Below are 55,246 nucleotides of genomic sequence, written 5' to 3' on the forward strand. Positions count from 1 at the left end.
ACCCTCTCGGGCTTTCCTCCGGGCTTTCGTTCTTCGTTCTTGCGTTTCCGACTCTATCAGAGTCAGTTCCGCTTGCTTTCCGGGGTCTTCGCTTTCGCGTTTTCCCTTTCCGGCGATTCCGACTCTATCAGATCCTTTCGGGCCTGACTCCCAGTCAGCGGGTTCCGCCGCTTGGGCTGTTGGGCCCTTGCGGCGAGTGAGACAGTAGCGGATTCCTTGCCCCCGAACCTAATCGGCGGCCGCGTCCTTGGCTGTGTCCTTGGACATGGATTCCTCATTCGCAAATACGCATGAAAACAAGACGACACAGTGCGTCGTTCGTTCGAATGTGTAGTGCGGGATGGCTGTCCGGGGACCGACCGGGGTCGGCGCTCACGTCGGACAACTCGAAGAACCTTACGGACCTCGGACGGGCGTGTCAACCCCGGGACAGGGGCCACCGGAAGGGCTAGCCTGGTCCCCATGACTACGCATGCGCTCACGTCCAGCCTTCGCTGGTGGGCCGCCTGACGGCGGCCGACCTTCCACGCGAGCACGCATGCGCTCACGGCCGCCGCTTACGGCGGCCGTTTCTGTTTCTCCCCTCCCGGGAGTGGCTCGGTTGCCCGACGCGGCGGTCCCGACACCATCCACGAACAGGGAGACAGGACATGACGAGGATCTTCAGCGGGATCAAGCCGACCGGGCACCTGACGCTGGGGAACTACCTGGGGGCCGTCCGGCAGTGGGTCGCCGCCGACCAGGGGCCGGACGAGGCGCTGTTCTGCGTCGTGGACCTGCACGCACTGACCGTCGAGCACGATCCCGCGCGGGTGCGCCGGCTCAGCAGGCAGGCGGCGACCCTGTTCCTCGCCTCCGGGCTGGACCCGGAGAAGTGCACCCTGTTCATGCAGAGCCACGTCGACGAGCACACCCGGCTCTCTTACGTACTGGAATGCACCGCCACCGACGGGGAGATGCGCCGGATGATCCAGTACAAGGAGAAGTCCGCGCAGGCGCAGGCCTCCGGGGAGGGCGTACGGCTGTCGCTGCTGACGTATCCCGTGCTGATGGCCGCCGACATCCTGGCGTACGCGACCGAGGAGGTCCCGGTCGGTGAGGACCAGCGGCAGCACGTGGAGCTGGCCCGGGATCTGGCGGTCCGGTTCAACCAGCGGTACGGGCGGACGTTCACGGTGCCGAAGGTGACGCTGCCGCAGGTGGCCGCGCGGGTCATGGACCTCCAGGACCCGACGTCGAAGATGGGGAAGTCCGGCGGGGCGGGGCCGGGGGTGGTGTTCATGCTGGACGAGCCCGGGGTGATCCGTAAGAAGGTCATGCGGGCCGTGACCGACAGTGGGGACGGCGGCGTGGTCTACGACCGGGAGGCGCGGCCCGGGGTCGCGAACCTGCTGGACGTGCTGGCCGCCTGTACCGGCGGGGATCCGGCCGCCCTCGCGGACGAGTACAGCGGGTACGGGGCGCTGAAGCGGGATGTCGCCGACGCGGTGGTGGAGCTGCTGCGGCCGGTGCAGGAGCGGCACGCCGAGCTGGCGGCCGATCCGGCGGCGGTGGAGAAGGTGCTGCGGGACGGGGCCGGGCGGGCCCGGGCGCTCGCGCGGCCGATCGTGGACCGGGCGTACCGGGCCATCGGGCTGCTGGAGCCCTGAAGAACACCGGCCGTACGGGCCCCTGCCCGTACGGGCCCCTGCTTCTGCGGGAGCCCGGGGGCCCGGGGCCGGGGGCCCGTACCGCCGCCCTCCCTCTAGCTGTTGCCGGACGCGAGTTCGCGGCTGCGGTCGCGGGCCGCTTCCAGGGCTGCGATCAGGGCGGCCCGTACGCCGTGCCGTTCGAGCTCGACGATCGCGTTGATGGTGGTGCCCGCCGGAGAGGTGACCGCCTCGCGGAGCTTGACCGGGTGCTCGCCGCTGTCGCGGAGCATCACGGCGGCGCCGATGGCGGCCTGGACGATGAGGTCGTGGGCCTGGGCCCGGGGCAGGCCGAGGAGGATGCCGGCGTCGGTCATCGCCTCGACGAGGAAGTAGAAGTACGCCGGTCCGGAGCCGGAGAGGGCGGTGGCGGCGTCCTGCTGGGATTCGGGGACGCGCAGGGTCTTGCCTACGCCGCCGAAGATCTCCTCGGTGTGGGCGAGGTGTTCGGCGGTGGCGTGGCTGCCGGCCGAGATGACGGACATGGCCTCGTCGACGAGGGCGGGGGTGTTCGTCATGACGCGGACGACGGGGGTGCCGGGGGCGAGCCGCTCCTCGAAGAAGGAGGTGGGGATGCCGGCGGCGCCGCTGATGATCAGGCGGTCGGCGGGGATGTGCGGGGCGAGCTCTTCGAGGAGCTTGCCCATGTCCTGCGGCTTGACGGTGAGGATGAGGGTGTCGGCGCGCTTGGCGGCTTCGGCGTTGCTGACCGCCTCGACGCCGTAGCGGGCGCGGAGCTCCTCGGCTCGTTCGGGGCGGCGGGCGGTGACGAGGAGCTTGGAGGCGGGCCGGCCGCCGCGGATCATTCCGCTGAGCAGGGCCTCGCCGATCTTGCCGGTACCGAGGACTGCGACTGTCTGGGTCATGCCCGATTCACCTCGCCGAACTTTCTTGCACGTGTGCTGGCTTCTCCCTCCTCATCCTTTCACCCGTGGGACGAACGGCGAGGCGCTGTCCGCAGTGCGGTCAGGGCCCGGTCAGGGCGTACGGCGGCGCAGCGTGGCCGCGCCGAGGGCGAGGACGAGGAGCGCGCAGGCGGCGACGATGACGGCGTCGCGGACGAAGTCGGCGGTCATGTCGGTGTGCGTCAGGACCTGGCTCATGCCGTCGACGGCGTACGACATGGGCAGCACGTCCGAGAGGCCTTCGAGCACGGGGTGCATCGTGTTGCGCGCCGCGAACAGGCCGCACAGCAGGAGCTGCGGGAAGATCACGGCCGGCATGAACTGGACGGCCTGGAACTCGCTGGCGGCGAAGGCGGAGACGAACAGGCCGAGGGCCGTGCCGAGGAGCGCGTCGAGCAGGGCGACGAGCAGGAGCAGCCAGGGCGAGCCGACGACGTCGAGGCCGAGGAGCCAGAGGGCGAGGCCGGTGGCGAGGAGGGACTGGACGACGGCGACGGCACCGAAGGCGAGGGCGTAGCCGGCGATGAGGTCGCCCTTGGCCAGCGGCATCGCGAGGAGGCGTTCGAGGGTGCCGGAGGTGCGCTCGCGCAGGGTGGCGATCGAGGTCACCAGGAACATGGTGATGAGCGGGAAGATCCCGAGGAGGGACGCGCCGATGCCGTCGAAGGTGCGCGGGCTGCCGTCGAAGACGAAGCGCAGCAGCGTCAGCATCAGTACGGGGACCAGCAGCATCAGCGCGATGGAGCGCGGGTCGTGGCGCAGCTGGCGCAGGACGCGGGCGGCGGTGGCGGCGGTGCGGGCGGTGCTCATCGGATGACCTCGGGCTTCGCTTCGGCTTCGGCGTCGGCCTCGTCGACGAGGCGCAGGAAGCCCTCCTCGACGGTGGCGGAGTGCGTACGGGTGCGCAGTGCGTCGGGGGTGTCCTGGGCGAGGATGCGGCCCTCGCGCATGAGGAGCAGGTCGTGGCAGCGCTCGGCCTCGTCCATGACGTGGGAGGAGACGAGGATCGTGGCGCCGCGGGTGGCGGCGATGTCGTGGAAGAGGTTCCACAGGTCGCGGCGCAGGACGGGGTCGAGGCCGACGGTGGGCTCGTCGAGTACGAGGAGCTCGGGGGTGCCGAGGAGCGCGACGGCGAGGGAGACGCGGCTGCGCTGGCCGCCGGAGAGGTTGCCGGCGAGGGCGTCGGCGTGGGTGGTGAGGTCGACGTCGGCGATGGCGCGGGTGACGGTGGAGCGGCGGCGGTCGGCGGCGGCGCCGCCGGGATCGAGGATGGCGGCGAAGTAGTCGAGGTTCTGGCGGACGGTGAGGTCGTCGTAGACGGAGGGGGCCTGGGTGACGTAGCCGATGCGGGAGCGGAGCTCCGGGGAGCCGGCGGGTCGGCCGAGGACGTCGAGGGTGCCGGTGACGTGGGCCTGGGTGCCGACGATGGAGCGCATGAGGGTGGATTTGCCGCAGCCGGAGGGGCCGAGGAGGCCGGTGATGCGGCCGCGGGGGACGTCGAAGGCGATGGAGTCGATGACGGTGCGCGGGGTGCGGCCGGTGCCGCGGCGGACGGTGAGCCCGCGGGCGTGGACGGCGGCCGGGGCGGGCGGGGCGGGCTCGCCGGGCGGCGGCACCTGCGGGTTATTCATCATGCGATGAATAATGCTCCCGGCTCTGCCGGGGCGTCAACAGGACGGGGCCGGAAGGGGCTACGGGCGGGGCTACTTCTTCCGCTTGGGGCGGCGCGCGGCCGGGTTGCCCGTACGGGTGCTGCGGCGGCGGGCGAACTCGGCGGTGGCGCGCTCGTACTCGGCGCGGCGCAGCTTCTCGCCGGGGGCCTCGAAGAAGCAGCGCAGGAAGTACGCGATGAGGGAGCCGATGAAACCGATCGTCTTCAGGCCCTTGAGGGCGGCCTCGTCGGAGGACGGGGCGGGACGGCGGCTGAAGGAGTCCCAGGTCTTGACGAAGGCGATGGAGCTGGCGATCGCGAAGAGGACGACGACGGAGATGCTGAGGAACGGGCCGACGTTGCCGATCTCCAGGCCCTCGTAGGAGAGGCGGAGCAGCACGGCCGCGGCGACGGCGGTGACGATCGAGCCGATGCCGACGGCGACGCGGCGCAGGGCGTAGCCGCCGTCGTGGTTCACCCAGGTCGTGCCGAAGAAGCGGATCGGCTCCGGCTCGGGCCCGGCCGGGGCCGCGGCGGCCGCGGGGGTCTTCGGGGCCGGCTCGGCGGGGGTCTGGTCTCGCTGGTCGTCGTCGCTCACACCGGCGATTATCCCTCGCCGAGCCGGACCGGCCGGGGTCGTCTCACGTGGCAGACGGGCGGCGGACGGCCCCGGGGCCCCAGGGGCTTAGCTGCAGCGGTTCGCGACGTAGCCGTCGGCGCCGGTCTTGACGTACGCGTCGGAGACGAAGCGGCCATTGCCGATGCAGTCCCAGATGTCCGACGTGCCGTACGGGCCCGAGACGGTCGTGCCGTCGCACTGGCAGCGGATCGAGACGCTCGCGCCGTACGGCAGGGTGTCGATGACCGAGTAGTTCGTCCCCGGGCCGCTGCGGACGTTCACGCGGTAACCCGGAGCGACCGGAAACGTCTGGAATCCCGAGCCGGCGGCCAGGCTCTGGACTTGGCTGGAATCGTTCTCCACGGACATGTGAAATCTCCCCCCACGGGTGTTGCCGTGCGCAACTCGCGCAGGGTAGCAGGACCCTTGGAGATTCGTACGGCCCATCGACTAGGCTCCGGCGGGGGTGGTTGAGCGGTGCATTCGCTGCGCGCGGACTACGTGGGCTTTCCGGAGTACGCCGGGCAGTACCGGCTGGAATCGGTGCTCGGTTCCGGCGGGATGGGCGTCGTCCATCTGGCCACCTCCGGTTCGGGGCTGAAACTCGCCGTCAAGATCGTGCATGCCGAGCACGCGGTCGATCCGGAGTTCCGGGCCCGCTTCCGGCAGGAGGTCGCCGCCGCGCGGCGGGTGAGCGGGGCCTTCACCGCGCCCGTCGTGGACGCCGATCCGGATGCCGAACGGCCGTGGATGGCCACCCTGTTCATCGACGCCCCGACGCTGGCCGAGCGCGTACGGGAGCGGGTGCTGGACCCCGTCGAGCTGGCCCGGCTCGCCGCGGGGCTGGCGGAGGCGCTGCGGGACATCCACCGGGCGGGGGTCGTCCACCGGGACCTCAAGCCCAGCAACGTACTGATGGCACCGGACGGGGTGCGGGTCATCGACTTCGGCATCTCGCGGCCGGCGGACAGCGATCTGCGGACCGAGACGGGGAAGCTGATCGGGACGCCACCGTACATGGCGCCGGAGCAGTTCCAGCGGCCGCGGGAGGTGGGCTCGGCCGCGGACGTCTTCGCGCTGGGCGCCGTACTCGTCCACGCGGCGACGGGGCACGGGCCGTTCGACTCCGACAGCCACTACCTGGTGGCGTACCAGGTCGTGCACGCCGAGCCCGATCTGACCGGGCTGCCGGAGCAGCTCGTACCGCTCGTGGCGCGGTGCCTGGCGAAGGAGCCGGCGGACCGGCCCACCGCGGAGGAGCTGATCGCGGAGATGCGGGCGGTGGCGTACCCGACCTCCGAGGACACGCAGGTGTTCGTTCCGCCGCCGCGACGGCCGGTCGGGTCGGGGGCGGCTGCCGAAGCCACCCATCGGCGGGAGCGGATCGCCGTCGAGGCCGGTCAGGGCGGTCGGGACGGTCGGACCGGTCCCGCGGGCGCTGCCGGTCGGGGGCGGCGCAGGGCGCGGGCGCTGGTGGCGGCGGGGGTCGGGCTGCTGCTGACGGGCGGGGCCGTGGGCGGGTACCTGCACTTCGGAGCGGGGGCCGGGCCTCCGGGGCGGAACGCCGCGCAGGCCGACCCGGCGCAGGCGAAGCCGTTCGTACCGTGGGCGGTCGCGCTGGGCGAGCCGAGGGCGGGCAATCGGACCGGGGCCTGTTCCTGGGGGGAGGCGGCGGCCCTGTACTGCACCGGGCCGGGGGTGGCGGCGGCCCGGCTCAGCCCGGCGGACGGGTCGGTGGTGTGGTCGGTGAAGGCGGCCGCCCCGGCGGCCCGGACCGCGGCGGACGGTGCGCCGCTGCACGCGGGCGGGCTGGTGCTCGTGGCCGCGCCGGGCAGCGGGACGCTTCAGGCGCTGGATCCGGGTACGGGCGCCGAGCGCTGGCAGCGGAAGCTGCCGGACGGCGCGCGGGCGGTGGCGTCGGCGGGCGGGCAGGTGCTGCTCGTACCGCCGAACGGGAACGTGACGGCGCTCGACGCGGCGAGCGGGGCCGTGCGGTGGACGAAGCAGCTCGGCGGGACGGGTTCCGTGTGGTGGGGCGACGGCGCGGTGGCGTACGTGTCGACGCCCGACAGCGGCGGCGGGAGCTCACAGCTGCTGGCGGTGGATCCGGCGAACGGCGCGGTGCGCTGGCAGTCGCGGACGGCGGGGCGGCTGCGGCCGGTCGGGGCCGCGCGGGGCGGGCTGTACCTGCTGGACGTCGATACGGAAGGCAAGACCGGCGCGGTCGTCCGGGTGGATGCGGCGACGCAGGCGGTACGGCGGGTCCGGCTGTCGGTGCCGCTGTTCGACGCGGAGGCGGCGGTGGGCGCGGACGGCGTCGTGTACGCGGTCGGGGTCTCGGGTGCGCTGATCGCGGTGGGCGCCGAGCGGGAGCAGTGGCGGCTGGAGACGGGCCTGGCCGTGGCGTCCCGTCCGGTGGCGGCCGACGGCCGCATCCACCTGACGGCGCCGGACGGGCGGCTGCTGGCGGTCGACGGCGGGACCGGGCGGCTGGTGGGCCAGACGCGGCCGCGCCCGGGCGACGGCCGCGACGGCTTCACGGCCACTCTGCCGACCCCGGTCCCGGCCGGGGGCCGGGTCTACGGGACGGCCCCGGACGGCACGGTCTTCGCGGTCAGCGCCGCCGACCCCACGGGGTGGTGACCGGCCCCGACGCGGCCGGAAGCGGCGAACCCCGCCGGGGATTCCCGGCGGGGTTCGCGGTGGCCCCGGTGCGGAGTCGGGGGCGCGGCGGTCGTCAGACGCCCAGCTTGCTCACGTCGCGGACGGCGCCCTTGTCGGCGCTCGTCGCCATCGCGGCGTACGCGCGCAGCGCCGCCGAGACCTTGCGTTCGCGGTTCTTCGGAGCGTAGACGCCGCCCAGGGCCGCGTGGCGGGCGGCCAGCGTGGCCTCGTCCACCAGCAGCTCGATCGAGCGGTTCGGGATGTCGATCCGGATGCGGTCGCCGTCCTCGACGACGGCGATGTCGCCGCCCGAGGCCGCCTCCGGGGAGGCGTGGCCGATGGACAGGCCCGAGGTGCCTCCGGAGAAGCGGCCGTCCGTCACCAGCGCGCAGACCTTGCCGAGCCCGCGCCCCTTCAGGAACGACGTCGGGTAGAGCATCTCCTGCATGCCGGGGCCGCCGCGCGGGCCCTCGTACCGGATGACGACGACGTCGCCCGCCTTGATCTCCTTGCGGAGGATCTTGTCGACCGCCTCGTCCTGCGATTCGCAGACGACCGCCGGGCCCTCGAAGGTCCAGATCGACTCGTCGACGCCCGCCGTCTTCACGACGCACCCGTCGACCGCGATGTTGCCGCGCAGGACCGCCAGTCCGCCGTCCTTGGAGTACGCGTGCTGCACCGACCGGATGCAGCCGCCCTCGGCGTCCAGGTCGAGGTCGTCCCAGCGCTCGGACTGCGAGAAGGCGGTGGCGGAGCGCACGCAGCCGGGGGCCGCGTGCCACAGCTCCATGGCCTCCGCCGAGGCCGTGCCGCTGCGCGCGTCCCACTTCGCCAGCCAGTCCTCCAGGTTCTCCGAGTGGACCGTCGTGACGTCCTTGTTCAGGAGCCCGCCGCGGTGCAGCTCGCCGAGGATGGCGGGGATGCCGCCGGCCCGGTGGATGTCCTCCATGTAGTACGTGCCGCCGGGCGCCACGTTCGGCGCGACCTTCGCCAGGCACGGGACCCGCCTCGACACCTCGTCGATGTCGGTGAGGTCGTACTCCAGGCCCGCCTCCTGCGCGGCGGCCAGCAGGTGCAGGATCGTGTTCGTCGAGCCGCCCATGGCGATGTCGAGGGCCATGGCGTTCTCGAAGGCCTCGCGGGTCGCGATGGAGCGCGGCAGGACCGAGTGGTCGTCCTGCTCGTAGTACCGCTTGGTGATCTCGACGACCGTCCGGCCGGCGTCCTCGTAAAGGGCGCGGCGGGCGGTGTGCGTGGCGAGGACGGAGCCGTTGCCGGGGAGCGCGAGACCGATGGCCTCGGCGAGGCAGTTCATGGAGTTGGCGGTGAACATGCCGCTGCACGACCCGCAGGTCGGACAGGCGTTCTCCTCGATGCGGAGCACGTCCTCGTCGGAGACGTTCTCGTTGGAGGCGTCGACCATGGCGTCGATCAGGTCGAGCTTGCGGACGGTGCCGTCGACGAGGACGGCCTGGCCGGCCTCCATCGGGCCGCCCGACACGAACACGACCGGGATGTTGAGGCGCATGGCGGCCATCAGCATGCCGGGGGTGATCTTGTCGCAGTTGGAGATGCAGATGAGCGCGTCGGCGCAGTGCGCCTCGACCATGTACTCCACGCTGTCCGCGATCAGGTCGCGGGAGGGCAGGGAGTACAGCATGCCGCCGTGCCCCATGGCGATGCCGTCGTCGACCGCGATGGTGTTGAACTCGCGCGGGATCGCACCGGCGGCGCGGATGGCGTCGGAGACGATCCGGCCGACCGGGGCCAGGTGGGTGTGGCCGGGGACGAACTCGGTGAAGGAGTTGGCGACCGCGATGATCGGCTTCCCGATGTCCGCGCTCGCTACGCCCGACGCACGCATAAGGGCGCGTGCGCCCGCCATGTTGCGGCCGTGGGTGACGGTGCGGGACCTCAGCTCGGGCATCGGGTTCACTCCCCATGGGTGCGGTGGCGTTCGCACGCCCACCGCGACTGTGCATGACTGTGGATACGGCTCGGTTACGAGGCTACGCTCCCGGCCCGCGATGCGGACAGCTGGTCCGCATGTCGATACGGAAGGCTCATTCCTCGGTCATTCCTCGGTCAGGTAACGCTGGAGGGTGGGCGCCACCAGGGAGACGATGTCCTCCGGGTCGGCGGACGCGAGGGGCTCGACCTGGACCACGTACCGCAGGAACGCGATGCCGATCATGTGGGAGGCGGCGAGCTCGGCACGGAAGGTGGGGTCGGGGACGTCGAGGTCGGCCGCGACCCGTTCCAGGACCCGGCGCAGGACCAGCCGGCGCAGCACCGCCGCCGCGGCCTCGTGGGTGAGGGCGGAGCGGATGACGGCGAGCAGGGGCGCCCGGGTGACCGGGTTCTCCCAGATGCCCAGGAAATAGCGGGCCAGCCGCTCCCCGATGCCGTCGGGGCCCTCCCCCACGATCGCGGGGACGACGAGGGCGGGTTCCATCGTGACCTCGATGGCGGCGGCGAAGAGGTCGTCCTTGCTGCCGAAGTAGTGGTGGACCAGCGCCGGGTCCACGCCGGCGACCTTCGCGATGCCGCGCACGGAGGTCTTGTCGTACCCGCGCTCCGCGAACACCTCGCGGGCGGCGAGCCGGATCCGCTCCTGGGTGCCGGGCCCTTCGTCGGCCTCGTCCTGGCGGGGCCGGCCGGGCCCGCGGCGCGGCTTGACGGGTTCCGTCACGGCCGGCGGGTCCTGATCGGCGCGGCGCTGGAGGCCAGATGCAGCCGGGTGAAGGCCAGGGCCTCGGCGAGGTCGGCCTCGCGCTCGGCGGAGGACATCGCGCGGCGGGTGTTGACCTCGATGACGACGTGCCCGTCGAAGGAAGCCCGGGCGAGCCGCTCCAGCAGCTCGGCACACGGCTGCGTCCCCCGCCCCGGAACCAGGTGCTCGTCCTTCGCCGAACCGTTTCCGTCGGCGAGGTGCACGTGCGCGAGCCGGTCCCCCATGCGGTCGATCATCTCGGTGGCATCGGTCCGGGCGGTCGCAGTGTGGGACAGATCAACGGTGAAGTGCCGGTAGTCGTCCTTGGTCACGTCCCACTCGGGGGCGTAGGCCAGCATCTCGCGGTCCCGGTACCGCCACGGGTACATGTTCTCGACGGCGAACCGCACATCGGTCTCGTCGGCCATCCGCCAGATCCCGCTGACGAAGTCCCGCGCGTACTGGCGCTGCCAGCGGAACGGCGGGTGCACGACGACGGTGGACGCCCCCAGCCGCTCGGCCGCGGCCTGCGCCCGCTGGAGCTTGGTCCACGGATCGGTGGACCACACCCTCTGCGTAATGAGCAGACAGGGCGCGTGCACGGCGAGGATCGGCACCTGGTACTGGTCCGACAGCCGCCGCAGGGCGTCGATGTCCTGGCTGACCGGATCCGTCCAGACCATCACCTCGACGCCGTCGTACCCGAGGCGCGCGGCGATCTCGAAGGCGGTAGCCGTCGACTCCGGATAGACGGAGGCAGTGGACAGCGCGACTTTCGCACTCGGGATCCGAACAGGTTCTGCCACGGAGACAGGGTACGGGGCGCAGCCGCCGAGGACCGTGACGCCGACCACGCCGCCCCCCGGGCCTCGGCGGCGCTGATGCCGCCCTGCTCAAGGCCTGGGCCCAGGTGACCGTCCTTGTGGGGGCTTCCCGATGCCGATCAGTGGGCTACCGGCCCGGGCCCCCGGCCCCCGGCGTTGCAGGCGGAGCATGCCCGGGCGGAATGCCGCTGGCAGCCCCGTACCGGGTCAGGACGGGAGGTGGTCCAGGCGGCGGAGGATTACGCCCTCGCGGAGGGCCCAGGGGCAGATTTCCAGTTCGTCCACGCCGAAGAGGTCCATCGCGCCCTCCGCGACCAGCGCGCCCGCCAGGAGCTGGGACGCGCGGCCCTCCGAGACGCCCGGGAGGGCGGAGCGCTGGGCGGTGGTCATCGCCGCGAGCCGCGGGACCCACTCCTCCAGGGACTTGCGGGTCAGGTCCCGCTGGACGTACAGGCCGTCCGCCGAGCGGGCCGCGCCCGCGATGCGGGCCAGCTGGCGGAAGGTCTTCGATGTCGCCACCACGTGGTCCGGCGCCCCGAAGCGGCTGAACTCCCCGACCGTACGGGCGATCTGGGCCCGCGCGTGCCGCCGCAGCGCCCGTACGTCCGCCGGGTCCGGCGGGTCGCCCGGCAGCCAGCCCGTGGTGAGGCGGCCCGCGCCCAGCGGCAGCGAGACCGCCGCGTCGGGGTCCTCGTCGATGCCGTACGCGATCTCCAGCGAGCCGCCGCCGATGTCGAGGACCAGCAGCTTGCCCGCGGACCAGCCGAACCAGCGCCGGGCGGCCAGGAACGTCAGCCGCGCCTCGTCCTCACCGCTCAGGATGGGCAGGTCGACGCCGGTCTCGGCCAGCACCCTGGCCAGGACCTCGTCCGCGTTCGTGGCCTCGCGTACGGCGCTGGTCGCGAAGGGGAGGACGTCCTCGCAGCCCTTGTCCTCGGCGGCCTGCGCCGCCTCGCCGATCACCGAGACGAGGCGCTCGACGCCCTCCGGGGTGACCGCTCCGCGCTCGTCGAGCAGCTCCGCCAGCCGCAATTCCACCTTGTGCGAGTGGGCCGGCTGCGGGCGCGCGCCGGGGTGCGCGTCCACCACCAGCAGATGGATCGTGTTCGAACCCACATCGAGGACACCGAGTCTCATACGAGGAAACGCTACTGTGCGGCTGGAGTATGGGTGACGTAAGGGGCCCTTAGGCTTGGGTTTGTGCCAAATACGAAGAAGGCCAACAAGTCCAAGGCAACCAAGAAGCCCAAGGCCGAGGCCAAGGCCAACGCCAAGGCGAAGGCCTCGGTTGCCCGTGACGACGAGAAGGGGCTCGACTTCCCCCGGGCCTGGGTGGAGTTCCCCGACCCCGCCGACGCCGAGCAGGTCTTCCGCTGCGACCTGACCTGGCTCACCTCCCGCTGGACGTGCATCTTCGGCAGCGGCTGCCAGGGCATCCAGGCCGGCCGGGCCGACGACGGCTGCTGCACCCTCGGCGCGCACTTCTCGGACGATGACGACGAGAAGCGGGTCGCCGAGCACGTGGCGCGGCTGACCCCCGAGCTGTGGCAGTTCCACGACGTCGGCAGCGAGACCGGGTGGACGCAGCACGACGACGACGGGGAGAAGCAGACCCGCCGCTGGGACGGCGCGTGCATCTTCCTCAACCGGCCCGGCTTCCCCGCCGGGGCGGGCTGCTCGCTGCACATCCTGGCGCTCAAGAGCGGCCAGGAGCCGCTGGAGACCAAGCCGGACGTGTGCTGGCAGCTGCCGATCCGCCGGACGTACGAGTGGATCGACCGGCCGGACGACACCCGCGTGCTCCAGGTATCGATCGGCGAGTACGACCGGCGCGGCTGGGGTCCGGGCGGGCACGACCTGCACTGGTGGTGCACGTCGGCGACGTCCGCGCACGGCGCCGGCGATCCGGTGTACGTGTCGTACCGGGCCGAGCTGACCGAGCTGATGGGCAAGGAGGGGTACGAGGCCCTCGTACGGCTGTGCGAGGCGCGGCTGTCCTCGCTGCTGCCGATGGCACCGCACCCGGCCGACCCCGCCACCCCGTAAGCCTCAGGCCGGCCCCGGCCCGCCCGGGTCCGGCGGCGGGCCAACCGTTCCTCCTGCCGGGGCGCTCGCCGTCTCGCTCGGGGTCGCGGTGGGGGTCGGCGTCGGGGTCGGGGTCGGGGTCGGGGTTTCCGTCGGCTTCGGCGGCGGCGTCGGGCTCGGTGTCGGAGTCGGGTCCGCGGGCTCCGGCGGGGGCGTCGGCGCCGGGCGGCCCCGGCCCTGGATGGAGATCACCGCGCCGCCCGGCTCCACCCCGATCCGGGCGGACCAGGCGCCCACCGGCTGGGCCGCGGTGTCGATGGTGATCCACACCGTGAACGATTCGCCGGGCCTCAGCGTGCCCGCGGAACGGCTCGCCCGCAGCCAGGGCGCGTCGGACCAGAGCTGCCAGTCCACCGGCGCCCCGCCGGACGCGGTGAGCGTGAGCATGGTGGTGCCCCGGTGCGAGGAGGCGGCGACGGACAGCCGCCCGGGGTTCCCCGCCCGGTCCGCGGGGGCGGCGGGCGCCCCGACGCTGATCACCTCGACGGAGACGTCCGAGCCGTCCGGGTCCGCGCGGCCCGGGGCGAAGCCGGGCTCGCCGGTGGTGTGCGCGGTGTTGCCGGCGTTCTCGTACGTGCGCAGCGGGCCGTCCTGGCGCAGGGCCGGGAGCTCGGACTCGCTCGCGGAGATCCGGGTGGAGTCCGCGCCGACGGGCTCGCCGGTCTCCGGGGCGCCTCGGTACGCCGCCCACAGCGCCAGGACCGGGGCCGCGACGACGGTGGCGACGACGGTGGTGGTCACGGCCCGCGCGCGCAGCCGGTCGCGGCGGGCCGCGCGGTCCCGGGGGTCCATCGGGAAGCCCGTGCGGTCGAAGCGCGGGGCGGGCCGGCGCCCGCGGCGGCCGCCGGAGCGGACCATGGCCGCGCGGACGGCGGTGCGCGGGGCGGGGACCAGCGGGAGGGCGGCGTCGATGCCGCCGGTGCCGGGCCATGGAGCCGCGGCGTCGGCGCGTTCGGCGACGCGTCGGCAGCGCGGGCAGTCGTCGACGTGGCGGACCAGCTCGGCGCGCAGGCTGGTGGACAGCAGCACCTGCCCGTCGCCGTCGCCGGTGAGCCGGGACACGGACGGGCAGCCGCCGGTCTCGACGACGGCGAGGGCGGCGCGGGTCCGCTCCACCTCGCAGGCGGCGCCGGCCAGCAGCTCCCGGGCGGTGGCGGGGGGCGTGCCGAGGACGGCGGCGAGCTCGGGGACGCCGAGGCGGTGGCGGACGGCGAGTTCGAGGGCCTCGCGCTGCGCGGGCGTGGTCCCCGCGGCCTCGGGCCAGGCGAGCCGGGCCAGTTCGGTGCGCCGGTACGCGTTCACGTCGAGGGTGCCGGAACGGTACGCCTCCGGCGCGTGCTCGGCATCCTTGCGCTCCGGCGCGCGCCGGGCGGAATGCGCTCCCTGCCGGGTCCGCCGGTGCTCGGCCAGCCGGCGCAGGCAGCCCCAGCGGGCGAGGGCGTACAGCCAGGCCCGCCGGCCGCCCTCGTCGGGACATCGGCCGGGGTACCGCTCGGCGACGGCGAGGACCTCGGCGAGGACCTCGGTGGCGGCGTCGTGGTCGCAGAGGACCGACAGGCAGTAGGTGAACAGGCCGTCCAGGTACGGCTCGTGCCGGAACGGGGGCGGTGTCTGGGGCCCTTGGGCCGGGCGGGAGGGGTGGGCCGGGTGGGGTGCCTGGGAGTGCTGTTCCCGATTGAGACCTGCGATGCCTTCGGGGTCCTCTTCGAGGCCCTCGGGGCGTTCAGGGGGGCCCGCGGAGGGTGTGCGCCCGTGCGCCCGGTGTGCGCCGGTGCGCTGGGCGGGGCTTTCCTGATTGCTGCTGTTCACCCTGGCGAAGGTAGGCCGCACGCCGGTGACGGCCGTGAAGCCTTCAGCTGTTTTAGCCCTTACGGGTGAACAGATCGAACGTGTGCTGACTGCGGCCCTGACGCCGGGCCGTCCGCCTGGCCCCGGCCGACGAGCGGTCGGCGTTGTCACAGGCTCCGGATACCGTGGGCCGCATGGCTGCCCGTACATCTCGTTCATCCGCCAAGGACCGGCCGTCCTACCGCTGCTCCGAGTGCGGCTGGACGACCGCGAAATGGCTCGGGCGGTGCCCCGAGTGCCAGGCGTGGGGCACCGTGGAGGAGATGGGCGGCGCGCCCGCCGTACGGACCACCGCCGCCGGCCGGGTCTCGGCGCCCGCCCTCCCGATCGCACAGGTCGACGGCCGGACGGCGACCGCCCGCAGCACGGGCGTGGACGAGCTGGACCGGGTCCTCGGCGGCGGGCTCGTGCCCGGCGCCGTCGTGCTGCTGGCCGGGGAGCCGGGCGTCGGGAAGTCGACGCTGCTGCTCGACGTCGCGGCGAAGGCGGCCAGCGAGGCGCACCGCACCCTCTACGTCACGGGCGAGGAGTCGGCGAGCCAGGTGCGGCTGCGGGCCGACCGGATCAACGCGCTCAACGACCACCTCTTCCTCGCCGCCGAGACCGATCTCTCCGCCGTACTGGGCCACCTCGACGCCGTACAGCCCTCGTTGCTGATCCTGGACTCCGTACAGACCGTCGCCTCGCCCGAGATCGACGGCGCGCCCGGCGGCATGGCCCAGGTCCGCGAGGTGGCCGGGGCCCTGATCCGCGCCTCCAAGGAACGCGGGATGGCCACCCTGCTGGTCGGGCACGTCACCAAGGACGGGGCGATCGCCGGCCCCCGCCTGCTGGAGCACCTCGTCGACGTGGTCCTCAGCTTCGAGGGCGACCGGCACGCGCGGCTGCGCCTCGTACGCGGGGTGAAGAACCGGTACGGCGCCACCGACGAGGTCGGCTGCTTCGAACTGCACGACGAGGGGATCACCGGGCTCGCCGACCCGAGCGGGCTGTTCCTGACCCGGCGCGCGGAGGCCGTCCCCGGGACCTGCCTGACGGTGACCCTGGAGGGCAAGCGCCCGCTCGTCGCCGAGGTGCAGGCGCTGACCGTGGACTCGCAGATCCCCTCGCCCCGGCGGACCACCTCGGGCCTGGAGACCTCGCGCGTCTCGATGATGCTGGCGGTGCTGGAGCAGCGCGGCCGGATCACCGCGCTCGGCAAGCGCGACATCTACTCCGCCACCGTCGGCGGGGTGAAGCTGACCGAGCCGGCCGCCGACCTGGCGATCGCCCTCGCGCTGGCCTCGGCCGCGAGCGACGTGCCGCTGCCGAAGAACCTCGTGGCGATCGGCGAGGTCGGCCTCGCGGGCGAGGTGCGGCGGGTGACGGGCGTACAGCGGCGGCTCGCCGAGGCGCACCGGCTCGGCTTCACGCACGCGCTGGTGCCGGGTGATCCGGGGAAGGTGCCGGCCGGGATGAAGGTGATCGAGGTCGCGGACATGGGCGACGCCCTGCGGGTCCTGCCCCGCGGGCGTTCGCGGGCGGCGGCCAAGGAGTAGCCGCTGGTGACGGGGGTATGAGGGGGCCCGTACGAGGTCCCGCGGGGGCGCACCTGGCCAAGCCACGGCGGGCGCGCAGCGCACGCCGGTAGACTTTGTGCTGGTCCGCCCGGCCGTACGCAGGCGGCGCAACCCGCGACCGGAGGAGTGCAGTGGCAGCCAAGGACGGGGCAGCAGCACCCGGGAAGTCCGGCGCGAGCTCCAAGCACGACGCGCTGATGCGCGCCTCGCTGAGTGCGGTCGCCCCCGGTCAGCCCCTGCGCGACGGCCTGGAGCGGATCGTCCGCGGCAACACCGGCGGCCTGATCGTCCTCGGGATGGACAAGGCCGTCGAGGCGATGTGCACGGGCGGTTTCGTCCTGGACGTGGAGTTCACCGCGACCCGGCTGCGCGAGCTGTGCAAGCTCGACGGCGCGCTGATCCTGGACAAGGACCTCACCAAGATCCTGCGGGCGGGCGTCCAGCTGGTGCCGGACGCGTCGATCCCGACGGAGGAGACGGGGACGCGGCACCGGACCGCCGACCGGGTCTCCAAGCAGTGCGGGTTCCCTGTGGTGTCGGTGTCGCAGTCGATGCGGCTGATCGCGCTGTACGTGGACGGGGAGCGGCGGGTCCTGGAGGAGTCCGGGGCGATCCTGTCGCGGGCGAACCAGGCGCTGGCCACGCTGGAGCGGTACAAGCTCCGCCTGGACGAGGTCGCCGGGACGCTGTCCGCGCTGGAGATCGAGGACCTGGTCACGGTGCGCGACGTGACGGCGGTCGCGCAGCGGCTGGAAATGGTTCGCCGCATTGCCACGGAAATCGCTGAATACGTGGTCGAGCTGGGCACGGACGGACGACTGCTGTCGCTCCAGCTGGACGAGCTGACGGTCGGCATCGAGCAGGAGCGGGAGCTGGTGATCCGGGACTACGTGCCGGAGCCGACGGCGAAGCGCTCCCGCACGGTGGAGGAGGCGCTGCCGGCGCTCGACGCGCTGACGCATCCGGAGCTGCTGGAGCTGGCGATCGTGGCGCGGGCGCTGGGGTACACGGGCTCGCCCGAGACCCTGGACTCGGCGGTGTCCCCGCGGGGATACCGGCTGCTGGCAAAGGTTCCGCGGCTGCCGGGGGCCATCATCGAGCGGCTGGTCGAGCACTTCGGGGGCCTGCAGAAGCTGCTGGCCGCGTCGGTGGACGACCTCCAGGCCGTGGACGGCGTCGGCGAAGCCCGTGCGCGGAGCGTGCGCGAGGGGCTGTCCCGCCTCGCGGAATCCTCGATCCTCGAACGGTACGTCTGACCACGACGGTACGTCCGGCCACGACGGTACGTCCGACCGCCGTTTCCCGGGGGCTCGGCCCCCGGGCTCCCCTCGGCTCCGCTCAGTCCTGCTTCAGGACGAACGAGGTCCGGGCCACCGGCATGCCCGGGGACTTGACCTCCACCACGTACGTGTCCGCGGCCGCGGCGCCCGCCGGAGGGGTCTGGCACTGGTCGGGGGCGCTGAACTTCCTGTCCCACTCCAGCGACTGCTTCGTCTCGCCCTGCGCCGGCACGCGGAAGAACGCGTTGCCCGCGCCCGCCGGGCAGTCCGCCGAGGACCAGACCGCCTTGCTCGTGCTCGCCTGAAGGATGGTCAGGACCGCCTGCTTCGGGCCGAGATCGACCTTGCAGGTCGTGCCGGAGACATTGCGCGCGACCAGTTCGAGGCGGGGCTTCTCGCTCGTCTCGTACTCGTTCTTCACGCTCTTGACCTCCCACTGGAGACCGCCCGGGGCGCAGGTGGGGAGGGGTGAGTCCGCCGGGACCTGGGGCGCGGCGCCGCCCGTACCGCCACCGCCGCCGGAACCGGCGCCACCGCCCGAAGCGGAACCCGTGCCCGGAGTACCGCCCGGTTCGCCGTTCTTGCCCGCGCCGCCGCCCGACTCCGCACGCCCGCCCGGTGCCTGACTGATCGCCGGCCCCGTCCCGGCCGGCCCGGGGGTGATCGACGTGACGGGCTTCGGCGCCTTGTCGCCGCCCTTGCCGTTCGTACTCGACCTGCCGCCACCGGAACTGACGGTCCATACGGCGAGGAGCGCGAGCAGCGCGACGACGGACGCCAGCACAGCCCTCCGTCGCCAGTAGATGGAGGAGGGGAGCGGCCCGACCGGATTGCGCATAGATCCCACGGACGGAACTTTACGAGAGTCCGCGGCCCGATCCGCGCCCCACATGCCGCGCAACCGGCTTGTTTTGCCGATGATCATCCTGCGGGCCGACCCAAGACCGTCGAGAATCGGCCAAGAGGCCCACGCCGGACTTGATCGGCTTTGGGTACGGTCGGTGAGCATGGACTCCTCCGGCCTCTACCGCGACATCACCGACTCCGCCCGCTCCGCACCCGGCTGGGTGCAGTCGGCGTCCGAGGTCTGGACGGAGTACGGGCTGCTGCTCTTCGGCCTCCTCTTCATAGCCGTGTGGTGGCGGGCGCGCGCCCAGGCGGGCCCGCGGGCCGTCGCCCTCGCCGTCGCCGCGCCGCTCGCCACCGCCGTGGCCTACGTCGCCTCCGAGCTCGTGAAGTCCGCCGTGGACGAGGAACGGCCCTGCCGGGCGGTCGCCGGGGCGGCCGCCTCGCTCGTCGCTTGCCCGGCCCCCGGCGACTGGTCGTTCCCCAGCAACCACTCCGCCATCGCCGGCGCCGCCGCCGTCGCGCTGGCCCTCGCCGTACGCCGCCTCGCGCTGCTGACCGTCCCGCTCGCGGTGCTGATGGCCTTCTCCCGCGTCTTCGTCGGCGTCCACTACCCCCACGACGTACTGGCCGGCCTGCTGCTCGGCGGGGCGCTGGCGGCGCTCGCCGTCCCCGCCCTGACCGGTCCGATCAGTACGATCACCACCGCCATGCGGGCGAGCGGCGGCCGCGCCGCTGTCTGGTTCACCGGCCCGGACCCCACGCGACGGCCCTGAAACGTGCCAGGATGCCATTGCCATGACTGCATCCACCAGCCCTTCCCCCGAGACGTCCCCCGACGCGTCCCACGCGCTGCACTCCCCGGTCATCGCCTGGTTCGAGGAGCACGCCCGCGACCTGCCCTGGCGCCGCCCCGAGGCCGGCCCCTGGGGGGTCATGGTCAGCGAGTTCATGCTCCAGCAGACCCCCGTCAGCCGGGTCCTGCCCGTATACGAGCAGTGGCTCGCCCGGTGGCCCCGCCCCGCCGACCTGGCCGCCGAGGCCCCCGGCGAGGCCGTACGGGCCTGGGGGCGGCTCGGCTACCCGCGGCGCGCCCTGCGCCTGCACGGCGCGGCCGTCGCGATAACGGAGCGGCACGGGGGCGACGTACCGCGGGAGCACGCGCAGCTGCTCGCGCTGCCCGGGATCGGCGAGTACACGGCGGCGGCCGTGGCCTCGTTCGCGTACGGGCAGCGGCACGCCGTCCTCGACACCAACGTGCGCCGGGTCTTCGCCCGCACCACGACCGGGGTCGAGTACCCGCCGAACGCCACCACCGCGGCCGAGCGGCGCCTGGCCCGGGCCCTGCTGCCCGAGGACGAGGACACCGCGGCCCGCTGGGCGGCGGCATCGATGGAGCTCGGCGCCCTGGTGTGCACCGCCAAGTCCCCGAACTGCGCCCGCTGCCCGGTGGCCGGGCTGTGCGCGTGGCGGCTGGCCGGGAAGCCGGCCCACGACGGGCCGCCGCGGCGCGGGCAGACGTACGCGGGGACCGACCGGCAGGTGCGCGGCAAGCTCCTCGCCGTACTGCGGGACGCGGTCGGGCCGGTTCCGCAGGCCGTCCTCGACACCGTCTGGGACGAACCCGTGCAGCGGGCCCGGGCGCTGGACGGGCTGGTCTCGGACGGGCTGGTCGAGCCGCTCGCGGCGGGGATGTACCGGCTGCCGCAGGGCACCCCCGCGAACACGCCCTCGGACACGCCCTCAAGTGCCCCCGCGACCACCCTCGCGACCACCCCGGCGACCACCCCCACGAGCCCCGCCGCGAGCACCCCCGCGAGCCCCGCCACAAGCTGAGCCTGAGGTTCCGTTTATCTCGGCGAAACCCCAGCTCACGGCACTGTTACACAACCTATGGGTGTCCGTGCGCCCACCGAAGGCTGGCCCGCACAGGCCCGTGACAACCCCTCCGTACCTTCGAATCCGTAAGGCGAGAGGCAACGGACGAGCGGTTGCACGGGACGGAGGCGGTCTGAGATGGCGCACGGCGAGGTACTCGGATTCGAAGAGTACGTACGCACTCGGCAGGACGCGCTCCTGCGCAGTGCCCGGCGCCTGGTTCCGGACCCCACGGACGCGCAGGACCTCCTGCAGACCGCCCTGGTGCGCACGTACGGCCGCTGGGACGGCATCGCCGACAAGTCCCTGGCCGACGCCTACCTGCGCCGCGTCATGATCAACACCCGTACCGAGTGGTGGCGCGCCCGCAAGCTCGAAGAGGTCCCCACCGAGCAGCTCCCGGACGCCTCCGTCGAGGACGGCTCCGACCAGCGCGCCGACCGCGCCCTGCTGATGGACATCCTCAAGGTGCTCGCGCCCAAGCAGCGCAGCGTCGTCGTGCTGCGACACTGGGAGCAGATGAGCACCGAGGAGACCGCCGCCGCGCTCGGAATGTCTGCGGGTACTGTGAAGAGCACCCTGCACCGCGCACTGGCCCGTCTCCGGCAGGAATTGGAGAGCCGGGACCTGGACATGCGCGCGCTGGAGCGCGGTGACCACCGCGGTGACCACACCATCCGGTACGAGGGGCGTGAGCGGTGCGCGGCCTGAACGGCCAATGCCCGAAGGGCAGAAGTTCACTAGTGCTGATGTCGGCGGGGACGGTCGTCCTCGCCGGCACTGTGCTGTTCGCGGCCGGATGCAGCGCGGGCGGGACCGGTCTGCGCGACGGCGGGCCCGCCCACACCGATCCCGTGTCCAAGAGCGGCTCGCCGTCGGCCGCGCCGCCCGACCACGTCCCGGCCACGACCGGCGCGTCGGGCAGGCCCCCCAACAAGGTCGACCCCGTCGCGCTGCTCAAGGCCGACCCCAAGGTCGGCGCCGAGGTCAAGCGGGACCTCAAGCCCTGCACGGGCAAGGACTACCCGATCGACGTGAGCTACGGGAAGGTCACCGGGAACTCGGTCGCCGACATCGTCGTCAACGTGCTGTCCTGCGCCGACGCGCTGGGGCGGGGCTCCTACGTGTACAGGTCGGAGGGCGGGACGTACGAGAATGTGTTCTCGGACGAGCAGTCGCCCGTCTACGCGGAGATCGACCGGGGCGACCTGGTGGTCACCAGGCCGGTGTACGGCAAGAGCGACCCGCTCGCGTACCCGTCCGGCGAGGACGTGATCACGTACCGCTGGGACGGGGACAAGTTCGGCGAGCAGGACCGGGTGCACACCGACTACAGCAACATCGACGGCGGGGCCCAGCCCGCTCCCGCGGTCACCCAGAAGAACTGACGTACCGAGGAACCGAGGCGAGGCTTCCGCATGGCCGAGACCCATGTCCTGTTCGTGGAGGACGACGACGTCATCCGTGAGGCCACGACCCTGGCGCTGGAACGCGACGGGTTCGTGGTCACGGCCATGCCCGACGGCCTGTCCGGTCTGGAGTCCTTCCGCGCCAACCGCCCGGACATCGCCCTCCTCGACGTGATGGTGCCCGGCATGGACGGCGTGAGCCTGTGCCGCCGGATCCGCGACGAGTCCACCGTCCCGGTGATCATGCTGTCGGCGCGCGCCGACTCCATCGACGTCGTCCTGGGCCTGGAGGCCGGCGCCGACGACTACGTCACCAAGCCCTTCGACGGCTCGGTCCTCGTCGCCCGCATCCGCGCGGTGCTGCGCCGCTTCGGCCACGCCGGAGGCCCGCAGAACGGCCGGCCCGGCACGAACGGCGAGGACGGCTCCGAGGAGCGCGGGGTCCTGCTCTTCGGCGACCTGGAGGTCGACACCGAGGGCATGGAGGTCCGCAAGGCCGGAGCCCCGGTGGCGCTGACGCCGACCGAGATGCGGCTGCTGCTGGAATTCTCCTCCGCGCCCGGCACCGTTCTCTCGCGCGACCGGCTGCTGGAGCGGGTCTGGGACTACGACTGGGGCGGCGACACCCGCGTCGTGGACGTCCACGTCCAGCGGCTGCGCACCAAGATCGGGCAGGACCGCATCGAAACGGTCCGAGGATTCGGATACAAGCTGAAGGCATGAGGCGCTTCACCCTCCGTACGGGGATCCGCTGGAAGATCACGCTCGCCATCGCCGCCGTCGGCGCGCTCGTCGCCGTGGCACTGAGCCTGGTCGTGCACAGTGCTGCCCGCGTGTCGATGCTGGAGAGCGCGCGCGAGGCCCAGCTGGCCAACGTGAACGTCATCGCCCGCTTCGTCGAGGCCGGGCGCAAGCCCGCCCTGGGCGCGAAGGTCAACGACCCCGAACTGCCCGCCGCGCTGCGCGAGAAGGCGCGCTCGGGGCGGCGCGGCACGTACATCCAGGAGTCGCGCAAGGGCGTGCCGGAGGTGTGGGCCGCGGTCCCGCTCGGGAACGGGCAGGTGCTGTCGCTGCACAACGAGTTCAAGGAGAGCGCCAACATGGTGCGCGACCTGGACCGGGCCCTGGTCGTCGGGTCGATCTCCGTCGTGGTCGCGGGAGCGGCCCTCGGCGTGCTCATCGGCGGGCAGATCTCGCGCCGGCTGCGCAAGGCCGCGGCCGCCGCGCAGCGGGTGGCGCACGGCGATCCCGACGTACGGGTGCGGGACGCGGTCGGGGGCGTCGTACGGGACGAGACCGACGACCTCGCGCGGGCCGTGGACGCCATGGCCGACGCGCTCCAGCAGCGGCTGGAGGCCGAGCGGCGGGTGACCGCGGACATCGCGCACGAGCTGCGGACCCCGGTGACGGGCCTGCTCACGGCGGCGGAACTGCTGCCTCCGGGGCGGCCGACCGAGCTGGTGCGCGACCGGGCGCAGGCCATGCGGGCGCTGGTCGAGGACGTACTGGAGGTGGCCCGGCTGGACAGCGCGTCCGAGCGGGCGGAGCTCCAGGACGTGGCGCTGGGCGAGTTCGTCAGCCGGCGGGTGACCGCGCTGATGCCGGAGGCGTCGGTACGGGTGGTCGCGGACGAGATCGTCAGCACCGACCCGCGGCGGCTGGAGCGGATCCTGGGCAACCTGCTGGCCAATGCCGCGCGGTACGGGCAGCCCCCGGTCCAGGTCGACATCGAGGGCCGGGTCGTACGGGTCCGGGACTACGGGCCGGGCTTCCCGGAGGCGCTGCTGCGCGAGGGGCCGAGCCGGTTCCGGACCGGGTCGACGGACCGGGCGGGCGTCGGGCACGGGCTGGGGCTGACCATCGCGGAGGGGCAGGCGCGGGTGCTGGGCGCCCGGCTGACGTTCCGCAACGTGGCGGCTCCGGGCGGTGTGGACCGCGAGGGCGCGGCGGCGGGCGCGGTGGCGGTGCTGTGGCTGCCGGAGCACGCGCCGACGGCGACGGGGAGCTTCCCGATCATCAAGCTGTCGGGGTAGGGGAGTTGGTGCGGTCCGGGCCGGGAGGGCCGGATCGGACCGGGATCGGACCGGGACCGGGTCGCACGGACGTGCGGTCCGGTGTTTTAGCATCCCCTGCATGACCGACGGTACGAATCCCCCCAGCAACCCGCAGCCCCAGCCCGCCCCCGGGGACGGGGGCTACGGGTTCCCGCCGGTCCCGCCGGCCCCCGCGAACGGCTACGGCTACCCGCCCGGCCCGCCGGCACAGGGCGGCGGTGGCGGTTTCGGCCCGGCCCCGCAGCAGTGGGCCCAGGGGCTCCCGGACATGGGCGCGCCGGCGGCGCCCGGCGCCCCGGGCGGTCCCGGATTCCCCGGGGGCCCCGGTGCCCCCGGCCCGTTCGCCCCGCAGCCGGACCAGCCCGACTGGGAGGCCATGGCGGACCGCTCGGCGGCCGAGAAGCGCAAGAAGCGGCTGTGGATGACCGGCGGCGCGGTGACCGTACTGGCGCTGCTCGCCGGCGGAGGGGCGTTCCTGCTGCTGGGCGGCGACAAGGGCGGGAACGAGGCGGTGGACGACAAGCAGTCCCCGCCCGCGTCCGAGTCGGCCTCGCCCTCCCCCAGCGGGTCGAAGAGCAAGGCGCCGGTCGACAACACCCCGACCGTCAAGGACGACCCGACGCAGATCCGGGACCGCAGCGGAAAGGCCCCGCTGAAGATGGGCCCCGACGCCGGGGTCTTCCCGATCGAGAAGCGCTTCGAGATCCGTACGAAGGGCAACGAGAACTCGTACGCCGAGTCCGAGAAGCGCGTGGTGGACACGGCCAAGAGCTTCACCGTCTCGGCCCACGTCTGGAACCGGGCCCCGAAGGGGCGCCAGATCGCCGTCAGCCAGGGCAACGAGAAGTCGTACGCGTTCGAGCTGGGCCTGGACCAGGTGAACGGCAAGCCGACCTGGGTCTTCCGCGTCCAGACGGGCGACCAGGGCGCGGAGGCGACCGCGGTGACCGTCACCGGCGAGAGCCCGAAGATGGAGAAGACCTTCTCCACCCTGACCGGGACCTACGACGCCGAACGCAAGCAGATCGCCCTCTACGTCAACGGGAAGAAGACCGGCGAGGCCCCCGTCCCCGGAATCTTCCAGGCGCAGGGGCCGCTGGAGCTGGCCCGCTCCCGCCACGAGGACAAGTGGACCGCGCCGTGGAACGGGGCCATGGAGACCGTGCAGACCTACGGCTCGGTGCTCTCGCCGGCCCAGATCGACACCCTCAAGCCGGGCCGGGTCGACGCGAAGACGAAGCCGACGGGCTCCTGGCTCCTCTACTGACCTCGGTACTGGCCTCGGTCCGCCTCGGTCAGACGGTGACGCCGGCGTTGCGCAGGAACGCGACCGGGTTCACGGCCGAGCCGTAGTTCGGGGTGGTCCGGATCTCGAAGTGGAGGTGCGGGCCGCTGGAGTTGCCGGTGTTGCCGGACAGCGCGATCTGCGAGCCCTTGGTGACCTTCTGGCCGATCCGGACCTGGATCTTCGAGAGGTGCGCGTACTGCGAGTACGTGTTGTTCGCGTGCTTGATCACGATGGCGTTGCCGTACGCCGGACCGTCGCCGCCGCCATTGGGGCCGGCCTTGACGATGGTGCCCGCGGACGCGGCCTTGACCGGGGTGCCGACGGGGCAGGCGAAGTCCTGGCCCGAGTGCTTGTGGGACCACATGGTGCCGCCCTTGCCGAAGGTGGCGGAGAGCGTGTAGCTCGACACCGGCTTCTGCCAGGCGACGACGGCCTTGGCGGCGGCGGCCTTGGCAGCCGCGGCCTTGGTGGCGGCGGCCACGGAGGCCTGGGCCTTGGCCTGGTCGGCGACCAGCGAGGCGGTGCCGGTCAGGGTGGACTCCGGAGCCGTGTCGGCGAAGGCGGCGGTCGTCCCGGCCCCGAGTGCCAGGGCCGCACCGAGAGCGGTGGCGCCGACGGCGATACGGGTACGACGGGTGATGCTGCGCTTCGCGGACATAAGGAGACCTCCGGGCCGGGGACAAGGGCGGTTCGGGCAAGAAGCCACCCGGCACGCTGGAGAGCGGATGCCGGGCTTGCCCACCCTTGGTAACCCGTGCCCCGCCGTATCCCCAAACCTCCCGATTACTACCGGGGCTCGTAGGCCCGGAGGGTGTGACGCAGCCGGTTGACCGCGCCACAACTGGCCCGAAGCCCCGCCCCGACAGGGGCAAAACGGACATCAAGCCTACGAGACGCCCTAGTAGGTCCGTTTTGCCCTGTGCGGCTTGTCACCGATCCAGGACCTCTGCCGCCCCATGAGGGACCGAAGCCCTGCAACCCGAAAAGGGGCGGCCCCGGAACCTTTCGGTTCCGGGGCCGCCCCTCGGTACGGCTACCGCTTGCGCGTTACGCGCCCTTCGACAGGTCCGGGCCCGAGCCCGTGGCCTCGATCGGGGGGAGGTCCGGCAGGGCCGACTTCTCCTCGCCGCGGAAGGTGAACTTGGCGTCTTCGCCGTCGCCCTCCTTGCCGACGACCACGATGTGGCCGGGGCGCAGCTCGCCGAAGAGGATCTTCTCCGACAGGATGTCCTCGATCTCGCGCTGGATCGTGCGACGCAGCGGGCGGGCGCCCAGGATCGGGTCGTAGCCCCGCTTGGCGAGCAGGAGCTTCGCGTCGCCGCTCAGCTCGATGCCCATGTCGCGGTCCTTCAGGCGCTCGTCCACCTTGGCGATCATCAGGTCGACGATCTGGATGATGTCTTCCTGCGACAGCTGGTGGAAGACGACCGTGTCGTCGACGCGGTTCAGGAACTCGGGCCGGAAGTGCTGCTTCAGCTCTTCGTTGACCTTCGCCTTCATCCGGTCGTAACCGGTCTTGACGTCGCCCACGGCGGCGAAGCCGAGGTTGAAGCCCTTCGAGATGTCCCGCGTACCCAGGTTGGTCGTCATGATGATGACCGTGTTCTTGAAGTCCACGACCCGGCCCTGGGAGTCGGTCAGGCGACCGTCCTCCAGGATCTGGAGAAGGGAATTGAAGATATCCGGGTGGGCCTTCTCGACCTCGTCGAAGAGGACGACGGAGAACGGCTTGCGGCGCACCTTCTCGGTGAGCTGGCCGCCCTCTTCGTAGCCCACGTAGCCGGGGGGCGAACCGAAGAGCCGCGAAACCGTGTGCTTCTCGCTGAACTCCGACATGTCGAGGGAGATCAGCGCGTCCTCGTCGCCGAAGAGGAATTCGGCGAGCGTCTTGGAGAGCTCGGTCTTACCGACACCGGACGGGCCGGCGAAGATGAACGAGCCACCCGGGCGCTTCGGGTCCTTCAGACCCGCACGGGTACGGCGGATCGCCTGGGAGAGCGCCTTGATGGCGTCCTTCTGGCCGATGACCCGCTTGTGGAGCTCGTCTTCCATGCGGAGCAGTCGCGAGGACTCCTCCTCGGTGAGCTTGAAGACGGGAATGCCGGTCGCGGTCGCGAGGACCTCGGCGATGAGCTCGCCGTCGACCTCGGCGACGACGTCCATGTCGCCGGCCTTCCATTCCTTCTCGCGCTTGGCCTTCGCCGCCAGCAGCTGCTTCTCCTTGTCGCGGAGAGAAGCCGCCTTCTCGAAGTCCTGGGAGTCGATGGCCGACTCCTTGTCGCGGCGCACGCCCGCGATCTTCTCGTCGAACTCGCGGAGGTCCGGCGGCGCGGTCATCCGGCGGATGCGCATCCGGGAGCCGGCCTCGTCGATCAGGTCGATCGCCTTGTCCGGCAGGAAGCGGTCCGAGATGTACCGGTCGGCCAGCGTCGCCGCCTGGACCAGGGCCTCGTCCGTGATGGAGACGCGGTGGTGGGCCTCGTAGCGGTCGCGCAGGCCCTTGAGGATCTCGATCGTGTGGGGGAGGGAAGGCTCCGCCACCTGGATCGGCTGGAAGCGGCGCTCGAGGGCCGCGTCCTTCTCGAGGTGCTTGCGGTACTCGTCCAGCGTCGTGGCACCGATGGTCTGGAGCTCACCACGGGCCAGCATGGGCTTGAGGATGCTGGCGGCGTCGATCGCGCCCTCGGCGGCACCCGCACCCACGAGGGTGTGGAGCTCGTCGATGAACAGAATGATGTCGCCGCGGGTGCGGATCTCCTTGAGCACCTTCTTCAGGCGCTCCTCGAAGTCACCGCGGTAGCGGGAGCCCGCGACCAGGGCGCCGAGGTCCAGGGTGTAGAGGTGCTTGTCCTTGAGGGTCTCGGGCACCTCGCCCTTGACGATCGCCTGGGCCAGGCCCTCGACGACGGCGGTCTTGCCGACGCCGGGCTCGCCGATGAGGACCGGGTTGTTCTTGGTACGGCGGGACAGGACCTGCATGACCCGCTCGATCTCCTTCTCGCGCCCGATGACCGGGTCGAGCTTGGATTCGCGGGCGGCCTGCGTGAGATTGCGGCCGAACTGGTCCAGGACGAGGGAGGTCGAGGGGGTGCCCTCGGCCGGGCCGCCGGCCGTGGCCGACTCCTTGCCTCCGCCGGAGTAGCCGGAGAGCAGCTGGATGACCTGCTGCCGGACTCGGTTGAGATCGGCGCCCAGCTTCACCAGGACCTGGGCGGCGACGCCCTCGCCCTCGCGAATGAGGCCGAGCAGGATGTGCTCGGTGCCGATGTAGTTGTGGCCGAGCTGGAGGGCCTCTCGGAGCGAAAGCTCCAGGACCTTCTTCGCCCGCGGGGTGAAGGGGATGTGGCCGGACGGGGCCTGCTGCCCCTGACCGATGATCTCCTCAACCTGCTGGCGAACAGCCTCGAGCGAAATCCCGAGGCTCTCCAGGGCCTTAGCGGCGACACCCTCACCCTCGTGGATCAGACCCAGGAGGATGTGCTCGGTGCCGATGTAGTTGTGGTTGAGCATCCGGGCTTCTTCCTGAGCCAGGACGACAACCCGCCGCGCGCGGTCGGTGAACCTCTCGAACATCGTTTATCGCTCCTCAGAGCGGTCGGGCAGTTCGGGGTCGGTCCCCGCCCTGTCCTTCCGCATGCTAGTCCCGCGGGGCGGGACAGCTCATTCCAACTGCCGACATCCGTCCGCGATCACCCCCACGTCAGTGGGGAAAACCGGCTTCAACAGCCGACAACTGCTCCAACCCGATGGTGCGAGACGATGTTCCCGCAGGCCAGGCAGATACCCGTCACACGTGTACGCCGATGGCGAACGGAAGCCGCCCAAATCAGCGTGTCGCCCCGATCCACTAGGAATGTCTTACCCGTAAGGACTGACACTCCATGCCGGTGGCACCGGTTCCCTCCGCTACGGGCGAACACGATTGCGTCCCGAATGTGGGACTCCACCTCGACGGATGTTTACGTTCCGCATTGAGGCCGCCGCGCTGCGTAACTCCCGGGCACCTGCGGAGTTGCTCCGGGCATGGCCGTCACCGTTCCACCGCCCCGCGTCGCGCCCGAGGATTCACCCGCGGATTCGCCCCGGGACGCGTACGCGTCCTGGTACGAGGAGGTGCTCGGCTGGCCCGTCGCCGGCGGACCGCCGGCCCGGCTGGTCACCGGGGTGCGGTTCGACGTGCTGGAGCTGCCGGCCGATGCCGGGGAGCGGCTGCTGCGCGGGCCGGTCGCCACGGGTCCGGTGGCGCTCGCGGGGCGCAGGATGCGGTTCCTGGTGGCCGCGGGGAGCGCCGACGAGCTGGACGGGCTGCTCGACTGGCTGGAGTGGGGCGGGGTCGCCCTGGACCTCACCGCGCTGGGCGCCGGCGGCCGGATCTCGGCCCCGGTCCCGCCGGGACACCCCCAGGGAAGTCCCCGGGGGGCCGCCGTGTGGCTGCGACCCCCCGAGCAGGGGTGTGAGGCACTGCTGCCGTCCCTGCCCGGTCCGGGGCAGGGCGCCGGTCCCCGGCACGGTGGTGCCGGGCCCGAGCTCGTACGCCTGGTCGCGGCGGCGGCGACGGAATGCCACCGGGCGCGATTGTGGCGGCGTACGCCCCTGAGAGCCCCTTCCCTCACAGGACCGCAGGCCCTGGGGGAACGAGAGGCCGAGGGTCAGCCCTTGGCGTTCTCGTAGGCCTCGCGGATCTCCTGCGGGACGCGCCCGCGGTCGTTGACGCTCATCCCCTGGGCCTTGGCCCACGCGCGGATCTCGGCGGTGTCCGGGTTGCCGGACGTCGCGGCCGTACGGGCCTTGGCGCGACCACCGGAGGCGCGGCCACCGGTGCGGCGGGCGCCCTTGACGTAGTCGGCGAGCGCGGAGCGCAGCTTCTCCGCGTTGGCGGTGGTGAGGTCGATCTCGTAGGTCTTGCCATCCAGAGCGAACGTCACGGTCTCGTCCGCCTCGCCACCGTCGAGGTCGTCGACAAGAAGGACCTGAACCTTCTGTGCCACCGGGATTTCCTTTCATCGAAAAGCAGTACGCGGAAAGGAAACCGCTTTTCCCTGGAAAACACAAACCCCCGGGGAGAGGTTCGAGACCGCAACGCGGCGGGAAACGTGCGCGATTCGGACATAGGCCACAGGTGCGCGGAGCACGGGAAAAGCCGCCGTGATCGTTCAGAGGTGCAGAAGCATCCGACTGTTGCCCAAGGTGTTCGGCTTCACTCGTTCGAGACCGAGGAACTCGGCGACGCCCTCGTCATAGGAACGCAGGAGCTCCATGTAGACATCCGTCTCGACCGGGGTCTCGCCGATCTCGACGAAGCCGTGGTTCGCGAAGAAGTCCACTTCGAAGGTCAGGCAGAAAACCTTGGCGACACCGAGGGTCCGAGCGGTGTCCAACAACTGCCGCAGCAGCTGATGGCCGACTCCGGCGCCCTTCAACTCGCGGTCGACCGCGAGTGTGCGTACTTCGGCCAGGTCTTCCCACATGACGTGGAGAGCGCCGCAGCCGACCACCCGGCCGTCGGAGTCGCGTTCCGCGACCCAGAACTCCTGGATGTCCTCGTAAAGGACGACCGGGGCTTTGTCGAGGAGGATCCGCTGCTGCACGTACTGGTCGAGGAGGCGGCGCAGCGCGGGAACATCGCCGGTGCGGGCACGGCGGATCGTCACTGTTTTTGCGTGTTCAGCGGAAAACTCACCCATGCCCGGACGCTATCTCCCGGGCTCGGCCCCGCGCCCGGCGGAGTCCCCTTCGGCGGGAGGGGGTTCGGAGGGCGCCGCGGCCGGGGGCTGCGCGGCGGACCCGGCGGGCGGCTCGGCGGCCTGCTCAGCGGTCTGCTCAGCGGTCTGCTCCGCGGCTGTCTCAGCGGCCGAACCGTCGTCGTACCCCACGATGCGGAAGGCGTTCCGAAGGGCTTCGCGCTGTTCCGCGGACATCATGCCGAAGAAGGCCACGAGGGCGGCCGCGGGGTTGTCGCTCGTCGACCAGGCTTCGTTCATCAGTGCGGCCGAGTAGGCGGCGCGGGTGGAGACCGCGGTATATCGATAGGCGCGGCCTTCGGCTTCCCGGCGGACCCAGCCCTTCTGATGGAGATTGTCCATAACCGTCATGACCGTGGTGTACGCGATGGACCGTTCCTGCTGGAGGTCTTCCAGTACTTCACGAACAGTGACCGGGCGGTTCCACTGCCACACCCGCGTCATGACCGCGTCTTCGAGTTCTCCCAAGGGGCGAGGCACAACAGCACGATAGTGCGGAATGTGCGGAATTGCCCGGCTATTCGGAACGCAACGCGCCGCAAAAATGGCGGGCGCCGCGTTACAGGGGACGGCCGCGCGGGAGAAGGTCCGGAGCGGGAAGGCCGGGCGGGCTACTTGCCGGGCCGGGCCTGCTTGGCGGCCTCGGCGCGGGCGATCACGGCGTCGACGGCCGCGTCTTCCTTGGCCTTGTTGGCGCCGCCCTGGCTCTTCACGATCGTCACGACGAGCGCGATGAAGAAGCCGGCCATCACTACGGGGGGCACGAGCGCGGAAACGTAGTCCATGCCCCCAGCGTAGCTACCCGGCCGCGAGCCCGGCCGCCGGGGGCGGGGTGGGCTTGCGGCGCGGCGGGAACACCTCGCCGGGGGTCGGGATGGGCCGCTCGGAGGGGCGTTCGGGACGCGGCGGCTCCTTGGGGGCCGGGGCGGGCCGGGCGGGCTCCTCCTTGCCGTCCTTCGCCCCCCTGAGCTCCCTGGACTCCCTGGACTCCCTGGTGTCCTTGCCCCCGGACAGCGCCAGCAGGCGGGTCCGGGGCTGCGGGGTCGTGGAGAGCCGCCGGCGCACGGAGCGCTCGGCGATGCCCTGGCAGCGCTCCAGCAGCGCCGCCGCGACCGGGTTGGCCCGCAGGGCGCGCAGGGCGGCCAGGTCGTCGGGCGCGGGCTCGTACCCCGCGGCCAGGGCGTCCTGGAGCAGCTCCAGGTAGCCGGAGAGGCTGCCGGGCAGGGCGTCGCGGTAGCGGGCCAGGTCGGCGAGGAGGAACTCTCTGAGCCGCCCCGCCTCCTGGACCGCGTCGTCCACCGACTGCGCGAGGCGCAGACAGTCCTGGACCTCGGGGGCCGTCAGGGGGGCGGGGGCCGTGGAGGACTGGAGGGCGTGGGCGAGCGTTCGCCTGAGCACGTGCAGCTCGGCGGCGCTGAACGCCATGCCGCCGCGGGATCCGTAGGGCGTGGGCATGGGCCGAAGATACGCGCTAATCGGACAAAATCCCCTGAGCGGCATGATTCCGGGCGCGCCGACGGCTACCCGTCCGCCTTGACGGCGTCAAGGAAGTCGGCCCAGGCGGACTGGGTCGTGGCCAGAACCAGGTGCGCCGGGTCGGCCCGGTCGGCCACGCGGACGAGGTGGCCGGGGGCCGCGGAGACGTAGACGCAGTTGTCTCCTTCGCCGCAGTACGTGGACTTCTGCCAGGCGGGGTGAGCGGTCATGGTGTCTCCTCCGGGGGACGGCTCCGTTGCTTTCCCGTGCAGGGAAGGTAACCGGGAGGCGGCGCCGGACCGACGACTTCGGCGGAAATCGGTGCGGCGTCGTTGCAGTGGCGGGACCATTTGCGCATCTGCGGCGCCTCCGTCAGAGGCGGGCCGTGAAGGCCTGGGCCGCCTCGCGGACCTCCTCGGGGGTCCAGGTGAGTCCCGGAGCGGTGACCGTCACTTCCGTCACCGAGACGCCCGGGACCGGCGCCGCCGTCCAGCGGCGGAACAGGACCGTGCCCGTCTCCTCCGCCAGGCGGACCCCCGCCTCCGTCAGGCGGTCCGCCTCGTACGGCAGCCAGACCTGGAACTGGTGCGTGTGCGGGGTCTCCGGGTTGATCCGGAACCACGGGACCGGGCCGCCGGCCAGCGCCTCGGCCAGTGCCGAAGCCACCGTGCGGGCCTGGGCCACGTACGACGGCAGGCGCGGGAGCTCCCCGTCCAGGCCGGCCAGCGCCGACAGGGCCTGCGGGAACTGGCGGAAGATCTGGCCCCCGTACCGGTGGCGCCAGACCCGCGCCTCCGCGATCAGGGCGCAGGAGCCCGCCAGGGCCGCGCCGCCGAGGCCGCCGAGCGACTTGTAGAACGAGACGTACACGGAGTCCGCGAGAGCGGCGATCTCCTGGAGCGGCCGCCCGAAGTGCACGGTCGACTCCCACAGCCGGGCCCCGTCGAAATGGACCACCGCGTCCCGTTCGCGGGCCGCGTCGACCAGCGCCCGGAGCTCCTCCCAGGTGGGGAGGAGGAAGCCCGGGTCGCGCAGCGGGAGCTCCAGCATCAGCGTGCCGAAGGGCTCCGCCAGGTCCGCGACCTCCTCCGCCGTCGGCTGGCGCGGGTCCGTCGTCGGGTACACCGTCCGCAGGCCCGAGACCAGCGACAGCGCGCCGCCCTCCCACAGCTCGGGATGGCTCATCGGGTGCAGTGCGACCACCGGGTTCCCGGTCCGCCCCGCCCAGCAGCGCAGCGCGATCTGCTGGGCCATCGTCCCCGACGGGAAGAACGCCGCGTCCTCCGTGCCCAGCAGCTCCGCCACCCGCCGCTCCAGCCGGGTCACCACCCCGTCCCCGTACACGTCGGCCGGCTCGTCGGGATCCGGCGCGGCCAGCCCCGCCAGCAGCTCCCCGACGGTCGCCTCCCGCGCGCCGGGCGAGAGCATCCGATCCGCCGCCCGCCCCGCCGCCAGCAGCCGCTTCGTCAGATCATCGTCATCCGTCATGCCCCCGATCATCGCCGACCGGCCAACACGCCCAGGGGCTAGCATGGCGACGTATCGTCCGGTACCCCCCGCGGACTGGAACGGAAGGCCTTCCCCGCGTGAATTCATCCCAGCAACCGCGCCCCGCCCGGCTCACCGTCGGCGTCGTCGGCGCAGGCCGGGTCGGCCCCGCACTGGCCCGCGCGCTCCAGCAGGCCGGGCACCGGCCGGTCGCCGTGTCCGGCGTCTCCGACGCCTCCCGCCGGCGCGCCGCGCGGATGCTGCCCGACGTGCCGCTCGTACCGCCCGCGCAGGTGCTGGAGCTGGCCGACCTGGTGCTGCTGACCGTGCCCGACGACGCGCTGCCGGCCCTCGTCGAGGGACTCGCGGAGACCGGCGCGGTCCGGCCCGGCCAGCTCCTCGTCCACACCTCCGGGCGGTACGGGACCGCCGTGCTGGACCCGGCCCGCCGCGCGGGCGCGCTCCCGCTGGCCCTGCACCCCGCGATGACCTTCACCGGCACCGAGGTGGACGTGCAGCGGCTCGCCGGCTGCTCGTTCGGCGTCACGGCCCCCGACGAGCTGCGGCTCGCGGCCGAGGCCCTGGTGATCGAGATGGGCGGGGAGCCCGAGTGGATCGCGGAGGAGAACCGTCCGCTCTACCACGCTGCCCTCGCCCTCGGCGCGAACCACCTGGTCACCCTGGTCGCCCAGGCCATGGAGCTGCTGCACAAGGCCGGGGTCGAGCACCCCGACCGGATGCTCGGCCCGCTCCTCGGCGCGGCCCTCGACAACGCCCTGCGCTCGGGTGACGCCGCGCTGACCGGCCCGGTGGCCCGCGGCGACGCCGGTACGGTCGCCGCGCACATCACGGAGCTGCGCAGGCACGCCCCGGCCTCGGTCGCCGGATACCTGGCGATGGCCCGCACCACCGCCGACCGGGCCCTCGCGCACGGCCTCCTCAAGCCCGAACTCGCCGAGGACCTCCTGGGCGTACTCGCCGATCCCGAGGGTGGGGACCAGTGACCGACCTGCTGCTGATCGACACCGCCGAGGAGCTGCACAAGCTCCCGCGGACCGCCGTCGGCCCCCGCGCCGTCGTCATGACCATGGGCGCCCTCCACGACGGCCACGCCACCTTGATCCGTACGGCCCGCGAGCGGGCCGGGCAGACGGGCCAGGTCGTGGTCACCGTCTTCGTGAACCCCCTCCAGTTCGGGGCGAACGAGGACCTCGACCGCTACCCCCGCACCCTCGACGCCGACCTGGAGATCGCCCGGGCCGCCGGCGCCGACGCCGTGTTCGCCCCGGCCGCCGACGAGGTCTACCCCGGCGGCGACCCCCAGGTGCGGGTCAGCGCCGGCCCGATGGGCGAGCGCCTCGAAGGGGCCACCCGGCCCGGGCACTTCGACGGCATGCTGACCGTCGTCGCCAAGCTGCTCCACCTCACCCGCCCCGACCTGGCCCTGTTCGGCCAGAAGGACGCGCAGCAACTCGCCCTGATCCGGCGGATGGTGACCGACCTGAACTTCCCCGTCGAGGTGGTCGGCGTACCGACCGTCCGCGAGGAGGACGGGCTCGCGCTGTCGTCCCGCAACCGGTACCTCTCCGCCCAGGAGCGCCGCACCGCCCTGGCCCTCTCGCGCGCCCTGTTCGCCGGGCAGGACCGGCTCGCCGCGCAGGCCGCGCTGCGCGCCCGCGCCGAGGCCTCCCCGGCCAGCGACGAGCGGGCCACCGCCCTGGCCCGGCTCGGCGAGATCCGCTCAGCCGCCGACGCGCACGCCGTGTCCGCCGCGGGCACCGGGCTGCCGGACGCCGTACGGGCCGCCGCCCGGCACGTCCTGGAGGAGGCGGGCCGGCACGATCCGCCGCTGGTGCTGGACTACCTGGCGCTGGTGGATCCGCAGGACTTCACCGACGTCCGCCCCGACTTCACCGGGCAGGCCGTCCTGGCCGTCGCCGCCAAGGTGGGGACGACCCGGCTGATCGACAACATCCCATTGGAGTTCGGAGCACACACGTGAGCACCCCAGGCAACGGCACCGCCGGCACCGGCATACGGCTGCACGCCAACGCCCCCGGCTGGGCCCTCGACGCCGACGTCGTGGTCGTCGGCTCCGGCGTCGCCGGCCTGACCGCCGCACTGCGCTGCGCCGCCGCGGGCCGCCGTACGGTCGTGGTCACCAAGGCCCGGCTCGACGACGGTTCCACCCGCTGGGCGCAGGGCGGGATCGCCGCGGCCCTCGGGGAGGGCGACACCCCCGAGCAGCACCTGGACGACACGCTGGTCGCGGGCGCCGGGCTGTGCGACGAGGCCGCCGTACGCCTGCTGGTGACCGAGGGGCCGGACGCCGTGCGCCGGCTCATGGCCACCGGCGCCGTCTTCGACACCTCCGCCGAGACCGGCGAGATAGAGCTGACCCGCGAGGGCGGCCACCACCGCCGCCGGATCGCGCACGCGGGCGGCGACGCCACCGGCGCGGAGATCTCCCGCGCGCTGGTCGAAGCCGTCCACCGGGCGGGTATCCGTACGGTCGAGAACGCGCTCGTACTGGACCTCCTCCAGGACGCCGAGGGCCGTACGGCCGGCGTCACCCTGCACGTCATGGGCGAGGGCCAGCACGACGGCGTCGGCGCCGTCCACGCGCCCGCCGTGATCCTGGCGACCGGCGGCATGGGCCAGGTCTTCTCGGCCACCACCAACCCGTCGGTCTCCACCGGCGACGGCGTCGCGCTCGCCCTGCGGGCCGGGGCCGAGGTCTCCGACCTGGAGTTCGTCCAGTTCCACCCGACCGTGCTCTTCCTCGGCCCGGACGCCGAGGGCCAGCAGCCGCTGGTGTCGGAGGCGGTCCGCGGCGAGGGCGCGTACCTGGTCGACGCCGACGGCGTCCGCTTCATGCAGGGGCAGCACGAGCTGGCCGAGCTGGCCCCGCGCGACATCGTCGCCAAGGGCATCATGCGCCGCATGCAGGAGCAGGGCGCGCAGCACATGTACCTGGACGCCCGGCACTTCGGCGCGCAGATGTGGGAGCAGCGCTTCCCGACCATCCTGGCCGCCTGCCGCTCCCACGGCATCGACCCGGTCACCGAGCCCATCCCGGTCGCGCCCGCCGCGCACTACGCCTCCGGCGGCGTACGGACCGACCTGCACGGCCGGACCACCGTCCCGGGCCTGTACGCGTGCGGCGAGGTGGCCTGCACCGGCGTGCACGGCGCGAACCGGCTCGCCTCCAACTCCCTGCTGGAGGGGCTCGTCTTCGCGGAGCGGATCGCCGCCGACATCGCCGGCGGGGCGCCCGCCGGCAGCGGCCCCGGCATCCCGGTCCCCGCGACCGGCCCGCTCCAGCCCGCCGAGGCGCGGTACGAGGTCCAGCGCATCATGACGGACGGCGCGGGCGTGCTGCGCTCCGCCGCGTCGCTGCGCACGGCGGCCGCCGCCCTGGAGGACCTCTACGCGACGGCCCTCACGGCGCTGGAGACGGACGGCAAGACCGCCGTGCCCGGCGTCGAGACCTGGGAGGCCACGAACCTGCTGTGCGTGGCCCGCGTGCTGGTGGCAGCGGCCCTGCGCCGCGAGGAGACCCGCGGCTGCCACTGGCGCGAGGACCACCCCGACCGGGACGACGCCGCCTGGCGCCGCCACCTCGTCGTCCGGCTGTCCGCCACCGAGAGGCGGGCCCTGGTCGTCACCCCCACCGACTCCGCGGGCTTTCCGTCCGTACAGCACCCCCTGAGCCAGGAGCAGTCATCGTGAGCACCCCCGAACGGCACGAGCACGACCACGAGCACGCGGAGCTGCCGCTCCTCGACCAGTCCGCGGGCGGCGGCTGCGGCGACGACTGCGCGTGCGGCGACGGCGAGGAGAGCGGCCTGGACCCGGCGCTCGCCCAGCTGCTCGCCGACGCGGGCCTGGACCCCATCGAGGTCGAGGACATCGCGCACATGGCGATCTCCGAGGACCTGGACGGCGGGGTCGACGTGACCACCGTGGCCACCGTTCCCGAGGACGCCGTCGCGCACGCCGACTTCACGGCGCGCGAGGCGGGCACGGTCGCCGGCCTGCGCGTCGCCGAGGCCGTCCTGTCGGTCGTCTGCGAGGACGAGTTCGAGGTCGAGCGGCACGTCGAGGACGGCGACCGGGTGCAGCCCGGCCAGGTGCTGCTGACGGTCAAGGCCCGCACCCGGGACCTGCTGACCGGCGAGCGCAGCGCGCTGAACCTGCTCTGCCTGATGTCGGGCATCGCGACGGCGACCCGCACCTGGGCCGACGAGCTGGAGGGCACCAAGGCGAAGGTCCGCGACACCCGCAAGACCACACCGGGCCTGCGCTCCCTGGAGAAGTACGCGGTGCGGTGCGGCGGCGGCGTCAACCACCGCATGTCGCTGTCGGACGCGGCGCTGGTCAAGGACAACCACGTCATCGCGGCGGGCGGTGTCGCGGAGGCGTTCAAGGCCGTCCGCGAGCAGTTCCCCGACCTGCCGATCGAGGTCGAGGTCGACACCCTCCAGCAGGTGCGCGAGGCCCTGGACGCGGGCGCGGACCTGATCCTGCTCGACAACTTCACGCCGATCGAGACCGAGGAGGCCGTCGCGCTGGTCCACGGCCGCGCGGTGCTGGAGTCCTCGGGCCGCCTGACCATGGCCAACGCCCGTGCGTACGCGGAGACGGGCGTCGACTACCTCGCGGTCGGCGGGCTCACGCACTCCTCCCCGATCCTGGACATCGGCCTGGACCTGCGCGAGGAGCGGTAATGCTGCTGACCATCGACGTCGGCAACACCCACACCGTGCTCGGCCTGTTCGACGGTGAGGAGATCGTCGAGCACTGGCGCATCTCCACCGACCCGCGCCGGACGGCCGACGAGATGGCCGTCCTGATGCAGGGCCTGATGGGCATGCACCCGATGCTCGGCAGCGAGCTCGGGGACGGCATCCACGGCATCGCGATCTGCTCGACCGTCCCGTCGGTGCTGCACGAGCTGCGCGAGGTGACCCGCCGCTACTACGGCGACGTCCCCGCGGTGCTGGTCGAGCCCGGGATCAAGACGGGCGTGCCGATCCTGATGGACAACCCGAAGGAGGTCGGCGCGGACCGCATCATCAACGCGGTCGCCGCCGTCGAGCTCTACGGCGGCCCGGCGATCGTGGTCGACTTCGGTACGGCGACCACCTTCGACGCGGTGTCCGCGAAGGGCGAGTACGTGGGCGGGGTGATCTCCCCGGGCATCGAGATCTCGATGGAGGCCCTGGGCGTACGGGGCGCCCAGCTCCGCAAGATCGAGCTGGCGCGGCCGCGCAACGTCATCGGCAAGTCCACGGTCGAGGCGATGCAGTCGGGCGTGGTCTACGGCTTCGCCGGGCAGGTCGACGGGGTCGTCGCGCGGATGGCCAAGGAGCTGGCCGGCCCGCACGGCGACCCGGGCGACGTCCGGGTGATCGCCACCGGCGGCCTGGCGCCGATGGTCCTCGGTGAGTCCTCGGTCATCGACGACCACGAGCCGTGGCTGACGCTGATCGGGCTGCGCCTGGTCTACGAGCGCAACGCGCCGAACTTCGACTGAGGCCGCGCGCGCCGCCCGTCCGCGACCGGCGGGCGGGCGGTGGCGTGGCTGTGTGGCTGTGTGGCGCTCGTCTCACTCCTCGCCGTTCTGAAGACTCGGGTTCGACCTGATGAATTAGCTTGAGCCCAACTCGTCGACAGGTACAGGACGGCTCATATGGCCCGTGATACGGCGTACTTGAAGGTGGCCGACTCGCTGCGGGCGCGGATCGGGGCCGAGGAGTGGCCCGTCGGCTCCAAACTGCCGTCGCGGTCCCGGTTCGCCCGGGAGTACGGGGTCGGGCAGAGCGTCACGCAGCGCGCGCTGGAGCTGCTGATCATCGAGGGGCTCCTGGAGGGCCGCGCGGGCTCGGGCACCTACCTGTGCGCGCCGCGCGAGCGGCTGCGGATAGTCCGCTCCCGGCGGCGCCGCCGGGCCGGGCTCGGCGGTGGCGGCCTGACGTGGGAATCGCACTCCGCGGCCCGTACGCCGGCGCCCGAGCGGATCGCGCAGCGGCTCGCCGTCGCGCCGGGGGACCCGTGCGTGCACACCACGTACGAGTTCCTGGCCGAGGGCAGGCCGGTGGAGATCTGCGAGTCCTGGGAGCCGATGGCGGTCACGGACGGCACTCCGGTCGTCCTGCCGGAGGCGGGCCCGTTCAAGGGCGCCGGGGTCATCGAGCGGATGCGCTCGATCGGTGTGCTGGTCGCCTCGGCGCTGGAGGTCCCGCGCCCTGCGCGGGCGAACCAGACGCAGGCCAATCTGCTCGGCATCAGCGTCGGCGAGCTGATCACCGAGATCGAGCGGACGTACTACGCGGTGGACGGCCGGGCCGTGGAGACCGCCGACATCGTGGTCGCGGACCGGCGCTCGGAGATCGCGTACGAGATCGACTTCCACCCCGGGGACCGCTGACCGGGCCGCCTCACCGCCGCCGCCGGCCGCGCCGCCGGCCGCGTCACCGGGCTCCGTGCGCGTGGGTCAGCCGGCGCAGGGCGGCCCGCCAGGGGTGCCGGGCCTCGCGGCCTTCGAGGACGGCCTGGAACTGGGCGTACGTACGGGCCGAGCGCAGGACGGCGACGTCGTCCCGGCCCGGCGGCGGGGGCATCGGCTCGCCCAGCTGGGACGCCCGGTACGTGTCGATGAGGTACTGCTCGATCGCTGTCATGACTCAACCCTGGACCCGGTCGGGCCACCCCGCACGACGATTGACGCTCCTCGTCAATCGATCCGTGTCCGTCCAGGTCACAGGCCCGGGACAGGTCAGAATGGCCCGATGAGCGTCACCATCGACATCGCCGGGCTCCCCGCGGGGCGCATCCGTTTCGCGCCCTCCCCGCTCTCCGAGCTCTGCATGACGCTGCACGCCCTCTCGCAGCCCGCCCACCACCCCGGCCTGGCCTCCTGGACCACCGCCACCGCCGCCGCGCTGGACCCCTGCCTCGCGGACCGGCTGCTGGAGGGCGATTTCATGTGGCGCAGCTCCTTCTCCGACATCTTCATGGCCTTCGCGGGGATCCCCGGCGGCAGCGGCCTGCCGGCCGCGACGCTGGCCGAGGAGCTCGACGTACTCGACCGGATCGACGACGAGCGGTTCGTGATGGCCGCCCTGGAGCACTGCTGGCTGGCGCTGTACAACGAGGGCGGCGGGCCCTCCCCGCTGGAGAACCCGCAGGCCAGGGCCAAGGCGCTGGAGACGGCCGCCGCGCGCGGACCGCGCCAGCTGGACTTCTCGCTGCGGCTGCTGGACGACACGGCCTCCGTACGGGTGTGGCTGCGCCGGCTCCTGGAGGACTGCGACGAGGCGTTCTTCGCGGAGACCTGGCGGCGGATCGAGCCGCAGCAGAGCGCCGACGCCCGGCACAAGACCGAGGTCCTGCGCCGCAAGGGGCTGGCGGCGACGCTGCACGAGGTGTCGAGCGCGCTGCGCGTCGACGAGGCCGCGACCACCATCACCGTCGACAAGATGGTGCACGGCTCGGCCACCGCGACGGACCCGGAGATAGGCCCCGGGCTGGTCTTCGTGCCGACGAACTTCGGCTGGCCGCACCTGCTGGTGCTGCACGCGCCCGGCTGGGTGCCGGTGGTCCACTATCCGATCCGCTCCCCCGAACTGCCCGAGCCGGGCTCGGTGGAGCTGCTCCAGCGGCGGATGGAGGCGCTGGCGCACCCGATGCGGATGATGCTGTGCCGGAGCCTGGCCCGCGCCCCGTACACGACGAGCGAGCTGGCGACCGTACACGGGATCACGGCGCCGGAGGTGTCGCGGCACCTGTCGGCCCTGAAGAAGGCGGGCCTGCTGCACACCTGGCGCCAAGGGCGCTACGTCCAGCACCAGTTGGACCTGGGGGTCGTCGCCCGGATCGGCTCGGAGTTCATCGAGGGCATCCTGCGCTGACGGACGGCCGGATACCGGCGGCGGGCCCTCACCGATATGCGGAGGTCACCACCCGGAATCAGCGAAACCTCTGGCGAGATCGGCCCCATGGTCTATACCGTGCGTCCACCGCGCACCACTGACGCCCGACCGTACGCCCGTCTGCCCGTCTGCCCGTCTGCCCGTCTGCCCGTCTGCCCGTCTGTCTGCCCGTACTTGTCGTGGAAGGACCTTCATGCCCTCACGCCGTATAGCCGCAGCAACCGCCGCCCTGGCCGCCGCGGCCCTCGTCTCCCCGCTGATGCTCGCCGGGCCGGCCGGTGCCACCGGCAGCCCGCAGAGCGATGCCGCGCGGGGTGACGCACTGGCCCGGAAACTGGTCAAGGACTCGACCGGCAAAGGCGCCAACAACCACCTGAAGGTCTTTCAGGCCATCGCCGACTACAACAAGGGCACGCGCGTGGCCGGTTCGAAGGGCCACGTGCAGTCCGCGCAGTACGTCGAGGCCGTGATGCGGGCGGCCGGCTACAAGGTCTCGAAGAACGAGTTCGACTTCGTGTACGTCGAGACGATCGCCGAGACGCTGAAGGTCAACGGCGCGGGCGGGCGCGACGTCCCGATCAAGCTGATGACGTACACGGCGAGCGGCCCCGAGGGCGGGGTGACCGCGCGGATCGCCGTCGCGCCGGTGGACGCGGACGGTACGAACGGCTGCGAGCCCGGCGACTTCGCCGCGGGCGCCTTCACCGGCAAGATCGCGCTGGTCAAGCGCGGCGGCTGCACCTTCGCGGTCAAGCAGGCCAACGCGGCGGCGGCCGGGGCGGTCGGCGCGATCATCTACAACAACACCGAGGGCGCCCTCAACGGCACCCTGGGCGACGCGAACGCGGGCAAGGTCCCCACCGGCGGCCTCTCCCAGGCCGAGGGCGAGCGGCTGGCCGCCGAGGCGACGGCCGGGCCGGTGGAGGTCACCCTCGACATCCGCCAGTTCCGGGAGAACCGCAAGACGTACAACGTGATCGCGGAGACGCGGGGCGGCGACGAGAACAACACCGTCTTCCTCGGCGCACACCTCGACTCGGTCGCGGCGGGCCCGGGCATCAACGACAACGGGTCGGGCTCGGCCGGCATCCTCCAGGTCGCGCAGCGCCTCGCGAGCAGCCAGAACAAGATCAAGAACAAGGTCAAGTTCGCGTGGTGGTCGGCGGAGGAGTTCGGCCTGCTGGGCTCCGAGGCGTACGTCGGCGGGCTGAGCGACGCGCAGAAGAAGCAGATCAGGCTGTACCTGAACTTCGACATGATCGCCTCGCCGAACGCCGCGTACTTCGTCTACGACGGCGACGACTCGGACAAGGTCGGCTCGGGCCCGGGGCCGGAGGGCTCGGCGCAGCTGGAGAAGGGCATCACCGACTTCCTCGACGCGCAGAAGATCCCGCACGAGGGCTCCGACTTCACGGGCCGCTCGGACTACGGCCCGTTCATCGAGGCGGGCATCCCGTCCGGCGGCACGGACACGGGCGCCGAGGGCATCAAGACGGCGGCGCAGGCGGCGAAGTTCGGGGGCCAGGCCGGGGTCGCGTACGACGTGAACTACCACGGCAAGGGCGACGACATCACGAACATCGACCAGAAGGCCCTGGACATCAACGTGGATGTGATCGCGAACGCGGTCGGCCACTACGCGTTCGACCTGGCCCCGCTGTCGAAGCCGGTCCCCTCGGCCCCGACCACGGGCGGCGCCACGGGCGGCGGCCTCCGCCCGGGCCACGACCACGAAGCCGCGGAGTAGACGCAGCAGTCCGCGGGTCCGCTGCGCGGGGCGACCCCCCGCGCAGCGGGACCGGTCAGTCCGGCCAGGAACGCACGCCGACCGGCTGGACCAGCCAGGCGAAGTCGCCGAGACCGCCGCGGGCGGTGAGTTCCGCCGCCTCGCCGGCCCGGGCGAGGGCCCGGACGTACCCGGCGGGGTCCGTGGACGCCAGGGCCAGCGGGGGGCGGGCCCCCGAGACCCCGAGAAGGCCCAGCGCCTCGCGCTGCGACACCAGCACCGCCCCCGGCCCCGCGCACGCGTCCAGCGCCACGTGGGCCGTCACATCGCAGGTACCGTCCGGCACCGGCGCGACCTCCCGCCCCCCGCGGAAGCCCGTCAGGGTGCCGTACGGGGGGCGGGCGTCCCGAGTGTGGGCGTAGTCCACCGCCACCGCCAGGCCACACGACACCGAGCGCACGGCCTGCGCCCACGCCTCGTCCCGCCCGCGTCCGATCTCGGCCCGGCCGGGCCCCGGCCACCACCGCTCCAGCCACGCCCGGTCCGCGCCGTCCACCACCGGCCCGCAGGTCTGCGTACCCTCCCCGTCGACCAGTACGTAGTGCCCGTCCTCCGCCACGTCCAGCGGTACGTTGTCCAGCCACTCGTTCGCGAACAGCAGCCCCCGCGCACCCTGCGGCGGCTGCGCCACCCACCGGATCCGCGGATCGAGCGCGGCCGGCCGCTCCGCCCGCTCCACCGCCCACGCCCGGACCCGCCCCGCGACCTCCGCCGGCAGCGCGCCCAGCACCCCGGTCAGCAGCTCCCCCCGCCCGGCCCCGACGTCGACCAGGTCCAGCTCCCGCGGATGCCCGAGCTCCGAATCCACCCACCGCAGCAGCCGCGCCACGGCCCCCGCGTACAGCGGCGAGGCGTGCACGGACGTACGGAAGTGCCCGGCCGGCCCCGGCCCGCCCGGCCGTACGTAGAACCCGCCCGGCCCGTACAGCGCGGCCTCCATCGCGGTCCGCCACCGAACCGGAAGCGGAACCGGGTCCGTGACTTCTCCCTGAGTCCTCATCCCCGAAAGGTTAAGCTCGGCCTCCACCTTGGGGAGTACGCCCCCGTCACACGGATCGCACCTGTGGTTGACTCCAGCACCTATCTCCTTTGCCTACTCTGGGTTACGTGCAGCGCCTCTACGACTTCCTCCGCAGACACCCGACGGGCGTCGACAGCTTCTGGGCTGTCCTCCTGTTCGGGATCGCGATGCTGCAAGTCGCCGACAACGGCGCGAACAGCGCCACCGCAAAGCTGATCGCCGTCCCTTCCGTGATCGCGCTGAGCCTGGTCGTGGCCCTGCGCCGCAAGTGGACCCAGCCGATGTTCTGGCTGGCCGTCGGCGCCGGCGTCTACAAGCTCCTCACCCACACCGACACGAACACGGCCGACTTCGGGATGCTGATCATCCTGTACACGGTCGCCGCCTCGGCCGAGATCTCGCGCCGGATGTCCCGTACCGCGTTCGCCATCGGGATCGCCGCCGCCCCGCTCTACGCCCTGCGCTTCCACGTGGACAAGGGCGACACCTCGAGCAACGTCTTCTTCACCCTGTTCGCCATCGTCCCGTTCGCCCTCGCCTGGGTGCTCGGCGACTCGCTGCGCACCCGCCGGGCCTACTACGCCCAGCTCGTCGAGCGGAACCAGCGCCTGGAGAAGGAGCGCGAGGCCCAGGCCAAGGTGGCCGTCGCCGCCGAGCGCGCCCGGATCGCCCGCGAGCTGCACGACGTCGTCGCGCACAACGTCTCGGTGATGGTGGTCCAGGCCGACGGCGCCGCGTACGTCATGGACGTGGCCCCGGACCAGGCCAAGGAGGCCCTCCAGACCATCTCCGGCACGGGCCGCCAGGCCCTGGCCGAAATGCGCCGGCTGCTCGGCGTGCTGCGCACCGGGGAGCCCCAGGAGTCCGAGGACTACGTGCCCCAGCCCGACGTGGAGCAGATCGAGGTCCTCGTCGAGCAGGTGCGGGCGGCCGGGCTCACGGTGGACTTCGAGGTCGAGGGCACACCGCGGCGGCTGCCCACGGGCGTCGAGCTCACCGCGTACCGGATCGTGCAGGAGGCGCTGACGAACACCCGCAAGCACGGCGGCCCCGACGCCAAGGCGAGCGTCCGGCTGGTCTACTTCGACGACGGGCTCGGCCTGCTGATCGAGGACGACGGCCGGGGGGCGGCCCACGAGCTGTACGAGGACGGCGGCGCCGACGGCGCCGGGCACGGGCTGATCGGCATGCGCGAGCGGATCGGCATGGTCGGAGGCACCCTGGACGCGGGCCCGCGTCCCGGCGGCGGCTTCCGGATCAGCGCGCTTCTCCCGCTCAAGAAGAAATGACGAGGTCGAGGTAACTGATGTCCATCCGAGTGATGCTGGTCGACGACCAGGTACTGCTGCGCACGGGCTTCCGCATGGTGCTCGCCGCCCAGCCGGACATGGAGGTCGTCGCCGAGGCCGGCGACGGCCTGGAGGCGCTGGAGGTGCTGCGGTCCACGAAGGTGGACGTGGTGCTGATGGACGTCCGGATGCCGAAGCTCGACGGGGTCGAGGCCACGCGCCGGATCTGCGAGCGGGACGAGCACCCCGATGTGATCATCCTGACCACCTTCGACCTGGACGAGTACGCCTTCTCGGGGCTGAAGGCGGGCGCGAGCGGGTTCATGCTGAAGGACGTGCCGCCGGCGGAGCTGCTGGCCGCGATCCGTTCGGTGCACAGCGGGGACGCGGTGGTGGCCCCGTCCACGACCCGGCGCCTGCTGGACCGTTTCGCGCCGATGCTGCCGACGAACACGCAGGAGCCGCAGAACAAGGAGATCGAGCGGCTGACGGAGCGCGAGCGCGAGGTCATGCTGCTGGTGGCCCAGGGCCTGTCGAACGGCGAGATCGCCGCCCGCCTGGTCCTCTCCGAGGCCACGGTCAAGACGCACGTGGGCCGCATCCTGACCAAGCTGAGCCTGCGCGACCGCGTGCAGGTCGTCGTCCTCGCGTACGAGACGGGGCTGGTCCGCGCCGGCGGCGGCGCGTAGCACCCCGCTCCCGGACCGCCGGTCGGGTCGGCCGGCGGTGTCGGGTCAGGCGGCGGTCAGGTCATCCAGCGGTCCGGGCGGGCGTCCGCGCGGGAGGTGCGGGAGCGGGCCGCCTGGGCGTCCAGCAGCCCGGCGGCCCCGGCCGCCGGGCGCAGGCGGGCCGTGACCGTGCCGTTGGCGCCGGTGTCCACATGGACGTCGGCGAGCCCCTGCACCCGCTGCCACGGGCCCTGCGTGAGCCGGACGCTCTGCACCTTGGCGTGCGGGACGATCTCCGTACGGCGGCACAGCAGCCCCTTGCGGGCGGCGAACACGTCCGCGGAGACGGCCAGGGCGTACCCCCTCCACCACACCGGGACCACCCACCGCGACCCGGCCTTCGGGGACCGGCCGAAGTCGAGGTCGGCCAGGTCCACGCCCGGCAGCACCCGGGCCACGACCGCCTGGGCGGCGGCCCGCGAGGCCACCGGGACCAGGACCCCGTTCTTCGAGCCGGCCACCGCCAGCTCCACCCGCACCCACTCCCGGCGCCGCCACAGCAGCGGCTCCACGATCCGTACGGTCTGCACCCGCCCCGGCGGCACGGTCTCGTGGGCCCGGTCCAGCAGCCCGTGGTCCAGGCGCAGCCCGTCGGGGGACTCGGCGACCCGCCAGTCGAACTCGGTGAGGAAACGGCCCGCCGTACCCGACCAGAGCCCGCCCAGCACGGGCAGCATGGTCCCGATCGTCGCCCAGGGGTTCCCGCTGAACCACCACACGGCGACGGGCACGCCCAGCCCGGCGGCCAGCGCCCCCCACGCCGAGAGCGTGAGCAGCAGCGACACCACCAGGTCCCGGGGGCGCACGCGCAGCAGCTCCCGCTGCGGGGCCTCGCCGAGCAGGGCCGCCTCCGCGGGTGCGAAGCCGGCCGCCCGGGCCAGCAGCTCGGCGCGCAGCAGGGTGGCCTCGCGCTCGTCGAGGAAGGCGAGCTCGTCCTTGTCCTCGGTGCCGATCACGTCGAGGCGCAGCTTGGCGACGCCGGCGACCCGGGCCAGCAGCGGCCGGGTCACGTCGATCGCCTGGATGCGGTCGAGGCGGATGTGCGCGGTGCGCCGGAAGAGCAGTCCGCTGCGGATGCGCAGCTCGGTGTCGGTCACCGCGTAGTGGGTGAACCACCAGCTGAGGAACCCGTACACGCCGAACACCACGACCAGGCCGGCCAGGGCAAGGGCGCGCAGGGTCACGGAGAGCCCGCTCGCCCACCGCTCGACCTGGTCGGCCTGCTGGACGACGACGCCGACGGTCGCGGCGATCGGCACCCACGCCCGGCGCAGCGGTGTGAGCAGGTGCAGCCGGCGCTCGACGCCGGGCGCGGCAGCGGATTCGGAGGCGGCTTCGGCCTCGGCTTGGGACGCGGCTTGGGGCGCGGCTTGGGGCGCGGCTTGGGCCGCGGCGGCCGGTTCAGCGGCCGATTCGGCTGTCACAGGCCCGCCGACCTTGCCTCGCCGAGCTCCGTCAGCCGGTCCCGCAGCCGCTGCGCCTCGTCCGGGACCAGTCCCGGAATCTTGGCGTCCGTGGCCGCGGCCGCCGTGTGCAGCTGTACGGAGGCCAGCCCGAAGCGCCGCTCCAGCGGCCCCGAGGTCACCTCGACCAGCTGCATGCGCCCGTACGGGACCACGGTCTGCGCCCGCCACAGCACCCCGCGGCTGATCAGCAGGTCGTCGGCGCGCTCGGCGTACCGCCAGGACCGCCAGTTGCGGCCGAGCAGCACCCAGCCCCAGACCAGGGCGACCAGCCAGACCGCGCCCGCGGCCGCCCACGCCGGACCGGCCGTCAACCCCAGCAGCACCGCGGTCCCCGCGGCGAGCGGCACCGCCCAGATCACCAGCAGCAGCCGCCGCAGCCGCAGCAGCCCACCCGGAAGCCCCACCCACGCGGGCCGGCCCGTCTCACCCGTCGTCCCCGTTTCCATGCGCTCAGCGTAGGGCTGCGACAATGCGGCCATGACGGAGACCACGGTCGGCATCGGCGGAGCGGCGGAGAGCACCGACATGGTGCTCAACATCGGACCCCAGCACCCTTCCACGCACGGCGTGCTGCGCCTGCGCCTCGTCCTGGACGGCGAGCGGATCGTCAGCGCCGAGCCGGTCGTCGGCTACATGCACCGCGGCGCCGAGAAACTCTTCGAGGCCCGCGACTACCGGCAGATCGTGATGCTCGCGAACCGCCACGACTGGCTGTCCGCGTTCTCCAACGAGCTCGGCGTCGTGATGGCCGTCGAGCGGATGCTCGGCATGGAGGTCCCCGAGCGGGCCGTGTGGATGCGGACCCTGCTCGCCGAGCTGAACCGGGTGCTGAACCACCTGATGTTCCTCGGGTCGTACCCCCTCGAACTGGGTGGAATCACCCCGATCTTCCACGCGTTCCGCGAGCGCGAGGAACTCCAGGCCGTCATGGAGGAGATCTCCGGCGGCCGCATGCACTACATGTTCAACCGCGTCGGCGGCCTCAAGGAGGACCTCCCGGCCGGCTGGCTCGGCCGGGCGCGCGCCGCGATCGCCGACGTCCGCACCCGCATGGACGTGTACGACAAGCTGGTCCACGGCAACGAGATCTTCCGCGGCCGCACGCGGGGGGTGGGCGTGCTCTCCGCCGAGGCGGTGCACGCGTACGGGGTCTCCGGCCCGATCGCCCGCGCCTCCGGCGTCGACTTCGACCTGCGCCGCGACGAGCCGTACCTGGCGTACGGGGAGCTCCAGGACGTCCTGAAGGTGGTCACCCGCACCGAGGGCGACTGCCTGGCCCGCTTCGAGTGCCTGCTGGACCAGACGCACAACGCGCTCGACCTGGCCGTGGCCTGCCTGGACCGGATGGCCGAGCTGCCGCCCGGGCCGATCAACCAGCGCCTCCCGAAGGTGCTGAAGGCGCCCGAGGGGGCCACGTACGCCTGGACCGAGAACCCCCTCGGCATCAACGGCTACTACCTCGTCTCCAAGGGCGAGAAGACCCCGTACCGGCTGAAGCTGCGCTCCGCCTCGTACAACAACATCCAGGCGCTGGCGGTGCTGCTGCCGGGGCAGCTGGTCGCGGACATGGTGGCGATCCTGGGCTCGCTGTTCTTTGTCGTGGGCGACATCGACAAGTGATAAGTCGCGGGAACTCCCGCGACTGCGCGGGCGTTTCCTGCTTAGGGTGCGGCCATGACCCCTGGCGTGTACGACGGCTACCTGCGCCGGCTCGGCTTCGCGCGGCCGCCCCGGCCCACCGCGCAGGCGCTGTTCGCGCTCCAGCGCGCCCACGTCGAGCGCATACCGTACGAGAACCTCGGCATCCAGCTCGGCCGGCCGCCCGGCATCGACCCCGAGCTGTCCGTGCGCCGCATCGCGGCCGGGCGCGGCGGGTACTGCTTCCACCTCAACGGCGCCTTCGCGCTGCTCCTGGAGGGCCTCGGCTTCGCGGTGACCCGGCACCTGGCGGGCGTCCTCGGCCCGGCGGACCGCGAGAGCCGCGAGGTCAACGGCGACCACCTCGCGCTGACGGTCCGGGTCGACGGCGAGGAGTACTTCGTCGACACCGGGCTCGGCGACGGCCCGTACGAGCCGCTGCCGCTGCGCGCCGGAACGCACCGGCAGGGGGAGTTCACGTACGGGCTGGACCCGCTGGACGGGGACCGGCCCGGCTGGAGGTACGTCTACGACGCGGGCCCCTTCCCGGTGGTCAACATGCTGTCGGCGCCGGCGACGACCGCCGACTTCGAGGCCACGCACGTCCGGCTGTCGACCGCGCCGGACTCGGGCTTCGTACGGACCTTCGCGCTGCTGCGGCGCGACGCCCACGGCATCGACGCGCTGCGGGGCCGGGTGCTGAGCCGGACCGAACCGGCGAAGGGGACGACCGAGCGGGTCCTGGACACCCCGGGCGAGTTCTGGGCGGTGGTGGGCGGCCTCTTCGAGCGGAAGCTCGACGACCTGAGCCCGGCGGACCGGAAGGCCCTGTGGGACCGCGTCTGCGCGGCCCACCAGACGTGGCTGGCCGCCCGGGGCTGATGTCGGTACGGGGGTGCAGACTTGGGGCATGTCCCACTCCCCCCGACGGGCCTGCCCCGCATGCGGGCGCGACTGTGCCGTGACCGCCGGCCGGATCGCCCGCCACGACCCTCCCGCCGGCCGCGCCCGCGCCGACCTGATCTCCTGCCCCGGCTCCCGGGCCCGCGTGGTGCTCGGCGCCTCGGCCCCCACCCTGGACGGCTTCGCCCTCCCGCCCCTCCCGGGCCAACTCCCGCTGTTCTGAGCGCGGGACCGGCCTGAGTACGCCGGGCCCGGCGATCTGAGTACCCGCGCGGATCCCCCGTACCGTCGGCCCCGGACAGGATGGCGGCATGTTCCGGAACCCGCAGTCCGCGCTCCCCGCCCTTGCCGCCGTCCCCGCCGCCGAGCCGGAGGCCGACGCCGCCTCCCGGCGCGTCCGCCGGCACGCGGGGATCGCCGCCCTGCTGTTCCTGCCCGCGCTGGTGGCCGCGAAGGTCTTCCTGCTGTCCACGGAAGAGGGCACCCGCTGCCTGATGACGGGCCGCTGCCGGCCGTTCCCCGGGGTGTTCTTCCTGGTGCTGCTCGCCGCGGTCGTGGCGTCCTACGTGGTGGTGTGGGCCGCGCCCCGCAGGTTCCGCAAGGGCGCGCTCACGGTGCAGCTGGCCCTGGAGGCCCTGGCCGTGCTCACGGTCCTGGCCTACCCCTGAGCCCCCTGAGCCCCCTGAGCCCGTGGCCCGGCGGCCCGTCCCGCGGACCGGCTACGAGATCGCGGTGCGGAGGCGGACCACGTCGATCGGCTCCGTCTCGTCGTGCGCCGTCAGGTCGATGACCTGGCCCACCGCCCGCTGTTCGGGGGTGGGCTGCTTGAAGCCCTGGTCCTTGACCGGCTGCTCGGCGGCGGCGAGGTCCGCCTGGGCCGACTCCGCCTTGTGGACCGCGAGGGCCTCCGCGCCGACCACGTCGGCCAAGTCCTCGTTCTGGACCGATTCGATCACCGCACGGGCCTGGGCCGCGGTCTTGGTGCCGAAGAAGTCGAAGCCGCCCTCGACCCGGGACGCCGAGCGGCGCGCGGCCGAGTACGGGGCCACCGCCGCGGCCGGCCGGCGCGCCGGGAGCGCGCCCGTACGGGCCTGCCCGGTCTCCAGCGCCATCGGCTCGGCGCCCTTGGCATCCAGCATCTTCGGCCGGGCCGGCTTCGCCTCCGCCTTGCGGACGAGGGCCGCCATGGCGGCATTGGCCCGGGCGTACCCGACGCTGGTGGGCGCGCCGCTCGACGTCCGCTCCTCGGTCACCGGCGGGAGCTCCTTCGGAGCCGCCGGGGACTCCGGGGCGGCCGAGGCCTCGATGGCGAGCAGCCGGCGGCCCTCCAGGGCGCTGGCCCGCTCGGTCTCGGCGGTCGCGTACCGCCGCAGCAGCGCCGCGTGCTCTCCGCGCAGCCCCGCGAGTTCGACCCGCTTGGCCCGCAGCTTCGCGTCCAGCTTGGCGCGCAGCGTCCGGGCCTCTTCGAGGTCGGACTCGAGTTCGGCTATCCGCTCCTCGGTCTTCCACTCGTCCTTGACCCGCTCGCGCGCGAGTTCGGCCACGCGGCGCCCGGCCGCACGGTCCCAGGCGCGCATGACGACGGCGCCGGAGACTCCCGCCGCCGCCGAGAGGGCCACGAGCAGGCGCAGGGGCAACGGTTCCGCGAGCAGCCAGGCCGCGGCCGCACTGGCGACGGAGACTCCGGCCACGGTCGTCGGCGTGAGCAGCCGGTGCAGGGGTTCGGGATTGCGGTGGCGTCCACGGGGCATGGCCTGAAATTTACAGGGCGTGGAGGTCGAGTGGGGTAACTGCCCGGCAATCTGTGGCCGGGCAGTTACCCGTCATTTCTCCACCAAACCCGTAGCTACTCCTACTTCGTGAGGCCCTTCGCCTTCAGATAGGCCTTCGCGGCGTCCGCCGGCTTCTCGCGCTGGGCGTCCACCTGCCGGTTCAACTCGACGAGGTCGGCGGTCGTGAGGACCTTGGTCAGCTTGTCGAGGGCGGCCGCGATCTCCGGGGATCCCGCGTCCTTGGCGTTGACCACCGGCAGGACGTTGTCGGCGTTCTGGAGCTTCTTGTCGTCCTCCAGCAGGACCAGGCCGAAGCTGTCGAGGGTGGCGTCCGTGGTCGTGGTGAGGGCCAGCTGGTCCACACCGTCCTTGACCGCCTGCTTGGCCTGCGGGGTGCCGACGCCCTTCGGGTCAATACCGGAAACGTCGATTCCGTACGCCTTCTTCAACCCGGGCGCGCAGAAGGGCCGTACGGCGCATTCGTCGCCCGCCGCGATCTTCACCTTCAGCCCCGACTTACCAAGATCGGAAAGGGTCTTCAGGTTGTTCTTCTGGGCGAATTCCTTCGACACCGCGAACGCGTTCTGGTCGACCGCCGGGCCCGCCGGCAGCGCCTTCAGGCCGAGCGGGGCCGCGAGCTTCTCCAGCCCCGCGACCGTCGCCGCCACCTCGCTCGACGCGACCGGCTTCTCCTCCGGCGCCTTCGGCCCGTTCACCTTGGCGTTGAGGAACTCGGCGAGGGTGGCCGCGTACTCCGGGACGACGTCGATCTCGCCCTTCTCCAGCGAGGGCTCGTACAGCTCGCGGTTGTTGACCGTGGTGATCGACGTGCTGTAGCCCGCGTCCTTGAGTACCTGCGCGTACAGCTCCGCCAGCACGTTGGACTCGGTGAACCCGGCCGCGCCGATGACGACCTTGCCCTTGGCGGAGCCGGAACCGGAGTCCGAGGGGGCGGAGGCGCCCGATCCGGTGTCCTTGCTCTTCTCCAGGCTGTCGCCGCCGCACGCGGCGAGGGAGGCGGTCAGGGCCGCCGCCCCCAGTACGGCGCCGAGGACGCGCGTGGACTTGCTCATCTTGTGCTCCTCCAGGGGAGTGGGAACGACCAGCGAACGGGAGGGTGGGGCGGACGGACGGGTGCGGGGCGGACGACGGGTGCGGGGCGGACGGGTCAGCGCGCCGCCGGGCGCGGGAAGAGCCGGTCCGCCGCCACCAGGGCGCCCTCGACCAGCAGGGCCAGCGCCGCCACCAGCAGCGCCCCCGCGAAGACTTGCGGCGTGTTGTACGTGTTGAAGCCGGCGGTGATGATCCGGCCGAGCCCGCCCTGGCCGACCATCGCCGCGATCGTGGCCGTGGCGATCACCTGGACGGCGCCCGAGCGCAGCCCGGTCATCACCAGCTCGCGCGCGAGCGGCAGCTCCACCCGCCAGAACAGCTGTCCCCCGGACATGCCCATGCCCCGGGCGGCCTCCACCACCGCGCGGTCCACCTCGCGCACGCCGACGTACGCATTGGTCAGCAGCGGCGGCAGGGCGAAGAGCACGAGCGCCGCGATGGTGGGCAGATAGCCCGCGCTGCGCAGCGGCGAGACCATGAACAGGGCCAGCACCGCGAAGACGGGGACGGCCCGCCCGATGTTGGAGATGTTGACGGCGAGCGCCCCGCCCTTGCCGATGTGGCCGAGCCACAGGCCGATCGGGAGGGCCACCGCGCAGGCGATGGCGAGGGAGATCCCGCTGACGTAGACGTGCTCGCCGAGCCGGTTCCACACCCCGTTCTCCCCGGACCAGTTGGCTCCATTCGCCAGCCAGTCCCAGGCCTCCCCGAGCACGCCCATCGCCTCAGGCCCCCTTCGTCGGAGCCGGCGCGGCAGCCGGCGTCATCGTCGGCGTCGCCGCGCGCCTCGTCCGCCGCGGCGCGCGCGTCGCCCGCGTCCACGGCGTGAGCAACCGCTGTACGCCGAGCAGCAGCAGGTCCGCCACCAGGGCGAGCAGGACGCACAGCACGGAGGCCGTGAGCACCTGGGCCTTGAAGGAGCTGTTGACCGCCGGGGCGATGAGGTTGCCGAGGCCGCCCTTGCCGACGATGGAGCCGACGGTGGTCAGCGCCACCGTGGACACCGTGGCGATCCGCACCCCGGCGAGCAGCGCGGGCAGCGCCAGCGGCAGTTCGACCTGCCACAGCAGCCGCGCCGGCCCGTACCCCATCCCGCGCGCGGCCTCCCGCACCTCCTCGGGGACGGCTTCCAGGCCGGCCATCGCATTGCGGACCAGGATGGTCAGCGAGTACAGCACCAGCCCGGTCACCACGAGTGAGGCCGACAGCCCGAACAGCGGCAGCAGCAGGGAGAACATGGCGAGCGAGGGGACCGTGTAGAGCAGGGTGGTCAGGCCCAGCACGGGCGCGGCCCAGTGCCGGCCGCGGCGGGCCAGCAGGGCCAGCGGGAGGGACACGGCGAGGCCGATAAGCACCGACACACCCGTGATCCAGACATGTTGGACCGTGGCGTCGGTGAGCTCCTGGGAGCGGGACGTGACGTAGTCCCAGCAGATCCAGTCGTTCGCCACCAGGCAGTTCTGCCCGGCCATGCCCTCACCCCCTGCCACCGTTTACGTACACCCGTCCGAATGGGCACGGTCAACAGCGACCATAACCCCCGCCGCCGACAATGGCCGGAAACCTTCGCACCGGGG

Annotated in this window: 54 protein-coding genes and 1 pseudogene; 27 read left to right on the forward strand and 28 right to left on the reverse strand. The window is 72.7% G+C overall.

Annotation, left to right across the window (positions count from 1 at the left end; all coding sequences use genetic code 11):
- Positions 1-650 precede the first annotated feature (650 nt).
- Positions 651-1,649: a tryptophan--tRNA ligase gene (gene trpS, locus IF02_RS0118830; protein ID WP_030158429.1), complete on the forward strand. Its 999-nt coding sequence runs from the start codon at positions 651-653 to the stop codon at positions 1,647-1,649.
- Positions 1,650-1,744: 95 nt separating this feature from the next.
- Here the strand turns inward: trpS and proC are convergent, their stop codons facing one another.
- The 5 genes from proC to IF02_RS0118855 all read right to left on the reverse strand — a co-directional run bounded on the left by proC (position 1,745) and on the right by IF02_RS0118855 (position 5,232).
- A complete protein-coding gene (gene proC / locus IF02_RS0118835) occupies positions 1,745-2,554 on the reverse strand; it encodes a pyrroline-5-carboxylate reductase (protein ID WP_030158431.1) in 810 nt (269 codons plus the stop codon).
- A gap of 111 nt (positions 2,555-2,665) precedes the next feature.
- Positions 2,666-3,403 (reverse strand): ABC transporter permease, encoded by a 738-nt coding sequence (locus IF02_RS0118840; RefSeq protein WP_030158433.1) that lies wholly within the window; start codon positions 3,401-3,403, stop codon positions 2,666-2,668.
- Complete coding sequence (locus tag IF02_RS0118845) at positions 3,400-4,227, reverse strand: ABC transporter ATP-binding protein (protein ID WP_030158435.1); 828 nt, start codon at positions 4,225-4,227, stop codon at positions 3,400-3,402. Before IF02_RS0118845 ends, IF02_RS0118840 begins: the two co-directional genes overlap by 4 nt.
- A 69-nt stretch (positions 4,228-4,296) precedes the next feature.
- Complete coding sequence (locus IF02_RS0118850) at positions 4,297-4,842, reverse strand: hypothetical protein (protein WP_030158437.1); 546 nt, start codon at positions 4,840-4,842, stop codon at positions 4,297-4,299.
- A gap of 87 nt (positions 4,843-4,929) precedes the next feature.
- Positions 4,930-5,232, reverse strand: a complete 303-nt coding sequence (locus IF02_RS0118855) for an SH3 domain-containing protein (protein WP_030158439.1) — start codon at positions 5,230-5,232, stop codon at positions 4,930-4,932.
- Between the two features lie 108 nt (positions 5,233-5,340).
- On the opposite strand from IF02_RS0118855, the gene IF02_RS0118860 reads away from it, so the two are divergent.
- A complete protein-coding gene (locus tag IF02_RS0118860) occupies positions 5,341-7,506 on the forward strand; it encodes a serine/threonine-protein kinase (RefSeq protein WP_030158441.1) in 2,166 nt (721 codons plus the stop codon).
- A gap of 94 nt (positions 7,507-7,600) precedes the next feature.
- On the opposite strand, the gene ilvD is transcribed toward IF02_RS0118860, so the two are convergent.
- The 4 genes from ilvD to IF02_RS0118880 all read right to left on the reverse strand — a co-directional run bounded on the left by ilvD (position 7,601) and on the right by IF02_RS0118880 (position 12,201).
- Positions 7,601-9,454 carry a dihydroxy-acid dehydratase gene (ilvD, locus tag IF02_RS0118865; protein ID WP_030158443.1) on the reverse strand — a complete coding sequence of 618 codons (1,854 nt, stop codon included), beginning with the start codon at positions 9,452-9,454 and terminating at the stop codon, positions 7,601-7,603.
- Between the two features lie 147 nt (positions 9,455-9,601).
- Entirely contained in the window at positions 9,602-10,219 is a 618-nt protein-coding gene (locus IF02_RS0118870) for a TetR family transcriptional regulator (RefSeq protein WP_030158445.1), read from the reverse strand.
- Positions 10,216-11,046 (reverse strand): sugar phosphate isomerase/epimerase family protein, encoded by an 831-nt coding sequence (locus IF02_RS0118875; protein WP_030158447.1) that lies wholly within the window; start codon positions 11,044-11,046, stop codon positions 10,216-10,218. The genes IF02_RS0118870 and IF02_RS0118875 overlap by 4 nt, the downstream gene beginning before the upstream one ends.
- A 225-nt stretch (positions 11,047-11,271) precedes the next feature.
- Positions 11,272-12,201 carry a Ppx/GppA phosphatase family protein gene (locus IF02_RS0118880; RefSeq protein ID WP_030158449.1) on the reverse strand — a complete coding sequence of 310 codons (930 nt, stop codon included), beginning with the start codon at positions 12,199-12,201 and terminating at the stop codon, positions 11,272-11,274.
- A gap of 63 nt (positions 12,202-12,264) precedes the next feature.
- On the opposite strand from IF02_RS0118880, the gene IF02_RS0118885 reads away from it, so the two are divergent.
- Entirely contained in the window at positions 12,265-13,110 is an 846-nt protein-coding gene (locus IF02_RS0118885; protein ID WP_030158451.1) for a hypothetical protein, read from the forward strand.
- A 3-nt stretch (positions 13,111-13,113) separates the two neighbouring features.
- Here IF02_RS0118885 and IF02_RS0118890 read toward each other — a convergent pair whose 3' ends face one another.
- Entirely contained in the window at positions 13,114-14,958 is a 1,845-nt protein-coding gene (locus IF02_RS0118890; RefSeq protein ID WP_037836645.1) for a BACON domain-containing protein, read from the reverse strand.
- A 173-nt stretch (positions 14,959-15,131) separates the two neighbouring features.
- On the opposite strand from IF02_RS0118890, the gene radA reads away from it, so the two are divergent.
- Together radA and disA are read left to right on the forward strand one after the other, a co-directional pair.
- Positions 15,132-16,535: a DNA repair protein RadA gene (gene radA, locus IF02_RS0118895; RefSeq protein WP_030158455.1), complete on the forward strand. Its 1,404-nt coding sequence runs from the start codon at positions 15,132-15,134 to the stop codon at positions 16,533-16,535.
- Between the two features lie 152 nt (positions 16,536-16,687).
- On the forward strand, positions 16,688-17,812 hold the full coding sequence (gene disA / locus IF02_RS0118900; RefSeq protein ID WP_030158457.1) for a DNA integrity scanning diadenylate cyclase DisA: 1,125 nt from the start codon (positions 16,688-16,690) through the stop codon (positions 17,810-17,812).
- A gap of 82 nt (positions 17,813-17,894) precedes the next feature.
- On the opposite strand, the gene IF02_RS0118905 is transcribed toward disA, so the two are convergent.
- Entirely contained in the window at positions 17,895-18,620 is a 726-nt protein-coding gene (locus IF02_RS0118905; RefSeq protein WP_324603771.1) for a hypothetical protein, read from the reverse strand.
- Positions 18,621-18,843: 223 nt separating this feature from the next.
- Here IF02_RS0118905 and IF02_RS0118910 point away from each other — a divergent pair, with 223 nt between their 5' ends.
- The 7 genes and pseudogenes from IF02_RS0118910 (at position 18,844) to IF02_RS35930 (ending at position 25,290) form a co-directional block, all read left to right on the forward strand.
- Positions 18,844-19,458 carry a phosphatase PAP2 family protein gene (locus tag IF02_RS0118910; RefSeq protein ID WP_037836621.1) on the forward strand — a complete coding sequence of 205 codons (615 nt, stop codon included), beginning with the start codon at positions 18,844-18,846 and terminating at the stop codon, positions 19,456-19,458.
- 22 nt (positions 19,459-19,480) lie between these two features.
- A pseudogene (locus tag IF02_RS0118915) lies at positions 19,481-20,389 on the forward strand (A/G-specific adenine glycosylase); the annotation flags it as partial.
- Positions 20,390-20,698: 309 nt separating this feature from the next.
- Positions 20,699-21,271 carry a SigE family RNA polymerase sigma factor gene (locus IF02_RS0118920; RefSeq protein WP_030158464.1) on the forward strand — a complete coding sequence of 191 codons (573 nt, stop codon included), beginning with the start codon at positions 20,699-20,701 and terminating at the stop codon, positions 21,269-21,271.
- Positions 21,272-21,309: 38 nt separating this feature from the next.
- Entirely contained in the window at positions 21,310-21,948 is a 639-nt protein-coding gene (locus IF02_RS0118925; protein WP_051696350.1) for a hypothetical protein, read from the forward strand.
- Between the two features lie 30 nt (positions 21,949-21,978).
- On the forward strand, positions 21,979-22,692 hold the full coding sequence (cseB, locus tag IF02_RS0118930) for a two-component system response regulator CseB (protein WP_030158468.1): 714 nt from the start codon (positions 21,979-21,981) through the stop codon (positions 22,690-22,692).
- Positions 22,689-24,002 (forward strand): two-component system sensor histidine kinase CseC, encoded by a 1,314-nt coding sequence (gene cseC, locus IF02_RS0118935; RefSeq protein ID WP_030158469.1) that lies wholly within the window; start codon positions 22,689-22,691, stop codon positions 24,000-24,002. The genes cseB and cseC overlap by 4 nt, the downstream gene beginning before the upstream one ends.
- A 100-nt stretch (positions 24,003-24,102) precedes the next feature.
- Positions 24,103-25,290: a LamG-like jellyroll fold domain-containing protein gene (locus IF02_RS35930; protein WP_030158470.1), complete on the forward strand. Its 1,188-nt coding sequence runs from the start codon at positions 24,103-24,105 to the stop codon at positions 25,288-25,290.
- Positions 25,291-25,318: 28 nt separating this feature from the next.
- Here IF02_RS35930 and IF02_RS0118945 read toward each other — a convergent pair whose 3' ends face one another.
- Together IF02_RS0118945 and IF02_RS0118950 are read right to left on the reverse strand one after the other, a co-directional pair.
- The gene (locus IF02_RS0118945) at positions 25,319-25,969 is read right to left on the reverse strand and encodes a M23 family metallopeptidase (protein ID WP_030158471.1); all 651 of its coding nucleotides are present in this window, start codon (positions 25,967-25,969) and stop codon (positions 25,319-25,321) included.
- Positions 25,970-26,358: 389 nt separating this feature from the next.
- Positions 26,359-28,884, reverse strand: a complete 2,526-nt coding sequence (locus IF02_RS0118950; RefSeq protein WP_030158472.1) for an ATP-dependent Clp protease ATP-binding subunit — start codon at positions 28,882-28,884, stop codon at positions 26,359-26,361.
- Between the two features lie 450 nt (positions 28,885-29,334).
- Between IF02_RS0118950 and IF02_RS0118955 the strand changes: the two genes are divergently transcribed.
- Positions 29,335-29,982 (forward strand): SCO3374 family protein, encoded by a 648-nt coding sequence (locus IF02_RS0118955; RefSeq protein ID WP_051696345.1) that lies wholly within the window; start codon positions 29,335-29,337, stop codon positions 29,980-29,982.
- Here the strand turns inward: IF02_RS0118955 and IF02_RS0118960 are convergent.
- From IF02_RS0118960 to IF02_RS0118990, 7 genes are all read right to left on the reverse strand, one after another.
- Positions 29,961-30,299, reverse strand: a complete 339-nt coding sequence (locus IF02_RS0118960) for a histone-like nucleoid-structuring protein Lsr2 (RefSeq protein WP_030158476.1) — start codon at positions 30,297-30,299, stop codon at positions 29,961-29,963. The genes IF02_RS0118955 and IF02_RS0118960 overlap by 22 nt on opposite strands.
- A gap of 165 nt (positions 30,300-30,464) precedes the next feature.
- A complete protein-coding gene (locus IF02_RS0118965; RefSeq protein WP_030158478.1) occupies positions 30,465-30,995 on the reverse strand; it encodes an amino-acid N-acetyltransferase in 531 nt (176 codons plus the stop codon).
- A gap of 9 nt (positions 30,996-31,004) precedes the next feature.
- On the reverse strand, positions 31,005-31,532 hold the full coding sequence (locus IF02_RS0118970; RefSeq protein ID WP_078622174.1) for a BlaI/MecI/CopY family transcriptional regulator: 528 nt from the start codon (positions 31,530-31,532) through the stop codon (positions 31,005-31,007).
- Positions 31,533-31,663: 131 nt separating this feature from the next.
- A complete protein-coding gene (locus tag IF02_RS35200; protein ID WP_030158482.1) occupies positions 31,664-31,837 on the reverse strand; it encodes a hypothetical protein in 174 nt (57 codons plus the stop codon).
- 13 nt (positions 31,838-31,850) lie between these two features.
- Positions 31,851-32,477: a hypothetical protein gene (locus IF02_RS0118980; RefSeq protein ID WP_030158487.1), complete on the reverse strand. Its 627-nt coding sequence runs from the start codon at positions 32,475-32,477 to the stop codon at positions 31,851-31,853.
- Positions 32,478-32,572: 95 nt separating this feature from the next.
- Positions 32,573-32,758 (reverse strand): DUF397 domain-containing protein, encoded by a 186-nt coding sequence (locus tag IF02_RS0118985; protein WP_030158488.1) that lies wholly within the window; start codon positions 32,756-32,758, stop codon positions 32,573-32,575.
- A gap of 142 nt (positions 32,759-32,900) precedes the next feature.
- A complete protein-coding gene (locus IF02_RS0118990; protein WP_030158490.1) occupies positions 32,901-34,016 on the reverse strand; it encodes a threonine aldolase family protein in 1,116 nt (371 codons plus the stop codon).
- Positions 34,017-34,114: 98 nt separating this feature from the next.
- On the opposite strand from IF02_RS0118990, the gene IF02_RS0118995 reads away from it, so the two are divergent.
- From IF02_RS0118995 to IF02_RS0119020, 6 genes are all read left to right on the forward strand, one after another.
- On the forward strand, positions 34,115-35,020 hold the full coding sequence (locus tag IF02_RS0118995) for a Rossmann-like and DUF2520 domain-containing protein (RefSeq protein ID WP_030158492.1): 906 nt from the start codon (positions 34,115-34,117) through the stop codon (positions 35,018-35,020).
- Positions 35,017-36,018 carry a pantoate--beta-alanine ligase gene (gene panC / locus IF02_RS0119000; protein WP_030158494.1) on the forward strand — a complete coding sequence of 334 codons (1,002 nt, stop codon included), beginning with the start codon at positions 35,017-35,019 and terminating at the stop codon, positions 36,016-36,018. The genes IF02_RS0118995 and panC overlap by 4 nt, the downstream gene beginning before the upstream one ends.
- Positions 36,015-37,748, forward strand: coding sequence for an L-aspartate oxidase (locus IF02_RS0119005; RefSeq protein WP_030158496.1), 1,734 nt, complete (start codon positions 36,015-36,017; stop codon positions 37,746-37,748). Before panC ends, IF02_RS0119005 begins: the two co-directional genes overlap by 4 nt.
- Positions 37,749-37,789: 41 nt before the next feature.
- Positions 37,790-38,746, forward strand: a complete 957-nt coding sequence (gene nadC / locus IF02_RS0119010) for a carboxylating nicotinate-nucleotide diphosphorylase (protein WP_420708178.1) — start codon at positions 37,790-37,792, stop codon at positions 38,744-38,746.
- The gene (locus tag IF02_RS0119015) at positions 38,746-39,555 is read left to right on the forward strand and encodes a type III pantothenate kinase (protein ID WP_030158500.1); all 810 of its coding nucleotides are present in this window, start codon (positions 38,746-38,748) and stop codon (positions 39,553-39,555) included. The genes nadC and IF02_RS0119015 overlap by 1 nt, the downstream gene beginning before the upstream one ends.
- Positions 39,556-39,711: 156 nt before the next feature.
- Positions 39,712-40,449 (forward strand): GntR family transcriptional regulator, encoded by a 738-nt coding sequence (locus IF02_RS0119020; protein ID WP_030158502.1) that lies wholly within the window; start codon positions 39,712-39,714, stop codon positions 40,447-40,449.
- A gap of 43 nt (positions 40,450-40,492) precedes the next feature.
- Here IF02_RS0119020 and IF02_RS0119025 read toward each other — a convergent pair whose 3' ends face one another.
- Positions 40,493-40,702, reverse strand: coding sequence for a hypothetical protein (locus IF02_RS0119025; protein ID WP_030158504.1), 210 nt, complete (start codon positions 40,700-40,702; stop codon positions 40,493-40,495).
- A gap of 108 nt (positions 40,703-40,810) precedes the next feature.
- On the opposite strand from IF02_RS0119025, the gene IF02_RS0119030 reads away from it, so the two are divergent.
- A complete protein-coding gene (locus tag IF02_RS0119030) occupies positions 40,811-41,932 on the forward strand; it encodes a DUF5937 family protein (protein ID WP_030158506.1) in 1,122 nt (373 codons plus the stop codon).
- Positions 41,933-42,146: 214 nt separating this feature from the next.
- A complete protein-coding gene (locus IF02_RS0119035) occupies positions 42,147-43,700 on the forward strand; it encodes a M28 family metallopeptidase (protein WP_030158507.1) in 1,554 nt (517 codons plus the stop codon).
- A 55-nt stretch (positions 43,701-43,755) separates the two neighbouring features.
- Here the strand turns inward: IF02_RS0119035 and IF02_RS0119040 are convergent, their stop codons facing one another.
- Positions 43,756-44,739 (reverse strand): SAM-dependent methyltransferase, encoded by a 984-nt coding sequence (locus IF02_RS0119040; RefSeq protein ID WP_030158508.1) that lies wholly within the window; start codon positions 44,737-44,739, stop codon positions 43,756-43,758.
- 107 nt (positions 44,740-44,846) lie between these two features.
- Here IF02_RS0119040 and IF02_RS0119045 point away from each other — a divergent pair, with 107 nt between their 5' ends.
- Both IF02_RS0119045 and IF02_RS0119050 read left to right on the forward strand, forming a co-directional pair.
- Positions 44,847-46,049 carry a sensor histidine kinase gene (locus IF02_RS0119045; RefSeq protein WP_030158509.1) on the forward strand — a complete coding sequence of 401 codons (1,203 nt, stop codon included), beginning with the start codon at positions 44,847-44,849 and terminating at the stop codon, positions 46,047-46,049.
- A 17-nt stretch (positions 46,050-46,066) separates the two neighbouring features.
- The gene (locus IF02_RS0119050) at positions 46,067-46,738 is read left to right on the forward strand and encodes a response regulator transcription factor (protein WP_030158510.1); all 672 of its coding nucleotides are present in this window, start codon (positions 46,067-46,069) and stop codon (positions 46,736-46,738) included.
- A 56-nt stretch (positions 46,739-46,794) separates the two neighbouring features.
- On the opposite strand, the gene IF02_RS0119055 is transcribed toward IF02_RS0119050, so the two are convergent.
- Together IF02_RS0119055 and IF02_RS0119060 are read right to left on the reverse strand one after the other, a co-directional pair.
- Complete coding sequence (locus tag IF02_RS0119055) at positions 46,795-48,201, reverse strand: PH domain-containing protein (protein ID WP_030158511.1); 1,407 nt, start codon at positions 48,199-48,201, stop codon at positions 46,795-46,797.
- Positions 48,198-48,689, reverse strand: coding sequence for a PH domain-containing protein (locus tag IF02_RS0119060; protein WP_030158512.1), 492 nt, complete (start codon positions 48,687-48,689; stop codon positions 48,198-48,200). Before IF02_RS0119060 ends, IF02_RS0119055 begins: the two co-directional genes overlap by 4 nt.
- Before the next feature lie 31 nt (positions 48,690-48,720).
- Here IF02_RS0119060 and IF02_RS0119065 point away from each other — a divergent pair, with 31 nt between their 5' ends.
- The 4 genes from IF02_RS0119065 to IF02_RS0119080 all read left to right on the forward strand — a co-directional run bounded on the left by IF02_RS0119065 (position 48,721) and on the right by IF02_RS0119080 (position 51,452).
- Positions 48,721-49,863 (forward strand): NADH-quinone oxidoreductase subunit D, encoded by a 1,143-nt coding sequence (locus tag IF02_RS0119065; protein WP_030158514.1) that lies wholly within the window; start codon positions 48,721-48,723, stop codon positions 49,861-49,863.
- A 54-nt stretch (positions 49,864-49,917) separates the two neighbouring features.
- The gene (locus tag IF02_RS0119070; protein ID WP_030158516.1) at positions 49,918-50,763 is read left to right on the forward strand and encodes an arylamine N-acetyltransferase family protein; all 846 of its coding nucleotides are present in this window, start codon (positions 49,918-49,920) and stop codon (positions 50,761-50,763) included.
- A 28-nt stretch (positions 50,764-50,791) separates the two neighbouring features.
- A complete protein-coding gene (locus tag IF02_RS0119075) occupies positions 50,792-51,007 on the forward strand; it encodes a hypothetical protein (protein WP_030158518.1) in 216 nt (71 codons plus the stop codon).
- 88 nt (positions 51,008-51,095) lie between these two features.
- On the forward strand, positions 51,096-51,452 hold the full coding sequence (locus tag IF02_RS0119080) for a hypothetical protein (RefSeq protein WP_030158520.1): 357 nt from the start codon (positions 51,096-51,098) through the stop codon (positions 51,450-51,452).
- A 51-nt stretch (positions 51,453-51,503) separates the two neighbouring features.
- Here IF02_RS0119080 and IF02_RS0119085 read toward each other — a convergent pair whose 3' ends face one another.
- The 4 genes from IF02_RS0119085 to IF02_RS0119100 form a co-directional block, all read right to left on the reverse strand.
- Positions 51,504-52,535: a hypothetical protein gene (locus tag IF02_RS0119085; protein ID WP_030158522.1), complete on the reverse strand. Its 1,032-nt coding sequence runs from the start codon at positions 52,533-52,535 to the stop codon at positions 51,504-51,506.
- A gap of 101 nt (positions 52,536-52,636) precedes the next feature.
- Positions 52,637-53,629, reverse strand: coding sequence for an ABC transporter substrate-binding protein (locus IF02_RS0119090; RefSeq protein WP_030158524.1), 993 nt, complete (start codon positions 53,627-53,629; stop codon positions 52,637-52,639).
- A 95-nt stretch (positions 53,630-53,724) separates the two neighbouring features.
- A complete protein-coding gene (locus tag IF02_RS0119095) occupies positions 53,725-54,390 on the reverse strand; it encodes an ABC transporter permease (protein ID WP_030158526.1) in 666 nt (221 codons plus the stop codon).
- A 4-nt stretch (positions 54,391-54,394) separates the two neighbouring features.
- A complete protein-coding gene (locus IF02_RS0119100) occupies positions 54,395-55,141 on the reverse strand; it encodes an ABC transporter permease (protein ID WP_051696347.1) in 747 nt (248 codons plus the stop codon).
- Positions 55,142-55,246 lie beyond the last annotated feature (105 nt).

This window comes from Streptomyces sp. NRRL S-244, assembly GCF_000717915.1.
Taxonomy (GTDB): domain Bacteria; phylum Actinomycetota; class Actinomycetes; order Streptomycetales; family Streptomycetaceae; genus Streptomyces.

What these genes read in the sequence shown, in the direction of transcription:
- IF02_RS0119070 (WP_030158516.1), top strand. Translation starts at nt 49,918, where the DNA reads ATGACCCCTGGCGTGTACGACGGCTACCTGCGCCGGCTCGGCTTCGCG.
- cseC (WP_030158469.1), top strand. Translation starts at nt 22,689, where the DNA reads ATGAGGCGCTTCACCCTCCGTACGGGGATCCGCTGGAAGATCACGCTC.
- IF02_RS0119075 (WP_030158518.1), top strand. Translation starts at nt 50,792, where the DNA reads ATGTCCCACTCCCCCCGACGGGCCTGCCCCGCATGCGGGCGCGACTGT.
- IF02_RS0118880 (WP_030158449.1), bottom strand. Translation starts at nt 12,201, where the DNA reads ATGAGACTCGGTGTCCTCGATGTGGGTTCGAACACGATCCATCTGCTG.
- IF02_RS0118845 (WP_030158435.1), bottom strand. Translation starts at nt 4,227, where the DNA reads ATGATGAATAACCCGCAGGTGCCGCCGCCCGGCGAGCCCGCCCCGCCC.
- IF02_RS0119050 (WP_030158510.1), top strand. Translation starts at nt 46,067, where the DNA reads ATGTCCATCCGAGTGATGCTGGTCGACGACCAGGTACTGCTGCGCACG.
- IF02_RS0119090 (WP_030158524.1), bottom strand. Translation starts at nt 53,629, where the DNA reads ATGAGCAAGTCCACGCGCGTCCTCGGCGCCGTACTGGGGGCGGCGGCC.
- IF02_RS0119030 (WP_030158506.1), top strand. Translation starts at nt 40,811, where the DNA reads ATGAGCGTCACCATCGACATCGCCGGGCTCCCCGCGGGGCGCATCCGT.
- cseB (WP_030158468.1), top strand. Translation starts at nt 21,979, where the DNA reads ATGGCCGAGACCCATGTCCTGTTCGTGGAGGACGACGACGTCATCCGT.
- IF02_RS0119020 (WP_030158502.1), top strand. Translation starts at nt 39,712, where the DNA reads ATGGCCCGTGATACGGCGTACTTGAAGGTGGCCGACTCGCTGCGGGCG.
- IF02_RS0118980 (WP_030158487.1), bottom strand. Translation starts at nt 32,477, where the DNA reads ATGGCGTTCAGCGCCGCCGAGCTGCACGTGCTCAGGCGAACGCTCGCC.
- IF02_RS0118965 (WP_030158478.1), bottom strand. Translation starts at nt 30,995, where the DNA reads ATGGGTGAGTTTTCCGCTGAACACGCAAAAACAGTGACGATCCGCCGT.
- IF02_RS0119100 (WP_051696347.1), bottom strand. Translation starts at nt 55,141, where the DNA reads ATGGCCGGGCAGAACTGCCTGGTGGCGAACGACTGGATCTGCTGGGAC.
- IF02_RS0119040 (WP_030158508.1), bottom strand. Translation starts at nt 44,739, where the DNA reads ATGAGGACTCAGGGAGAAGTCACGGACCCGGTTCCGCTTCCGGTTCGG.
- proC (WP_030158431.1), bottom strand. Translation starts at nt 2,554, where the DNA reads ATGACCCAGACAGTCGCAGTCCTCGGTACCGGCAAGATCGGCGAGGCC.
- IF02_RS0118920 (WP_030158464.1), top strand. Translation starts at nt 20,699, where the DNA reads ATGGCGCACGGCGAGGTACTCGGATTCGAAGAGTACGTACGCACTCGG.
- trpS (WP_030158429.1), top strand. Translation starts at nt 651, where the DNA reads ATGACGAGGATCTTCAGCGGGATCAAGCCGACCGGGCACCTGACGCTG.
- IF02_RS0119035 (WP_030158507.1), top strand. Translation starts at nt 42,147, where the DNA reads ATGCCCTCACGCCGTATAGCCGCAGCAACCGCCGCCCTGGCCGCCGCG.
- IF02_RS0118840 (WP_030158433.1), bottom strand. Translation starts at nt 3,403, where the DNA reads ATGAGCACCGCCCGCACCGCCGCCACCGCCGCCCGCGTCCTGCGCCAG.
- IF02_RS0119080 (WP_030158520.1), top strand. Translation starts at nt 51,096, where the DNA reads ATGTTCCGGAACCCGCAGTCCGCGCTCCCCGCCCTTGCCGCCGTCCCC.
- IF02_RS35930 (WP_030158470.1), top strand. Translation starts at nt 24,103, where the DNA reads ATGACCGACGGTACGAATCCCCCCAGCAACCCGCAGCCCCAGCCCGCC.
- IF02_RS0118990 (WP_030158490.1), bottom strand. Translation starts at nt 34,016, where the DNA reads ATGACGGATGACGATGATCTGACGAAGCGGCTGCTGGCGGCGGGGCGG.
- IF02_RS0119065 (WP_030158514.1), top strand. Translation starts at nt 48,721, where the DNA reads ATGACGGAGACCACGGTCGGCATCGGCGGAGCGGCGGAGAGCACCGAC.
- IF02_RS0119060 (WP_030158512.1), bottom strand. Translation starts at nt 48,689, where the DNA reads ATGGAAACGGGGACGACGGGTGAGACGGGCCGGCCCGCGTGGGTGGGG.
- ilvD (WP_030158443.1), bottom strand. Translation starts at nt 9,454, where the DNA reads ATGCCCGAGCTGAGGTCCCGCACCGTCACCCACGGCCGCAACATGGCG.
- IF02_RS0118925 (WP_051696350.1), top strand. Translation starts at nt 21,310, where the DNA reads ATGTCGGCGGGGACGGTCGTCCTCGCCGGCACTGTGCTGTTCGCGGCC.
- IF02_RS0118955 (WP_051696345.1), top strand. Translation starts at nt 29,335, where the DNA reads ATGGCCGTCACCGTTCCACCGCCCCGCGTCGCGCCCGAGGATTCACCC.
- IF02_RS35200 (WP_030158482.1), bottom strand. Translation starts at nt 31,837, where the DNA reads ATGGACTACGTTTCCGCGCTCGTGCCCCCCGTAGTGATGGCCGGCTTC.
- IF02_RS0118855 (WP_030158439.1), bottom strand. Translation starts at nt 5,232, where the DNA reads ATGTCCGTGGAGAACGATTCCAGCCAAGTCCAGAGCCTGGCCGCCGGC.
- IF02_RS0118910 (WP_037836621.1), top strand. Translation starts at nt 18,844, where the DNA reads ATGGACTCCTCCGGCCTCTACCGCGACATCACCGACTCCGCCCGCTCC.
- IF02_RS0118950 (WP_030158472.1), bottom strand. Translation starts at nt 28,884, where the DNA reads ATGTTCGAGAGGTTCACCGACCGCGCGCGGCGGGTTGTCGTCCTGGCT.
- radA (WP_030158455.1), top strand. Translation starts at nt 15,132, where the DNA reads ATGGCTGCCCGTACATCTCGTTCATCCGCCAAGGACCGGCCGTCCTAC.
- IF02_RS0118985 (WP_030158488.1), bottom strand. Translation starts at nt 32,758, where the DNA reads ATGACCGCTCACCCCGCCTGGCAGAAGTCCACGTACTGCGGCGAAGGA.
- IF02_RS0119085 (WP_030158522.1), bottom strand. Translation starts at nt 52,535, where the DNA reads ATGCCCCGTGGACGCCACCGCAATCCCGAACCCCTGCACCGGCTGCTC.
- IF02_RS0118945 (WP_030158471.1), bottom strand. Translation starts at nt 25,969, where the DNA reads ATGTCCGCGAAGCGCAGCATCACCCGTCGTACCCGTATCGCCGTCGGC.
- IF02_RS0119025 (WP_030158504.1), bottom strand. Translation starts at nt 40,702, where the DNA reads ATGACAGCGATCGAGCAGTACCTCATCGACACGTACCGGGCGTCCCAG.
- IF02_RS0119095 (WP_030158526.1), bottom strand. Translation starts at nt 54,390, where the DNA reads ATGGGCGTGCTCGGGGAGGCCTGGGACTGGCTGGCGAATGGAGCCAAC.
- IF02_RS0119015 (WP_030158500.1), top strand. Translation starts at nt 38,746, where the DNA reads ATGCTGCTGACCATCGACGTCGGCAACACCCACACCGTGCTCGGCCTG.